The organism is Schumannella luteola (genome assembly GCF_013408685.1).
Taxonomy (GTDB): Bacteria; Actinomycetota; Actinomycetes; order Actinomycetales; family Microbacteriaceae; genus Schumannella; species Schumannella luteola.
The window spans coordinates 2,895,323-2,952,993 of the sequence record NZ_JACBZY010000001.1 but is presented as its reverse complement, the minus strand read 5'-3'; the positions used below and the strand labels follow the sequence as shown (position 1 = coordinate 2,952,993).

The window sequence follows — 57,671 nt, the reverse complement described above, 5'->3', positions numbered from 1 at the left end:
ACCGCCGAGCAGCTCGTGCGCTCCGGCATGCTCACCGGCATCTCGAGCGAGAAGGCCGTCAAGAACCTGATCAAGGCGCTCGGCAAGGGCGTGCTCAAGATCATGTCGAAGATGGGCATCTCGGTCGTCTCCAGCTACGCCGGCGCCCAGGCCTTCGAGGCCGTGGGACTCAGCCAGCAGCTCATCGACGACTACTTCACCGGCACCACGACGCTGCTCGGCGGCGTCGGCCTCGACGTGATCGCGACCGAGAACGGCGCGCGCCACTCGGCCGCCTACCCCGAGGACGGCGCGATCCTCGCGCACGAGCGCCTCGAGACCGGCGGCGAGTACCAGTGGCGCCGCGAGGGGCCGCCGCACCTGTTCAACCCCGAGACCGTGTTCCGCCTGCAGCACTCGACGCGCACCAAGCGCTACGACATCTACCGGCAGTACACGAAGCAGGTGGATGAGCAGGCCGAGAAGCTGCAGACCCTGCGCGGCCTGTTCCGCCTGCGCGAGGGCGTGCGCCCGGCGGTGCCGCTCGACGAGGTCGAGTCGGCGTCGTCGATCATCTCCCGCTTCAACACGGGCGCGATGAGCTACGGCTCGATCTCGAAGGAGGCGCACGAGACGCTCGCGATCGCGATGAACCGTCTCGGCGGCCGCTCCAACACGGGCGAGGGCGGTGAGGACGTCGAGCGCCTGCTCGACCCCGAGCGCCGCAGCCGCATCAAGCAGGTCGCCTCGGGCCGCTTCGGCGTCACGAGCATGTACCTCAGCCACGCCACCGACATCCAGCTCAAGATGGCGCAGGGTGCGAAGCCCGGCGAGGGCGGCCAGCTGCCCCCGCAGAAGGTGTACCCCTGGGTCGCCCGCACCCGCGGCGGCACCCCCGGCGTCGGCCTCATCTCGCCGCCGCCGCACCACGACATCTACTCGATCGAAGACCTCAAGCAGCTGATCTTCGACGTCAAGCGCGCCAACCCCTCGGCGCGCGTGCACGTCAAGCTCGTCTCGCAGTCGGGCATCGGCGCGGTCGCCGCGGGCGTGACGAAGGCCCTGGCCGACGTCGTGCTGGTCTCCGGCCACGACGGAGGCACCGGCGCGAGCCCGCTGAACTCGCTCAAGCACGCGGGAACGCCCTGGGAGATCGGCCTCGCCGAGACCCAGCAGACCCTCATGCTGAACGGGATGCGCGATCGCGTCATCGTGCAGGTCGACGGTCAGATGAAGACCGGCCGCGACGTCATCGTCGCCGCGCTGCTCGGCGCCGAGGAGTACGGCTTCGCGACGGCTCCGCTCGTCGTGTCGGGCTGCATCCTCATGCGCGTCTGTCACCTCGACACCTGCCCGGTGGGCGTCGCGACGCAGAACCCCGAGCTGCGCGCCCGCTTCACGGGCAAGCCGGAGTTCGTCGAGACCTTCTTCGAGTTCCTGGCGCAGGAGGTGCGCGAGTACCTCGCCGCCCTCGGCTTCCGCACGATCGACGAGGCGATCGGCCACGCCGAGCTGCTCGACGTCGACCGGGCCATCGACCACTGGAAGGCCGACGGTCTCGACCTCAGCCCGATCCTCGTGGGCCCCGACTTCGACGACGACGAGCCCCGCGCGAACCGTCGCGAGCAGGACCACGAGCTCGAGAAGCACTTCGACCAGGAGCTGATCCGCCGCGCGCAGAGCGCGCTGCAGCACGGCCAGCCGGTCGAGATCGAGCTGCCGGTGGCCAACACCGAGCGCGCCGTCGGCACCATGCTCGGCCACGAGGTCACGATGCGCCACGGCGAGCACGGGCTGCCCGCCGACACGATCACGGTGAAGCTGCACGGCTCCGCCGGTCAGTCGCTGGGCGCCTTCCTGCCCTCCGGCATCACACTGCGCCTCGAGGGCGACAGCAACGACTACGTCGGCAAGGGCCTGTGCGGCGGCCAGATCTCCGTGCGCCCGCCGCAGGGCGCCGGTTTCGACGCCGAGCACAACGTGATCGCCGGCAACGTGATCGGCTACGGCGCGACGCAGGGATCGATGTTCCTGCGCGGCTGGGTCGGCGAGCGCTTCCTGGTGCGCAACTCGGGCGCCACGGCGGTCGTCGAGGGCGTGGGCGACCACGCGCTCGAGTACATGACCGGCGGACTCGCGGTCATCCTCGGCGGCACCGGACGCAACCTCGGCGCGGGCATGTCGGGCGGCACCGCCTACATCCACCAGCTGCAGCGCGAGCGCGTCAACCTCGACTCGCTCGTCTCGGGCGAGCTCGAGCTGCTGCCGCTCGACAGCGCCGACGCGGAGATCCTCACCGATCTCCTGCAGCGGCACGTGGCCGAGACCGGCTCGACGCTCGCGCAGCGCATGCTCGACGACCTCGAGCAGACGCTGGCCGACTTCGTGAAGGTGCTGCCGCGCGACTACGCGGCCGTGCTCAAGACCCGCCAGGAGGCCGTCGACAACGGGATCGACCCCGACGGCGACGCCACCTGGAAGCGGATCCTGGAGGTGACGGGCGGATGACGCGCATCTTCGCTCCGATCCCCGTCCGCACCGAACTTCTGGAGGCCTCCGATGGCTGACCCCAAGGGCTTTCTGACCACCCGCGAGCGGGAGACCCCCGCCCGCCGACCCGTCGCGCTGCGGCTCATGGACTGGAAGGAGGTCTACGAGCAGGGCGACCTGACGCAGACCCGCCGCCAGGCCGGACGCTGCATGGACTGCGGCGTGCCGTTCTGCCACCACGGCTGCCCGCTCGGCAACCTCATCCCCGAGTGGAACGACCTCATGTGGCGCGGCGAGGGCCGCCAGGCGATCGAGCGCCTGCACGCCACGAACAACTTCCCCGAGTTCACCGGCCGTCTGTGCCCGGCTCCGTGCGAGTCGAGCTGCGTGCTCGGCATCAACCAGCCGGCCGTCACGATCAAGCAGGTCGAGGTCTCGATCATCGACCAGGCCTTCTCGAACGGATGGGTGCAGCCGCACCCGCCGGAGCGCCTCACCGGCAAGACGGTCGCCGTCGTCGGCTCGGGCCCCGCGGGTCTCGCCGCCGCCCAGCAGCTCACCCGCGCCGGCCACACGGTCGCGGTGTACGAGCGCGACGACCGCATCGGCGGACTGCTGCGCTACGGCATCCCCGACTTCAAGATGGAGAAGAAGCAGATCGAGGCGCGCCTCAATCAGATGCAGGCCGAGGGCACCCGCTTCCGCGCCGGAGTCGAGATCGGCAAGGACATCTCCTGGGCCGATCTCAAGTCGCGCTACGACGCCGTCGTGGTCGCGACCGGCGCCACCGTGCCGCGCGATCTGCCGATCCCGGGCCGCGACCTGCTCGGCGTCGAGTACGCCATGGACTACCTGGTGCAGCAGAACAAGGTCGTCGCCGGCGACGTCGTCTCCGAGCAGCTGACCGCCGAGGGCAAGCACGTCGTCGTCATCGGCGGCGGCGACACCGGCGCCGACTGCATCGGCACCGCACACCGCCAGGGCGCGCTCAGCGTGACCAACCTGGCGATCGGCTACCAGCCGCCGACCGAGCGTCCGGACCACCAGCCCTGGCCGACCACGCCGACGCTGTTCGAGATCGCCAGCGCCCACGAGGAGGGCGGCGAGCGCAAGTACCTCGCCTCCACCGTCGAGTTCCTCGGCAACGAGGCCGGCGAGGTGCGTGCACTCCGCGTCGCCGAGACCGAGTACATCGACGGCCGCCGCGTGCCCAAGTCGGGCACCGAGCACGAGATCCCCGCCGACCTCGTGCTGGTCGCCATGGGCTTCACCGGCGCCGAGTCGGAGGCCCTCGACGGCCAGCTCCGCCTTCCCTTCGACGAGCGCGGCAACGTCGCGCGCGACGAGGACTACCAGACCAGCGAAGCGGGCGTCTTCGTGGCCGGCGACGCCGGTCGCGGCCAGTCGCTCATCGTCTGGGCGATCGCCGAGGGGCGCGCCGCCGCATCCGCGGTCGACCGCTACCTGGAGGGAGAGACGCAGCTCCCGTTCCCGGTGCGGCCTTCCGACCGTGCTATCACGGTCTGAGGCTTCCCGCCCCGGGCCTCCTGCGCCATCTACCACCACCACCACCGTTAGGAAATGATGAGACGAGCGAAGATCGTCGCGACCCTCGGGCCCGCGACCTCGAGCTACGAGAACATCCGCGCCATCATCGAGGCGGGCGTCGACGTCGCCCGCATGAACCTCAGCCACGGAAGCTACGCCGTGCACGAGGAGGTCTACGCGAACGTGCGCAAGGCCGCCGAGGATGTGCAGAAGCCGGTCGCCGTGCTGGTCGACCTGCAGGGCCCCAAGATCCGTCTCGGCAAGTTCGCCGACGGGCCGCACCAGCTGGCCGAGGGTGACATCTTCACGATCACCACGGAGGACGTCGAGGGCACCAAGGAGCTCGTCGGCACCACCTTCAAGGGCCTCCCGCAGGACGTGAAGGCGGGCGACTTCCTGCTGATCGACGACGGCAAGGTGCGCGTGCGCGTGCTCGACACCGACGGCGTGCGCGTGCGCACCGAGGTCGTCGTGGCCGGCGCCGTGTCGAACAACAAGGGCATCAACCTGCCCGGCGTCGCGGTCAACGTGCCCGCCCTGAGCGAGAAGGACGAGGCGGACCTGCGCTGGGGCCTCAAGCTCGGCGCCGACCTCATCGCGCTGTCGTTCGTGCGCAACGCCGCCGACGTCACCCGCGTGCACGAGATCATGGCCGAGGAGGGGCGCCGCGTGCCCGTCATCGCCAAGGTCGAGAAGCCGCAGGCGGTGGATGCGCTCGAGGAGATCGTCGACGCCTTCGACGCGATCATGGTCGCCCGCGGCGACCTCGGCGTCGAGCTGCCGCTCGAGGCCGTGCCGATCGTGCAGAAGCGCGCCGTCGAGCTGTCGCGCCGCATGGCCAAGCCGGTCATCGTCGCCACGCAGATGCTCGAGTCGATGATCTCGAGCCCGGTGCCGACCCGCGCCGAGACCTCCGACGTCGCCAACGCGGTGCTCGACGGCGCCGATGCGGTCATGCTCTCGGGCGAGACCAGCGTGGGCGAGTACCCGGCGATCACGGTCGCGACCATGGCGCGCATCGTCGCGTCGACCGAGGACCACGGTCTCGACCGCATCCCGCCGCTCGGCACCAAGCCGCGCACGCAGGGCGGTGCGATCACCCTCGCCGCCGCCGAGGTGGCCGAGTTCGTCGAGGCGAAGTACGTCTGCGTCTTCACCGAGGGCGGCGACTCCGCGCGCCGCATGTCGCGTCTGCGCTTCGGCATCCCGATGAAGGCGTTCACGCCCGACGAGGCGATCCGCCGCCGCATGTCGCTCACCTGGGGCATCGAGTCGTTCCTGGTCGACCGCGTCGGGCACACGGATGCGATGTACCACCAGGTCGACGAGATCCTGCTCGCGAACGGCCTGGCCGAGCGCGGCGACAAGGTCGTCGTGATCTCCGGTTCCCCTCCCGGGATCTCGGGCGGCACGAACGACCTGCGCGTGCACGTCATCGGCACCGCCGTCGACGGCGAGGCGCCGGTCTGGCAGCAGGACGCGGGCGTGGCGCCGGCCGTCTGAGCCGACGCACGCCGCGGTCCGCACCGCGTCACGGAGGGCGGGATCCTGAGGGGTCCCGCCCTCCGGCGTTCCCACGGCAGGTCACTCGAGCGCCCCGAGTCTGAGCGTCGGGTCGGAAGCCCCTGTCGTGCGGGGTGCGGCGGTCGTACTCTGGCGGCGACAGCACGAGACGACGGGAGGATCCCGATGACCGAGCGCATCAACGACGAGGAGCTTCAGGGGGAGTACCCCGACTCCGACATCCCCAACGACCCGGCCGTGGTGCCGGACGCGTCGTTCGGCGAGTACACGGACGCCGACATCCCCGGCGAGGACGGGCGCCACCGCGGCGGCGTGCGCCCCGGCGAGTTCACGGATGCCGACATCCCCGGCGAGGAGAAGCACGCCGGCACCGAGGAGGAGCACCCGGGACATTTCACCGACGCGGACCACGGCGAGCACTGACCTCGACCTCGGTCGGGCGCGATCGCCCGGCCGACGCAGGCTCAGGTGATCGAGCGGCTCAGTCCTCGCGGCTGGGCCGCTGCGCTGCGGTGCCGCTCGACTCGCTGGCGCCGCGCGCATCCTCGGGCCCATCGACCGGATCGGGCGCCGTCGCCTCCGGCGCGTGCAGGCTGCCCAGCAGGGCGAGCTTCTGCGCGCTCGGCGAGCCCGGCTCGGGGTGGTAGATCACGAGCAGCTGGCCGTCGGCGTCGCCGATCGTGAGCTTCTCGCGCCGGAACGCGAACTCGCCGACCTCCGGGTGATCCACGACCGAGGCGCTGCCGACGACCTCGCGCACGTCGTGGCGCGCCCAGAGACGCCGGAAGGTCTCGCTGGTCAGCGACAGCTCGCCGACGAGCTCGCGCACGGCCGGATCGTCGATCCACGGCCCGATCGAGGCGCGGAAGGTCGCGACCATCCCCGCGACGGCGCGCTCCCGCTCGCGGTGCATCTCGTACTCGCGCGGGTCGAGCAGCATCGACCGCAGCCGGTTCTCGCCCTCGACGATCGCGGGTGACACCGCCGTCGCGAGTCGGTTCGCAGCGAGCACCGTGAAGGCGCGGTCCTCGACGAAAGCCGGCAGGTTCAACGTGCCGAGCAGCTGCAGGATGCCGGGCGGCACGGTCGCGCGGCGCTGGCGCGATCGCGGGGCGGAGCGCTCGGCGACGAGTCCGTGCAGGTAGGCGGTCGCGGCCGCGTCGAGGCACAGCACGCGGGCGAGCGCCTCCAGCACCTGACCGGAGGGGTTGCGATCACGGCCCTGCTCGAGGCGCAGGTAGTAGTCGGCGCTGATGCCGGCGAGCGTCGCGACCTCCTCGCGACGCAGCCCGGGGGTGCGGCGCACACCGCCGCCGGGCAGCCCCACGTCAGTCGGGTCGACCAGTCCGCGGCGCGCCCGCAGGTAGTCGCCCAGCTCGTTGTCGTCGCTCACCCGGTCAGGCTACGCGCGCCGGGGCCCCGCATCCTGGCCCCCTCGGCCCCAGGCAGACGTGACGCGCACCGACGGGCCGCTAGCGTCGACGGATGCCCGCCTGGTCGTTCCGCCCCGCCTCCGGCGCCGATGTCGAGTGGATGCTCGACCTCAAGACCCGCGTGATGCAGCCGCAGCTCGCTCGTCTCGACCGGTGGTCGCCCGAGCGGTCGCGCGAGCGCTTTCTCGCGGCGTTCCGGCCGGAGGTCACCCGCGTCATCGTGGTCGACGGCGCGGATGCGGGGCTCATCGCGGTGCGTCCGGCCGACGACGGCATCTGGATCGAGCACTTCTACCTCGATCCGGCACTGCAGGGCCGGGGCATCGGGGGAGCGGTGCTCGCTCACGTGCTCGTCTCCGACGCGCATCTCGAGCTGCCGTTCCGGCTCGACGTGCTGCAGGGCAGTCCGGCGCGCCGCCTCTACGACCGCCACGGCTTCGTGTTCGAGCGCGAGGACGAGGTCGACGTCTGGATGCTGCGACCCGCTGGCGCGGTCGTCGGCGACTGAGCCGCCGGCGCCGTGCGCGGGCGGGCGGCGGCGGTCGGGTATCGTTCCAATGCCGCGTCTCGACGCGAGCGCCGGATTGGCGGAATTGGCAGACGCGGGGCACTCAAAATGCTCTGTCCGTGAGGGCTTAAGGGTTCGAGTCCCTTATCCGGCACCTCGAGAATCGCTGAAAACGCGGCCGAGAACGCGAAGATGCGGTGCACCCCGGCAGGGAGCGCCCGGATCTTCACCTGGATGGTCCGCCCGGGTGCAGTTCTACCTGCCGCCGGCCCGGGGACGCGAAAACGCCCCGCCGGCGTGATGCTCGCGGGGCGATTCGATGCAGAGAGCGCTACTGCTTCTTGCGGATGATCTCGACGACGACGACGACGCCGTCGACCGAGTGGGGGACGTGGATCGGCTTCAGGCGGCCGGTCTTGAGATCTACTGTGCTGCCAGGCTTGGGCGTCGTCGCAATCTTCTCGATCTTGCCGTGACGCTCCGTGATCCGCTTAGTCATCTTCTCGGCGACCGAGCGGGCGGCGGCGATGGTGACGTCGGTGTCCTTCTTCTCAGGCATCGTCCTCACCTTCCCGGGCGTCCGGTTCGTTGGGGCTGTTGCGCCTGATGATAGCTGTGGAGATCGCGTACCCGATGCGTTCGTCGTCTTCTGACAGCCACGGCATGTCGGAGCGGGCGTCCATGCTGACCATTCCCATCTCGCGTTCCGAGGGGTCGTCGCTGAGGGCCTTTTCGATGGTGAACGACCAGCGGGTCCACCATTGTTTCCGCTTCGCAAGCTCGTTGGTTCGTCGGCGGGAGGCGGCGCCGTCGATGATCGTCGCGATCGTCGAGGTGACAGCTACAACGCCGGCGACGACCGCCGCGATGAAGGTCGCCAGCGCGCCGGGCGGCCAGGTGCTCAGGTCCACTGCGCTCCTCGGGCTCGGGGCCCTCTGGTCTTGAGGGGTGTTCGGGTTGCCTGCAGTCCTACCGGACGCCGCCGACGCTCCGTGCCGGGAACGCAGAAACGTCCCGCCGACGGGAGGCCAGCGGGGTGTTTCGGTTCGGGGGGGCGATTGGAATCGCTCCGATGGCCTTGCGGGCGAGGCGAGATCGCCTCTTCTCGTTGACCTCGGCTTTCTGTACCGTGCCGGTTCGGTCGAATCGTCAACGACGTGCGGCTTCTGGCCGCAGGGTATTAGTCAGAGTTTTTCTCGTCCTCCAAAGTGCGGACTGCGGGGGTAGAGGAGTCTGTCTAGCGTTGTTGACGTTCACTCATCCAACAGGAGACAGCGCATGGCTACACGACTGATGCACAACGGAGTGCGCGCGGCGGGGGTGGTCCTGGCATCGGCGATCCTCGTCGCCGGGGCGAGCACCGCGGCGTTCGCGGCACCTGACGAGACCGAGCTGCTCGCCGCACAGGCGGACGCCGCTGCCAGCAGTGTCGGCGCGGCTCCTGCCACGGCGGCTCCCGACGGCGAAGTCACGGTCACGACGCCCGCGTCCGCCGCCGGCGACCTCGTGCTCAGCGCCACCGATGGGCCGACGATCTCCGTCGGCCTTCCCACTGACGCGCCGGTCGCCAGCTCCGCCAGCGATGGGGCGACCGTCTACGCCGGCACGGGCGCGGCGGTTGACGTCGCGATCCACCCCGTGGCAGACGGGGCGCGAGTCGCGACGATCATCAGCGAGCAGTCGCAGCCGACCGAGTACGCATACTCGCTGCCCGACGACGTGGCCCCCAGGCTCCTGGCCGACGGCAGTGTCGAGCTTGTCCGCACGGCGGACGCGGTCGACCCGGAGACGGGCCATCGGGCGGCCATCTCCGTAGTCATTGGCACTGCGGACGCCGCCTGGGCCATCGACTCGAACGGGAAGGACGTTCCGACCCGATACGTCGTCCGCGACAACAACCTGGTCCAGATCGTCGACCATCGGGCCTCCGGCATCGCCTACCCCGTCGTCGCCGACCCGACCTACCACGTCATCACCTATGGCTTCCAGATCCTCGTGAAGTGGAACCGTGCCGAGACCGCAGCCATCGCCAGCAACGGATTCACTCCGGCAGCAATCACCGCCGTGTGCATCGCGGCTGGTAGTGCAGTCGGTGGCCCGGCTGGTGCTGCTGCCTTCGGTGCCGCGTGCCTCGCCGTCAGCGGTACCGGTTCTTACACCGCCGCGGTCGCGCAGAACTCGAAGCCCAAGCGTTGCCTCCAGCTCACCCTGACCTACACTCATGTGAGCTATCCGTTCCCGTTCTGGGACACCTACGGAGGGTCCTCATGCCGATGAACTCAACGGTTCCCGACACCGTCGCGGGTCGTATCCGCTACTACTTCACCCCGTGGTGGAGGACCGTCTGGTTCATCGGGAGCATCGTGTGGTGCATCGCCGCGACCGTCATCTTCAACGTGAACCACTACGAACCGAGCTGGCTCGGTCCGGCGTCGGTGGTGCCGATCCTCGCGTTCGTGCTGGTGATGTTCATCCCGCACAAGATGCCCCAGTCGCGCCAGCGCCGAGACTGAATCGAAGAAGCGCCGTACCCCAGGCCGGGGTGCGGCGCTTCTTCCATGATCGCCGTGACCTGTCAGGCAGCGGAGGTGGCCGGTCGGTGCAGGGTGCGGCGCTTGCGGCCGGGGGTAGCGAGGCCACGTTGTGTGTCCATGAACGCATTACGCCCAGCGAACTCGGCGCGTCGGACAAGCTACAGACCGACTGACTCCCCGAAATCACGGGGATCCGGGGTTCCCGTATCGGGTTCGAGTCCGTTATCCGGCACCGCACCCGCATCGCGGGTGCTCCCGTCGACGGGGTCGTGCACATCCGTTCACCCGCGCGCGGCGGATGTACGGACATACCGTAGGCTCATGGTCGTGACCGACGAGACCGAGATCAGCCGTCCGCGCCGCGTCGTCGTGGCCGAGGACGAGTCCCTCATCCGCCTCGACATCGTGGAGATCCTCCGCGACAACGGCTTCGAGGTCGTCGGCGAGGCCGGCGACGGTGAGACCGCGGTCGCCCTGGCCACCGAGCTCAAGCCCGACCTGGTCGTGATGGATGTCAAGATGCCGCAGCTCGACGGCATCTCGGCTGCCGAGAAGCTCAGCAAGAACCACATCGCCCCGGTCGTGCTGCTCACGGCGTTCAGCCAGAAGGAGCTCGTCGAGCGCGCGAGCGAGGCCGGCGCCCTGGCCTATGTGGTGAAGCCCTTCACGCCCAACGACCTGCTGCCCGCGATCGAGATCGCGCTGAGCCGCTACCAGCAGATCGTCACGCTCGAGTCGGAGGTCGCCGACCTCGTCGAGCGCTTCGAGACGCGCAAGCTCGTCGACCGCGCCAAGGGCCTGCTCAACGAGAAGATGGGCCTCAGCGAGCCCGAGGCGTTCCGCTGGATCCAGAAGGCGTCGATGGATCGCCGTCTCACCATGCACGACGTCGCCCAGGCGATCATCGACCAGCTGGGCGCCAAGAAGTAGCACCGCAGACATCCCGCGAGCCCCCGCTCTCCGTCGTGGAGACCGGGGGCTCGCGGCGTCTCACTGGTCGCGCAGCAGGTTCGTGATGCGGATCGTCGACAGGCGGCGACCCTGCTCGTCGGTGTTGACGATCTCGTGCGTGCACAGCGTGCGGCCGAGCTGCAGTGCGGTGCAGGTGCCGGTGACCCAGCCCTCGGTGACCGAGCGGCTGTGCGTCGCGTTGATCTCGATTCCGACGGCGTAGCGGCCGGGACCGGCGTGGATGGCGGCCGAGATCGATCCGAGCGACTCGCCGAGCACGACGTGGGCTCCGCCGTGCAGCAGGCCGATGACCTGCTGATTGCCCTCGACCGGCATGCGGGCGACCGAGCGCTCGGCCGAGAGCTCGAGGAACTCGATGCCCATCTTGACCGAGAGCGACCCGCCCTTCGTGTTGACGATGCGGTCGACCAGCTCGGGGTCGAGGTCGGGCGGCAGCAGGGTCACGCGGGGGCTCCTTCGCGTCGGATGCGGACCCGGCGAGCCTATGCCGCCGCGGCTGCGTGCGACCCGTCGGCCGTCGCTCTCTGTGGCTCCGGCACTGTCGGAGGTCGTCGCTAGGCTGATCGCGTGCCGGACAACGACAAGCCCACCCTTCTGCTCATCGACGGCCACTCGCTCGCCTTCCGCGCGTTCTACGCGCTGCCGGTCGACAGCTTCGTGACCCGCGACGGACAGCACACCAACGGCATCCACGGGTTCATCTCGATGCTGCTGAACCTGCTGCAGAACGAGAAGCCCACGCACCTCGCCGTCGCCTTCGACATCTCCCGCTTCTCCTTCCGCACGCGCGAGCTGCCCGAGTACAAGGGCACGCGCGCCGAGACCCCGGCCGAGTTCGTCGGCCAGATCCCTCTGCTCGAAGAGGCGCTGCACGCGATGGGCATCACGACCCTGAGCAAAGAGGACTTCGAGGCCGACGACATCCTCGCCACCCTCGCCACCCAGGGTGCGGCCGACGGCTTCCGCGTGCTCGTCGTCTCGGGCGACCGCGACACGATCCAGCTCGTCGACGACGACGTGACCCTGCTCTACCCGAACGTGCGCGGCGTCAGCGAGCTCAAGCGCTACGACCGCGACGCCGTGGTCGAGCGCTACGGCATCGAGCCGGCGCAGTACCCCGAGATCGCCGCACTGGTCGGCGAGACGAGCGACAACCTGGTCGGCATCGACAAGGTCGGCGAGAAGACCGCCGTCAAGTGGATCCAGCAGTACGGCACGGTCGATGAGCTGCTGAAGCACGCCGACGAGATCAAGGGCGTGGTCGGCAACAACCTGCGCGAGCAGCAGGAGCGCGCCGTGCGAAACCGTCGCCTCAACCGCCTCGTGCGCGATGTCGAGCTGCCCGCGAAGCCCGCCGACCTCGAGCGCAAGCCGATCGACGCCGCGGCGGTGCGCGAGGTCTTCGCCCGCCTGCAGTTCCGCACGCTTCTCGACCGCGTCATCAAGCTCGAGGGCACGGCCGAGGATGCGGCGGACGGCGTCGAGCAGACGCTCGCCGGAGCCGGCGCTCCGGCCGTGCGGCAGATGGTCGACGAAGAGCTCGCGAAGTGGCTGCAGACCGCCACGAAGGCGGGGGAGCCGCTCGGTCTGCGTGTCACGGTGAACGGCGGCGAGCTCGACGGCTTCGGCATCGCCACGGCCACCGAGAGCGCCTGGGTGCCGTGGGGCGCGCACCGTCCCGACTACGCCGCCCTCGAGGAGTGGCTGGCGAGCCCGGCGCCGAAGGTGCTGCACGAGTCGAAGCGGGCGATCAAGGCGCTCGCCAAGCTCGACATCCCCCTCGACGGCGTCGTCTTCGACACGGCGATCGCCGGGTGGCTGCTGCGACCGGGCAACAAGCCCGAGACGCTGTCGAAGCAGGTCTACGACCACCTGGGCGAGACGCTGCCCGAGCCCGACCCGAACCAGCTCGTGCCCGAGGCGCAGGTGAGCCCGGCCACCGAGGCCTGGTACCTGCTGCGCCTGCGCGATGAGTTCTCGACGCAGCTCGACGCCGGCTCGCTCGGCGTGCTGACCGACATCGAGGTGCCGCTCATCCCGGTTCTCGCCCGCATGGAGCTGCAGGGCGTCACGGTCGACGCCGAGGTGCTCGGCGACCTCAACTCACGGCTCACCGCCAACGCGAGCGAGTACGCCGCCTCGGCCTACGCCGAGATCGGCCGCGAGGTGAATCTCGGCTCGCCCAAGCAGCTGCAGGAGGTGCTCTTCGAGCAGCTGCAGATGCCGAAGACGCGCGCGAACAAGACCGGCTACTCCACGGATGCGGCCTCGCTCGCCGATCTGCAGGAGAAGAGCCCGCATCCCTTCCTGGCGCTGCTGCTGCAGCATCGCGACGCGACGAAGCTCAAGCAGATGGTCGAGACGCTCGAGAAGGCCATCGCGCCCGACCACCGCGTGCACACGACCTACGAGCAGGCCGGATCGAGCACCGGCCGGCTCTCGTCGAACGACCCGAACCTGCAGAACATCCCGATCAAGACCGAGACCGGCCGCGAGGTGCGCTCGGCGTTCCGCAGCGGTCCCGAGTTCGCGCAGCTGCTCACCGCCGACTACTCGCAGATCGAGATGCGCATCATGGCGCACCTCTCCGGCGACGAGGGCCTGATCGAGGCCTTCCACTCGGGGGAGGACCTGCACCGCTTCGTCGGCGCCCGCATCTTCCATGTCGACCCGGCGGATGTGACGCCGGTCATGCGCACCAAGGTCAAGGCCATGTCGTACGGCCTCGCCTACGGCCTCAGCGCCTTCGGCCTGTCGAAGCAGCTGCGCATCGAGACGAAGGAGGCGAAGGAGCTCATGGCCGACTACTTCGCCCGCTTCGGCGCCGTGCGCGACTACCTGCGCGGCGTCGTCGAGCAGGCGCGCGTCGACGGCTACACGACGACGATCTTCGGCCGCCGCCGACCGTTCCCCGACCTGGTGTCGACGAACCGGGTGCTGCGCGACAACGCCGAGCGTCAGGCGCTCAACTCGCCCATCCAGGGCTCGGCGGCCGACATCATCAAGCGCGCGTCGATCGACATCGACGCCGACATCCGCGACAAGGGCCTCGAATCGCGGATGCTGCTGCAGGTGCACGACGAACTCGTCTTCGAGGTCGTCGAGGGCGAGCAGGACGCGATGGCCGAGATCGTGCGCTCGCGCATGGAGGGCGCCGCCGAGCTCTCGGTGCCGCTCGTCGTGCAGGTCGGCACGGGCCCGAACTGGGATGCCGCCGCCCACTGATCCACCGATCGCGCGGATCGCACCGCCGATATCCGGAACCCCCGTCAGCCCCGTGCTGGCGGGGGTTCCCTCGTGGTGAGCGCCGATCATGTCCGTTTTGCTCCGGGTGCGCCACGCCGCGCCGTCCGCCGGTGTTGACATCCGGACGCAATCGGGCTTTTATGGGCACAGATCAACACAGGACTTTGCCAGCTAAGTCCGCCCGGATCACGAAGAGGTCGATCGATGTACGCACCGGAGCGTCACCAGCAGATCCTCGCCACCGCGCGCTCGCGCGGTCGCGTGGATGTCGCCGGTCTCGCCAAGGAGCTCTCGGTCACCCCGGAGACCGTGCGCCGCGATCTGACGGCCCTCGAGCGCCGCGGCGTACTGCGCCGCGTGCACGGCGGCGCGATCCCCGTCGAGCGCCTCGGCATCGAGCCGGGCGTCGCCGACCGCGAGGTGCGCGCCACGGGGGAGAAGGAGTCGATCGCCCGCGCCGCGCTCGACGAGCTGCCCGACGGCGGCTCGATCATCCTCGACGCCGGCACCACGACGGTGCGCCTGGCCGAGCTGCTGCCCACCGACCGCGAGTTCACGGTCGTCACCCACAGTCTTCCCGTGGCCGCCGCGCTCGTCGCGCGCCCGAACATCAGCCTGCACCTGCTGGGTGGAGTCGTGCGCCCGCGAACCCTCGCCGCCGTCGGCGAGTGGACGCGGGCGCAGATCGGCGAGGTCTTCGCCGACGTGGCGTTCATGGGAACGAACGGCATCAGCGTCGAGCGCGGGCTCACCACGCCCGACATGGCCGAGGCCTCGGTCAAGCGCGAGCTGATCACGGCCGCGCGCCGCACGGTGCTGCTGGCCGATCACTCCAAGTTCGGCCGCGAGGACTTCGCCCGCGTCGCCCCGATCTCGGCGATCGACACGATCATCACTGACGCGGCGATCGACGCCGAGCTCGCCGAAGACCTCGAGAACGCCGGCCCGCGGGTGGTGATCGCGCCGTGATCGTCACGCTCACCATCAACCCGAGCCTCGACCGCACGGTGACGCTCGACCGTCTCGAGCCGGGCCGCGTGCTGCGCACCTCGGCCCCGGTGCTCGAGCCCGGCGGCAAGGGCGTCAACGTCACCCGCGCCCTCGCCGCGAACGGCCACGCCTCGATCGCGGTCGTGCCGGTCGCCGGCGCCGAGGGCAGCGAGCTCGGCCGGCTGCTGGATGCGGCGGGCGTCGACGGCCGCTACGTCGCCGTGAGCGGCCGCACGCGCTCGAACCTCAGCATCGTCGGCGGCGATGGCATCGTCACCAAGCTCAACGAGCCGGGATCGCCGCTCGACGCCGATGATCTGCTCGCGATCGCGACGGCCCTGCGCGGCACCGTCCGCCCGGGCGACTGGCTCGTCGTCTCCGGCAGCGGCACGCCCGGGCTCATCGCCGACGACGTGCGCGCGCTCATCGAGGCCGCGACCGCCGCGGGAGCCTCGGTCGCCGTCGACACGAGCGGCGACCCGCTGGCCGCCGCCGTCGCCGCCGCGCCGCGCATCCTCAAGCCCAATCGTGACGAGCTCGCCGAACTGGTGGGCCGTCCGCTGCGCACGATCGCCGACGTGCTCGAGGCCGCGCGCGAGGTGCGCGACTCGGGCGTCGCGATCGTGCTCGTCACGCTCGGCGCCGCGGGCGCCGTGCTCGTCGCCGACGACACCGAGCTCGTCGGCGAGTCGCCCGTCGCCCGTCCGGTCAGCCCGGTCGGCGCGGGGGACTGCCTGCTCGCCGGGTTCCTCTCGAAGTACGGCAGCGATGAGAGCGATCTCGTCGGGGCCTTCACCGAGGGGCTCACCTGGGGCGCCGCCGCGACGGGGCTCCCCGGCAGCGCGGTGCCCTCGCCGAGCGACCTGCACCCTGAGAACGTCCAGCTGGTATGGCAGCCAGACCTGGATCGGCCCCTCGTGGCCGGCTGACGCCCCTGGCGCCGCTGAAACCTGCACCACCACTACCACCGCAACTCACTCTGTACGAAGGAGTACCCCCGATGTCCGACTACACCCCCGCCGCCACCGGCACCGGGGCCCGCGCCCGCGTTCAGCGGTTCGGCGCGTTCCTCGCCGGCATGGTGATGCCGAACCTGGGCGCGTTCATCGCGTTCGGTATCGTCACCACGCTGTTCATCCCCACCGGCTGGATCAACCTCATCGCCCACTGGGGCGGCCTGCCGGCTGACCAGACCCTCCCGATCACCGACCAGATCGGCTCGATCGTCGGGCCGCTGATCACGATCCTCATCCCGATCCTGATCGCCTACACCGGCGGCAAGAACGTGCACGGCCACCGCGGCGGCGTCGTCGGCGCCGTGGCGCTGATCGGCGCGATGCTCGCCCCGGTCGCGCTGAAGCTCGTCGCGATCCCGCTCAACGGCGAGGAGGTCTCGGCCCCGAAGAGCATCGCCGAGATCGGACCGACCATCCTGGCGGCGTTCGTGCTCGGACCGCTGGCCGCTCTCGTGATGAAGTGGTGGGACAACTTCATCTCCGGCAAGGTGCGCGGCGGCTTCGAGATGCTCGTCGACAACTTCTCGGCCGGCATCGTCGGCGCGGTCTTCGCGGTCATCGGCCTCTACGTCGTCGGCCCGCTGACCTTCTGGATCACGCAGGGCCTCGGCTGGCTGGCGAACGCGCTCGTCAACGCCGGGCTCCTCCCGCTGGTGTCGATCGTCGTCGAGCCCGCCAAGGTGCTGTTCCTCAACAACGCGATCAACCACGGTGTCTTCACCCCGCTCGGCATCGAGCAGGCCGGCGCCGGCGCGGGCCACTCGATCTTCTTCATGATCGAGTCGAACCCCGGGCCCGGCCTCGGCATCCTGACCGCGATGCTCCTCTTCGGACCCCGCGCGATCCGCCCGACCGTCCCGGCCGCGATGGTCGTGCACTTCCTCGGCGGCATCCACGAGATCTACTTCCCCTACGTGCTCATGAAGCCGATCCTCATCGTCGCCGCCATCGTCGGCGGTGCGACCGGTGTGCTCTGGGAGACGATCTTCGGTCTCGGCCTCGTCGGACCCGCGTCGCCGGGCAGCATCATCGCCTGGGTCGCGGTCTCGCCGCCCACGCAGATCCCGCTGATCGTGGCCGGCGTGATCATCTCGGCCGCCGTGACCTTCGTGGTCGGCGCGCTGCTGCTCGGCTTCGGTCGCAAGGAGAGCGCGACGGATGCCGCGATCGATCTGGAAGCGGCTCAGGAGAAGACCGCGCAGAATAAGGCAGAGTCGAAGAACCAGCCCGCGGCCGGTTCCGCGGCCTGACCGACACCGTCACTCACTGAAGGAGACCCCTCATGACAACCATCGACGGATCGAACGTGAAGAAGCTCATCGTCGCCTGCGACGCGGGCATGGGATCGAGCGTCATGCTCGCCTCCACGCTCAAGAAGCAGCTCGCGAAGAGCGGGGTGACGGTCGAGCACTCGCCCGTCGCGCACATCCCGTCGGACGCCGATGTCGTCGTGACCCAGGCGAGCCTGGCCGAGCGCGCCCGCGGCGTCGTCCCCGACGTCCCGGTCGTGCCCTTCCAGCTCTTCCTGGGCGACCCCGCCGTCACCAAGATCGTCAAGGCGATCCAGAACGGCGAGACGGTCGAGGTCTGAGGCGATGAGCGACGAGTCGAACGAGTCGAAGCCGCTGACCGAGCTGCTCGCCGAGCAGTCGATCCGGCTGGAGTCGAGCGCGACGGGCCGGGATGACGCCATCCGTCAGGCCGGCCAGGCGCTGCTCGATGCCGGCGCGATCGACGCGTCGTACATCGACGCGATGCTCGAGCGCGAGAACTCGGTGTCCACCTACGTCGGCGAGGGTGTGGCGATCCCGCATGGCACCCTCGCCGGCAAGGAGGCGGTGAAGTCGGATGCGCTCAGCGTCATCCGCTTCCCCGACACCGTCGACTGGGACGGCAACGAGGTCAGCGTCGCCGTCGGGATCGCCGCGAAGGGCAACGGGCACATCGCCCTGCTCTCGCAGCTCGCGACGATCCTGCTCGACCCGGAGAAGGCGGCCGCCCTGCGCGGCGCCACGACTCCCGAGAAGGTCTACGAGCTGCTCGCCTCCGAGGACGAGGACGAGTAGACCCACGTGAGAGTCGCGAGGTTCCACGCCCCCGGTGACATCCGTCTCGAGACGGATCCCGACCCGGTGGCGTCTGACGACGAGGTCGTGATCCGCGTTCGCGCGTGCTCGACCTGTGGAACCGACGTCAAGATCTCCCGCTCGGGCCACCCGAACATGACCCCTCCGCAGGTCATGGGCCACGAGATCGCGGGAGAGATCACCCAGGTCGGCCGTGCGGTCGACGGCTGGGCTGTCGGGGATCGCGTGCAGGTCATCGCCGCGATCCCCGACGGCACGTGCCGCGAGTGCCGGGCCGGCCACCCTGCGGTGTGCCGCAATCAGCTGTCGATGGGGTACCAGTTCGCGGGCGGCTTCGCCGAGCACATGATCGTGCCCCGCGAGGTGCTCGCGGTCGACGGTCTCAACCGCATCCCCGAAGGTCTCTCCTTCGCCGAGGCCTCGCTGGCCGAGCCGCTCGCCTGCGTGCTCAACGGCCAGGAGATCGCGGGCGTCGGCGCCGGCGACACGGTCGTCGTGATCGGCGCCGGGCCGATCGGCTGCCTGCACGTGCGCCTCGCCCGGGCCCGCGGCGCCGAGCGCGTCATCCTCATCGACCTCAACGCCGAGCGGCTCGCCGCCTCGGCCGAGGTGGTGAAGCCCGATCTGGCTCTCGCGGCCGGCGACGGCGACATCGTCGCCCGGGTTCTGGAGGCCACGGGCGGCGACGGGGCGGATGCGGTCATCACCGCCGCCGCGTCCGGGCGCGCCCAGGAGCTCGGCCTGCAGATGCTGGCCCGGCGCGGACGGCTGAGCCTCTTCGGCGGACTGCCGAAGGATGCCGCCGTGATCGCCCTCGACGCGAACCTCGTGCACTACCGCGAGCTGAGCGTGCTCGGGGTGAACGGCTCCAGCCCCGCCCACAACGCGGAGGCCCTGCGCCTCATCGCGACCGGCGCCGTGCCGGTCGCCGACCTCATCACCCACCGCCTCCCGCTCGAGCAGGTGCTCGAGGGGATCGAGCTCGTCGCCCGCGGCGAGGCGATCAAGGTGACCATCGAGCCGTAGCGCTCGCGCATCCATCCGGATGCCCACGAACTTCCACGACCGACCACGACCCCCGACAACCAGGAGGATCCCATGCCCGAACGCACCGTCACCGTCGCCTCGAGCGTCGGCCTGCACGCCCGTCCCGCCTCGCTGTTCAGCCAGGCCGCGGCGAAGGCCGGCGTCCCCGTCACCCTGACCTCGGCCGCCGGCAAGTCGGTCAACGCCGCCAGCATCCTCGGCGTTCTCTCGCTCGGCATCGGCTCGGGCGAGGAGGTCACGCTGGCCTCCGACGCCGAAGGCTCGGAGGCCGCGCTCGACGAGCTCGTCGCGCTGCTCTCGCGCGACCTCGACAAGGAGTAGTCGCTCCGTCGGAGGCGTGTGCCAGGCTGGGGAGCATGGCGAATGATCCCCAGCCCGGCCGCGCGTCCACCGAACTCGATTCCGTCGCCGAGCGATGGATCGACACCCAGCTCGAGCTCTTCCCCGAGTTCCACGTGTACCTCGGCCGTCCGGGCCGCGAGGGCGAGTACTCCGACTACTCGCCGGAGGGCGCCGAGCGCGCCGTCGCCGCGACCCGCGCCGCGCTGGCCGAGGTCGAGGCCGCACCCGTCGTCGACGAGGTCGACCGGGTCACCAAGCTCGACCTGAGCCGCGAGCTCTCTCTCGCGATCGAGAAGCACGAGGCCGGCTTCCTGCTGCGCGATCTCAACGTCATCGCCTCGCCCGCGCAGGAGCTGCGCGACATCCTCGACCTCGAGCCGACAGCGACGCCGGAGAACTGGGAGGCGATCGCCCGTCGTCTGCGCAACCTCCCGACCGCGCTCGAGGGCTACCAGGCCACGCTGCGCGAGGGCATCCGCACGGGCGTCGTGCCGGCCATCCGCCAGGTGCGCGAGGTCGCGACCCAGGCACGTCGTCAGTCCGCGCCCGAGGGCTTCTTCGGCGAGTTCGCCGGGTCGGCCACGGCCGACGGCGCCGAGCTCCCGGCCGCCCTGCGCGCCGAGCTGAACGAGGCCGCGGCCGGCGCGACCGCCGCCTACGGCCGCCTCGCCGAGTTCCTCGAGCAGGAGCTCGCGCCCGCCGCACCGGAGAAGGACGCCGTGGGCCGTGAGCTCTACGCGCTCGCCTCCCGCGATTTCCTCGGCGCGACCGTCGACCTCGACGAGACCTACGAGTGGGGCATCGAGGAGCTCGCGCGCATGGTCGCCGAGCAGGAGTCGATCGCCGCCGAGATCGTCGCCGGCGGGGGAGTGGCCGAGGCCATCGCCTTCCTCGACGCCGACCCGGCCAGCAAGCTGCACGGCACAGAGGCCCTGCAGCGCTGGATGCAGGAGACCAGCGATCGCGCCATCGAGGAGCTCGGCCGCACCCACTTCGACATCGCGCCCGAGATGCGCGCGCTCGAGTGCCGCATCGCGCCCACGCAGGAGGGCGGCATCTACTACACCGGCCCGTCGGACGACTTCTCCCGCCCGGGCCGGATGTGGTGGAGCGTGCCGGAAGGCGTCACCGAGTTCGACACCTGGCGCGAGCTGACGACCGTCTACCACGAGGGCGTGCCCGGTCATCACCTGCAGATCGCTCAGGCCACCTTCAACAAGGCCGAGCTGAACACCTGGCGCCGCTTCGCCGGCACCTCGGGTCACGCCGAGGGCTGGGCGCTCTACGCCGAGCGCCTCATGGCCGACCTCGGCTACCTCGACGCGCCCGCCGACCGCTTCGGCATGCTCGATGGCCAGCGCATGCGCGCCGCCCGCGTCGTGCTCGACATCGGCGTGCACCTCGAGAAGCGGATGCCGGGCAGCGACAAGGTCTGGACGGGCGACGACGCCTTCCCCTTCCTGCGCGCCAACGTCAACATGCCCGACGAGTTCGTGCGCTTCGAGACGAACCGCTACCTCGGCTGGCCGGGACAGGCGCCGTCGTACAAGGTCGGCCAGCGCATCTGGGAGCAGCTGCGCGACGAGTACCGCCGCCGCGAGGGCGCCGACTTCGGCATGAAGCGCTTCCACACCCGCGCGCTGAACATCGGCGGCGTCGGCCTCGACACCCTGAAGTCGGCGCTGCTGGACTGAGGGCGGGCCCCCGCATGGGGGAGCGGACTGGGAGGAATCCAGCACCTACTCTCGAAGGAGTCGAAAGGTGCTCGACTTGCTCCACAGGATCCGCCTCCTCGTCCCCGCCGCCACGATCGTGGCCATCCTCGCGGGCTGCGCGAGCGCGCCCACGGCGGGATCGCCCGCGCGGGATGCGGTGGTGCCGGCGGCTTCGGCGGCTCCCTCCTCGCCTGCTCCCTCCTCGACAGCGTCTGACGGCGGTGCCTGCTCGGAAGAGATGCTGGCCGTGATGGCGCAGGCCGGAGTCGAGCAGTACGACGGCGTCCTCCCCGCCGAACTGCCAGCGCTCGAGGCGACGTGCATTCTGCGGGTGGCGGGCACGACCGTCGTCGGCGACGGTGGTTCCGTCCCCCTCGACATCCCGGTGCTGCAGGCTTACTACTACGGACGTCCGTCGGCGCAGGTGACCGCGGCGCGCGACGCGCTCATCGCGGGCATGCTGGCACGCGGATTCCAGAGCGAACCCGCGCATGTGAATGAGGGTGGATTCGTCGAGCGCGCCTTCGCGCTTCGCGGCGCCTCCGACGCGGATTCGATCAGCGTCGTCCTCAACTGGATCGACGTGTTGTCGCCCGACGATGCAGCAGGACTGCACCTGCCGTCCGGATCCGCGTACCTCCAGGTGGTGCGCATCGGCGCCCTCTGAGTCGGAGCAGCCGCGGGGGAATCGACCGCGTTGTTGAACGGTTACCTTCCTGTGGCTAAGCTAGAACGTCGCTTCTCTGCGACATCCCATCCGCGCGCCGTCGTCGGAGGGTCCGATTCCACTCAGGTCGAATCGTGCTCGAACTCATCCGAGTTCATCGACGTCGGCCTGACCTGACCCCCGGGCATCCGCCCCACGGAGCAACCACTACATGACTACCGCTACGACCGCCTCGGCCCCCAAGCAGATCGCGATCAACGACATCGGATCCGCTGACGACTTCCTGGCCGCGGTCGAGAAGACGCTGAAGTTCTTCAACGACGGAGACCTCATCGAGGGCACCGTCGTCAAGATCGACCGCGACGAGGTCCTCCTCGACGTCGGCTACAAGACCGAGGGTGTCATCCCCTCGCGCGAGCTCTCGATCAAGCACGACGTCGACCCCAACGAGGTCGTCGAGGTCGGCGACACCGTCGAGGCCCTCGTTCTCCAGAAGGAGGACAAGGAAGGCCGCCTGATCCTGTCGAAGAAGCGCGCGCAGTACGAGCGCGCCTGGGGCGACGTGGAGAAGATCAAGGAGTCCGACGGCGTCGTCACTGGCACCGTCATCGAGGTCGTCAAGGGCGGCCTCATCGTCGACATCGGCCTCCGCGGCTTCCTCCCCGCCTCGCTCATCGAGCTGCGTCGCGTCCGCGACCTCACGCCGTACCTCGGCCAGGAGATCGAGGCGAAGATCCTCGAGCTCGACAAGAACCGCAACAACGTGGTCCTGAGCCGTCGTGCCCTGCTCGAGCAGACCCAGTCGGAGTCGCGCTCGACCTTCCTCAACAACCTCTCGAAGGGCCAGGTCCGCAAGGGCGTCGTCTCGTCGATCGTCAACTTCGGCGCGTTCGTCGACCTGGGCGGCGTGGACGGCCTCGTGCACGTCTCCGAGCTCAGCTGGAAGCACATCGAGCACGCCAGCGAGGTCGTCGAGGTCGGCCAGGAGGTCACCGTCGAGATCCTCGAGGTCGACCTGGAGCGCGAGCGCGTGTCGCTGTCGCTCAAGGCGACCCAGGAGGACCCGTGGCAGGTCTTCGCCCGCACCCACGCGATCGGCCAGATCGCTCCGGGCAAGGTCACCAAGCTCGTCCCCTTCGGCGCCTTCGTGCGCGTGGCCGACGGCATCGAGGGCCTCGTGCACATCTCGGAGCTCTCGACCAAGCACGTCGAGCTCGCCGAGCAGGTCGTGTCGGTCGGCGACGAGGTCTTCGTCAAGGTCATCGACATCGATCTCGACCGTCGTCGCATCAGCCTCTCGCTGAAGCAGGCCAACGAGGGCATCGACCCGAACTCGAACGAGTTCGACTCGGGCCTGGCCGCGCTGTACGGCATGGTCACCGAGTACGACGAGCAGGGCAACTACAAGTACCCCGAGGGCTTCGACCCGGAGACGGGCGAGTGGCTCGAGGGCTTCGAGGCCCAGCGCGAGGCCTGGGAGGGCGAGTACGCCGCTGCCCAGACCCGCTGGGAGGCGCACAAGGCGCAGATCCTCGCGGCCGAGGCGGCCGGCGACAACGAGGACTTCCTCCCCAGCACGTCGTCGAGCTACTCGAGCGACAGCGGCAGCGGAACCCTCGCCGACGACGAGTCGCTCGCGGCTCTGCGCGAGAAGCTGTCGGGTAACGCCTGATCGCAGCCTGATCGGTCGTGAGACCGAGATCGCTTCGGAAGCCGGTCAGCGCCTTCGGGTGCTGGCCGGCTTCCGGCGTCAAGCCGCATAACGGGGGCTGAGGCCGACGGGGCGGCAGCACCTAGGCTGGATCGGTGAGCTGGATCGGACTGACTGGGGGGATCGCGGCGGGCAAGAGCGCCGTCGCGCAGCGACTGGCGGAGCACGGCGCCGTCATCATCGACGCGGATGTCGTCGCCCGCGAGGTCGTCGAGCCCGGCACACCGGGTCTCGCCCGCATCGTCGAGGAGTTCGGGCCCGAGGTGGTGGATGCCGACGGCCGCCTCATCCGCCCGGCGCTCGGCGCGATCGTCTTCAGCGATCCGGCGAAGCGCGTCGTGCTCGAGGGCATCACGCATCCGGCCATCCGCGAGCGCACCCGCGCCCTGCGCGATGCGGCGCTGGCCGCCGACCCGGATGCGGTCGTCGTCAACGACGTGCCGCTGCTGGTCGAGTCGCGGGGTCGCGAGCACGGCTTCGACGAGGTGATCGTCGTGCACGCTCCCGCCGAGGAGCGCATCCGTCGCATGGTCGAGCTGCGCGGCATGGACCGCGCCGAGGCCGAGCGCCGCATCGCCGCGCAGGCGAGCGACGAGGAGCGGCTCGCCGTCGCGACGACGGTGATCGACGCCTCGGGCACGCTCGCGCAGACGCTCGCCCAGGTCGACGAGTGGTGGGCGGCGCATCGGGGCTGAGTCCCGCAGTCGCGACCGTGGCGCAGCCGACGCGGCGGCGGCTCCTGCGCTCTGCGCGCAGGCTGGACGCGCCAGCGCGTGTCGGTGGCCGTCCCTAGGCTGGAGTCATGGAACCGACCCGCTCCGTCCGCCCCTTCGAGGTCATCTCGGAGTACCAGCCGAGCGGCGACCAGCCGACCGCGATCAAGCAGCTGGCGGGGCGCATCAACGCCGGAGAGACCGACATCGTGCTGCTCGGCGCGACCGGAACCGGCAAGTCGGCGACGACCGCCTGGCTGATCGAGCAGGTGCAGCGCCCGACGCTCGTGCTCGCGCACAACAAGACCCTCGCGGCGCAGCTCGCGAACGAGTTCCGCGACCTGCTGCCGAACAACGCGGTCGAGTACTTCGTCAGCTACTACGACTACTACCAGCCCGAGGCCTACGTGCCGCAGACGGACACCTTCATCGAGAAGGACTCCTCGGTCAACGCCGAGGTCGAGCGCCTGCGGCACTCCACGACGAATTCGCTGCTCTCCCGGCGCGACGTCGTCGTCGTGTCGACGGTCTCCTGCATCTACGGTCTGGGCGCCGCGGAGGAGTACCTGGATGCGATGGTCGCGGTGCAGGTGGGCGATCGCGTCTCGCGCGACCGGCTCATCCGCCAGTTCGTCGGCATGCAGTACGAGCGCAACGACATCGACTTCTCTCGTGGCAAGTTCCGCGTGCGCGGCGACACGATCGAGATCATCCCGATGTACGAGGAGCACGCGCTGCGCATCGAGATGTTCGGCGACGAGATCGAGGCGCTCTACGAGCTGCACGCGCTCACCGGCGAGGTGATCCGCAAGATGGATGCGATCTCGATCTTCCCGGCCACGCACTACGCCGCGAGCCCCGAGACGATGCACAAGGCGATCGGCACGATCAAGACCGAGCTGGGGGAGAGGTTGCCCGAGCTCGAGCGCCAGGGCAAGCTGCTCGAGGCCCAGCGACTGCGCATGCGCACGACCTTCGACCTCGAGATGATGGAGCAGATCGGCTTCTGCAACGGCATCGAGAACTACTCCCGCCACATGGACGGCCGCGTGGCCGGTCAGCCGCCGAACACGCTGCTCGACTACTTCCCCGACGACTTCCTCGTCGTGATCGACGAGTCGCACGTGACCGTGCCGCAGATCGGCGCGATGTACGAGGGCGATGCGAGCCGCAAGCGCACCCTGGTCGAGCACGGATTCCGCCTGCCGAGCGCGCTCGACAACCGGCCGCTGCGCTGGGAGGAGTTCCTCGACCGCGTCGGCCAGAAGGTGTACCTCTCGGCCACCCCCGGCCGCTACGAGATGGGCGTCGCCGACGGCATCGTCGAGCAGATCATCCGCCCGACCGGCCTGGTCGACCCGCAGATCGTCGTCAAGCCCTCGAAGGGGCAGATCGACGACCTGCTCGAGGAGATCCGCACCCGTGTCGAGCGCGACGAGCGCGTGCTGGTCACCACGCTGACGAAGAAGATGGCCGAGGAGCTCACCGACTTCCTCAGCGAGGCCGGCGTGCAGGTGCGCTACCTGCACAGCGACGTCGACACCCTGCGCCGCGTCGAGCTGCTGACCGAGTTGCGCGCCGGCGTCTACGACGTGCTCGTCGGCATCAACCTGCTGCGCGAAGGCCTCGACCTGCCCGAGGTGTCGCTCGTCGCGATCCTCGACGCCGACAAGGAGGGCTTCCTGCGCAGCTCGACCTCGCTCATCCAGACGATCGGCCGCGCGGCTCGCAACGTCTCGGGCGAGGTGCACATGTACGCCGACAACATCACCGACTCGATGGCCTCGGCGATCGAGGAGACCGAGCGTCGGCGCGAGAAGCAGATCGCCTACAACACCGAGAACGGCATCGAGCCGACCGCTCTGCGCAAGCGCATCGCCGACATCACCGACGTGCTCGCTCGCGAGGGCGCCGACACGGCGAAGCTGCTCTCGGGCCGCGACACCGGCAAGCGCGCTGCGACACCCAACCTGCGCCGCGAGGGGCTCGCAGCGAAGGGCGCGAACGAGCTCGAGGCGATCATCGCCGACCTCAACAGCCAGATGCTGGCCGCCGCCGACGAGCTCAAGTTCGAGCTCGCGGGACGACTGCGCGACGAGCTCTCCGACCTCAAGAAGGAGCTGCGTCAGATGGAGGCCGCCGGCCACGTGCGCTGAGCGCCGATGGGGAGCGGTGTCCATCGCGCCCGTGCCCTCGCAGGGTCACCATGGATCCATCGCCGCCCGGCGTCGGAGTGCCCTCGACTTCCCGGGCGGGGTTTCCCGACTCCACGACGACCGCACGGAGCAGAGCGCATGTCCACCCCGAACGATCCGAACTCCTCCTCGCCGCCGCCGAGCACGGACGCGAGCGGCGGGTTCGGATACGGCGCGCCGCAGGCCGCACCGCGACGACAGCCGGTCGCGCCGCAGAGCGCCGGCGCCGGAACCCCGTACGGCGCCCCCTACGGCGGAGCACGATCCCTCTCATCGATGTCGGTCTCCGGCGCCGACGGACGTCATCCCGGCTACCCGAACTCGACGCCGGGCACGACCGGGCTCGCTCGCGGCATCGTGATCGGCGGAATGGTGATCGCCGCGCTCGTCGTCGGCGTCGTCGCCGTGAACACGATCCGCGAGGTCGCCTTCTCGCCGCAGGCCGTCGCGCGCGAATACCTGAATGCGATCGCCTCGGGCGATCTCGAGAGGGCCGACGAGATGATCGAGCCCGACGGCAAGGGCGATCCCGGAGCCACGCTCGTGACGAGCGACGTGCTGAAGTCGGCCGAGAACCGCATCAGCGACGTCAGGGTCTCGCGAGTGTCGAGCGGCGGCTACGCGACCGTCAGCTACACGCTCGATGGCCGTACCACCAGCGCCACCCTGCGCCTCGAGCGCGAGGGCACGCAGGCCGTGTTCTTCGACAAGTGGGTCATCGCCGATTCGCTCGCCGGCACGATCGCGATCAGCGCCCGGAGCTCGAACACGGTCTCGGTGAACGGCGTCGATGTCGACCTGCCCGCGAGGACCTACGGCAGCATCCGTCTGATCGCCTACCCGGGTGTCTACAACCTGACGATTCCCGACACCAGCAAGTGGGTCGTGGCCGACAAGGCCAAGCTCACAATCGGCCGCAGCGGCCGGTCGTATCAGTCGGCCGACCTCGCGGTCACGCCGACCGCCGCGCTCGAGAAGGAGGTCGAGTCGCAGGTCAGGGCCCACCTCGACGACTGCGCCGCCAGCACGGACGCCCGCCCGAGAGGCTGCCCGTTCCGCGTGTCCGCTTATGGCGACGTGCAGGGGCTCGGCTGGAAGATCGACAGCTACCCCGACCTGTCTCTCCAATCGGACCGCGGCATCCGCTTCTCGGGTGAGAGCGGATCGGCCACGGCGACGTATCAGCAGCGCTCTGGCGCGAGCTCGGCGTACACCACGCGGGTCGACACTGACACGTTCTCGCTCTACGGCGACGTGCGGATCTCGGGCGACACGGTGCGGGTCACCTTCTCGTGACCGGCGGGACCGCGGATGGGGAGTCGTCTCCATCGCGCGCCGGCGCCGCCGCGGGGGAGGATGGATCCGACACGACGTCGAATCGCCCTCGGGTTCCCCGTAGGGTGATGCGGAGTCCTTCACCGGACCGACGACACCTGACGACGATCACGACACCTCACGAGCACGGAGCGCACCCCATGTCGACGCCTTACGATCCGAACACCCCCCAGCAGCCCCAGGGCGGCTTCGGCTACGGGTCGCAGCAGCAGCCGCAGGGTGGTCAGCCCACCGCCTCCCAGCCGGGCGCGACGCCCTACGGCGCCCCGCAGCAGCCCCAGCAGCAGGCCTACGCCGGCGCCCCCGGCAAGCCGGCCAAGCCCGCCGCCCCGCGCCACCCCGGCTACCCGAACGCGAACCCCGGCATGTCGGGACTCGCCCGCGGCATCGTCATCGGCGGCATCGTGCTCGGCGCCGTGATCGTCGGCGCCGTCGGACTCAACGTCGTCAGCTCGACCTTCTTCTCGCCGCAGACGGTCGCCCGCGACTACATGAACGCGATCGCCTCGGGCGACCTCGCGAAGGCCACGAAGATGGTCGAGCCCGAGAGCACCAGCCGCGACGACACGACCCTGCTCGACAGCAAGGACGTGCTCGCGAAGGCCGAGAACCGCATCAGCGACGTGCAGGTCGGCAACGTCGGCGCCGGCGGCTACACCCGCGTCACCTTCACCGTCGACGGACGCAAGCAGTCGGTCAGCCTACAGCTCGCCCGCGCCGGCAAGCAGGCGGTGTTCTTCGACAAGTGGGTCGTCGACAAGTCGATCGCGCGCCCGATCGGCGTCAGCGCGAGCGGCGCCGACTCGGTGTCGGTCAACGGCGTCGAGGTCGACGTGGCGCGCAAGTCGGGCGGCTACCTCAGCATCCTCGCCTACCCCGGCGTCTACGACGTCGGCACCCCGGATTCGAACAAGTGGCTCGAGGCCGAGAACGCGAAGATCGTGGTCGGCGCCTACGGCTCCGACGGCAGCGCCGACATCGACATCCAGCCCACCGCGGCGCTGCAGAAGGAGGTCGAGAAGCAGATCGCGGCGAACCTCGACAAGTGCGCCGCGAGCACCGAGGCCCGTCCGTCGGGATGCCCCTTCTACACCTACGCCTACGGCGACTACCAGGGCCTGACCTGGAAGGTCGACAGCTACCCGACCATCAAGATCCAGAACGGCAGCACGCTGCGCTTCACCGGCGACGGCGGCAAGGCGACGGCGACCTACCAGCAGCGCTACAGCTCGAGCAGCGACTACACGCCGAAGACCGACACCGACACCTTCTACCTCTTCGGCACGATCAAGGTGTCGGGCGACAAGGTGACCGTCAGCTACCAGTGATCGCGGCTCGCGCTGCCCGGACCGCCGGAGCCGGCCCGGCCGGCACGCAGCACCGCACCACACCGTCCGCACAGCGGCCGTCGACTCCGAGTCGGCGGCCGCTGCCGCGTTCCCGGGCGGTCGCCCGGTTCCCGACAGCCGCTCGCAATAGAGTGACGCCATGAGCGATCGGTGGAGCCACATCTCGTCTTCGCCCACCCGCAGCGGCGCCGACGCCGGCGCCGAGCTGAACGCCGACGACCTCTTCGCCACGGCGGCTCCGGTCGATCCGCCGCTCGACGAGCGGCTGCGGCAGGCCTACTTCTGGCTCGTCAACCGCGCCGTGATCTCGCCCTTCTACGATGTCGAGTTCTCGCGGGACGCACCGCTCAGCTTCGAGCTCGGCGACGCCGGCGCCCGCCTCGAGCTGGCCACCGACCAGTCCTACTCGTCGAACGTGCTGCTGCCGCTGCTGACCTTCGCGGTCGGCGGCCGCTGTCTGCTGATCGGCGGCCCGGGACGCGGCAAGACGACGCTCGCCGTGCTGATGGGCGTGCTCGCCGGCGACGAGCCGACACGGGTGCGCACCTCGGTCGTGCAGGGGCAGCCGCAGCTGACCGTGAGCGACCTGGTCGGCGCCCCGCTGCCGCGCGATCTCGTCGAGGCCGACAGCCTGGATGCGGTGCGCGTCGCCTGGCGCGGCTGGCTCGCCCGGCCGGTCAAGATCGTCGACGAATACAACCGCATCCCGACGAAGACGCAGTCGGCGCTGCTCACCATGGTGGCCGAGGGCTACGTCGAGAGCTACGACCAGCAGCTGCGCACCGCGGGGGAGTCGGGCGTCGACGCCTGGTACTTCACCGCGAACGACGACGCCGGCGGCGGCACCTTCCCGGTCATCCAGGCGCTGCGCGATCGCATGGACGTGACGGTCGCGGCGCTCGGCTTCAACAGCCGCTTCTTCGGTGAGCTGGTGGCGCGGGTCGAGGCCGGCGAGCGCCCCGAGGAGCATGTGCCGGTCGAGCTGCGCTTCGACGCCGACCGGCGCACGCGGATGGCGGCCGAGGTCCGCGCGGTGCCGCTGCCCGCCGAGGTGCGGCGTCGGCTGGAGTTCTTCACGAGCCACTTCGAGTTCGTGCAGCACGGCGGGCGCGCCTTCGAGTACCGCACGAAGGACACGGTCGCGACGGGCGGCGCGAGCGTCTCCGAGGCGATCGAGAGCAACGGCGGCGCCGACCTCGAGGTCGATCTCGGCGCGCAGACCGTCAACAGCATCTCGGTGCGAGCCTTGCAGACCCTCATCCTCTACGCGAAGGCGATGGCCTGGTTCCGGGGCGTCGGCGCGGTGACGCTCGACGACGTCGCCGCGGTTCTGCCCTTCGTGCTGCGCGGCAAGCTGCTGCCGAACCCGACGCATCCGCGCTTCGAGGGAGAGCTCGATCGCGAGCTGGCGACGGATGCGGTGGCCTGGCTGCGCGACCTGTGGCGGCAGTCGGGCGAGCAGTTCCGTTCGCTCGGTCTCGACCGCGACGACCCCGTCGGCGCTTTGCTGGCGCAGGCGTCCGGCGGCCTCGAGGGGCTCGACGCGCTCGAGACCTCCCGCCGGATCACGGCGGTCGAGGCGGCGATCGGCGCGATCGCCGCGACCCGCAAGCTCTACGGGCGCCACTACGACGAGCTGCTCGCCTTGAAGTACCTGCACCAGCGCTACACGAACTACCTGCGCTGGCTGGAGTCGACCGGCCGATGATGCGGCGCGCGGGGATGGCGGTGAACGCGGTGCTGCCGCCGCCGGTGGCGGCAGGCCTGCCGGATGTCCTGACGGCGACCGTCGAGCGGGTGAGCGGCTGGGGCGGTGACCCGGCGCGCTATGCCGCGTCGGCCGCGGCGGGCCTCGCCGCGCTGCGGGCGATCGGCGGCGAGCCGAGTGGTGGGGGCGCGGCCGCCGCCGATTCGGCCGCCGCGCAGGCCGAGCCGGTCGCGCTGCGGGCGATCGGCACGGTCGCGGCCTGGCGCAGCGGCATCCCCGCGTTCCGTCGCGCTTCGCGGGATGCGGCCGCCGCGCTCCCGCGCGAGGTCGCGGGGGCGACGCTCGGCCTCGAGGCTCAGCAGGTGACCGAGCTGCTGGCGGCCGGCGATGATCCGCTCGTCTGGCCCGGCGCCGGATCCGAGCTCGCTCTCGTGGGCGGATTCCGCGGTCTGGGCGGCGTCTGGACGCTGCCGCCGAGCGACCTCGTCGTCGCCGAGGGGACCCTGCTGGCGGTCGCGACCGGCGAGCAGTGGTGGCACGTCGAGCTGGATGCGGTGGGCTGCCGCATCACCCCGGCCGCCGAGCCGCTGACGCAGGCCTCACCCGACCGCGCCCGTCTCGTGGCCGAGATCTCGACCGACAGCTACCTGGTCAGCGTCGGGAGGCGCGGATGAGCGGCTCGGTGCGGCGCGCGCGGCCCGGCGCGAAGGGCGGCGGGCCGGGACCGCTCCCGCCCGAGCTGGCGCCCGCCTGGTCTGGGGCGCAGCGGCTGTGGGGCGTGAACCTGCATCCCGCGCAGGCGCATCCCGCCGCAGGGCGCCCGAGCTTCGCGTGGTTCGGCTTCCCGCCGCAGGTGACGGTCGACCCGGTCTTCGCCCGTGCGGTCGGGGTCGACGCCGAGTGGGAGACGATCTTCGCTCACGAGATCGGGCACCACGTGCTCGCGCCGAGCACCCGCATCGCGGGGCTCAAGATCACTCAGCAGATGGCGCGCGCGCTCGTCGCGAGCTCCTACGACGCGCCGGTACGGCTGCGCGAGCGGTCCGCCGATCTGGCGAACCACTGGGAGGACCTGCTGATCAACGTGCGGGTGCACGAGCTGCAGCGCGTGGCGGGCGCCGAACGCGCCGCCGCTGATGATGACGGCACCGGGATGGTGCGGATGTACTCCCGGCTCGCGGACGGACCCGTCGACCGGTTCTGGTGGGTGATCTTCCGCGCCTACGAACTGCTGTGGGATCTGCCCGACCGCGCACTCGCCCGGGGGAATCCGCCGGCGGCACCCGTCGTCCCGGAGCCGCTGGGAACGGCGCTCGGGCAGCGACGTCGCTCGACCGTGGTCGCCGAACGCTTCCGCGAGCAGCAGGCGAAGCTGGATGCGGCGAGCGACGCAGCCGAGCGCGCCCGCGCGGACCTGCTCGCACTGACCCGCACGCATCCGGAAGCGGACGCACGGCTGCTCGCGAGCACCGTCCGCACTTTCGGCGACGACCCGATCCGCGGAGCCCTGCGGGCGGGGATGCTGCTCGCGCCGTACCTGCTCGAGCAGGATGCTGCTGACGACGCGAGCGGGAGACGGGGTCGGTCCTCCCGCGGCGACGAGCGGGGGACGGATCCCGGCGCCGCGCGCGGCTGCGGCGGAGAGGTGGACGCCGCGCCGCCGACGGAGGCCGAGCTCGGCGAGGTGCTGCGCGACGACCGCCTGCGTGAGGAGCCGCGGCATCCGGCGCTCGACGAGAGCGGGCGGGCCATCTCGAACGCCGAGGACCCGGCCTCGACCGGCTCGGAAAGCCAGGGCTACGGTCTCGCCGAGACGCTCGAGCTCTACGACCCGGCGATCGCCGACGCGGTGCTGCGCGCCTGGTATCTCGACGGCGCACGACGCTGGGTGAGGCCGATCCGCGAGCCGGCGCATCCGATCTCGACGGGGGAGCAGATCCCCGGGCCGACCGAGCTGTGGGATGTCGACGACGAGCTGACCGCAGTCGACTGGCGGGCGACGCTCGCGGCTTCGCCGCGCATCGTGCCCGGGGTCACGACCCGGCGTCGCACCTGGCTGGAGGACGATCCGCCGACGCGTCAGGAGAGCATCGACCTCGATCTCTGGGTCGACTCCTCGGGATCGATGCCGAGCCCTGCCGCCGATTCGCCGGCGCTGCTCGCGGGCGCGATCCTCATCGAGTCGGTGCTCGCCGGCGGCGGCCGCGTGCAGGTCACCTCCTTCTCCGGTCCCGGTCAGGTCGCCGGACTCGCCCGGCCGACGCGCAATCGCTCGGAGGCGATCGGTGCGCTGCTGCACTACTTCGGCGGCGGCACGACCTTCCCCCTCGACGTGCTCGCGGAGCGGTACCGCACGGTGCGCCCCGCTCGCGATCGCCGTCGTCACCTCGTCGTGCTGTCGGACGGCGGACTCGAGTCGCTCTTCGGCCAGGGCCAGCCCGGCCTCGAGCACGTGGCCGGCGAGGTGCGGCAGCGGATCGACACCGCGACGCTCATCGTGATCGGCTGGCTCGGCCGGGTTCCCGAACTCGCCGCCGCGAACGGCTACACGGTCGAGCACGTGCAGCGTCACGAGGATGCGCCGGCGGCCTGTCGCCGTCTGGCCGAGCTGATCGCGCGCCCGGGGGAGCCGAGCAGGAGAGGACGGGCCCGTGCCTGACACCAGCGCATCCCGCGACGACGGCACTCCCGGCGCAGCATCGACCGGTGCGACGTCGGCCGCCGCCGGCGCTCCCGCCGCGGGACCGCTCGGCGGTCCTCGGCCGCTCGACCGCTGGTTCGCCCTGCGCCTCGACGAGACGCGGGTCTGGGATGCGCTGGCTCCCGGTCCGTCGCTCGAGGTCGTGCAGACGCGGATCTCCTCGGCTCCGCAGGCCTTCCTGGCCGAGTCGATCTCGCTGCGCGCGCTGACCGGCGACGTGCTCGCCGGCGCTCCCGACCACGTGCTCGCGAGCGCTCTCGCGATCGCCGACGAGGCGCAGCACGACCCCGCGGCGCGGCAGGGCGCGGCCCTCGCGCTCTGGCTCTGGGCCTCGGACGAGCTGCTCACGCCGTTCGCGCCGCCGCTCGATGCGCGCTGGGCGCACTCGTCGATCGGCGCGCTCGCGTTCCGGCTCGCGCCGCTCGTCGAGCCGCGTCGCTGGCTCGCGGATGACGAGAGCCGCGAGGAGGCCGCGCGGCTTTTCCTGCTCTGGGCGGGGCGGCTCCCGGCGGGCGAGGACGCCACGACCGCCCGGGCGCGCTGGGAGCGCCGCGACACGATCGCCCGCGATGCCGCGCTGCGCGAGCTCGTCGCCGACGAGGAGCACCGGCGCCGCATCCAGGCCGCGCTGGCCGAGAAGCGCGCGGCCGAGGCGGCGGCGCGGTACTCGCATGAGTGACGCGGGCCGGGGCCCGAGCGCGGACTCGGAGTCCGGACCCGCCGATGTGCTGCTGCCGCACTACGTGCCGGGGTCGACGGTCGCCCTGAGCGACGCCGAGCGCTGGCCGGGCCTGACCGCCACGGCCCGCACCCGCCTGGAGGCCGTGCTCGCGCATCCGGCCGCCCCGCTCTGGCGGCACCGCGTCGGGCACCGGCTCGACGCCGCCGCGGTCGAGCGGGCGCGCGCCGAGCTGCCGGTCGATAACTGGCTGCCGGCGCATCTCGAGGTCGTGCGCGAGCTGCCCGCCTATCGCGGCCTGCGCGGGCGCCTGCACGCTCTCGACGACTTCCCGCTCATCTCGCGCGCCGAGCTCGCGGCCGACATCGGCGGCTTCGTGCCGCGCGACGCCGACCTCTCGCGTCTCGTGCAGGGTTCGAGCTCGGGATCGACGGGGGCCGCGCTGCGGCTGCCCGACGACGTCGAGGATGTGGCGCGCACCTTCTGGCTCGTGCGCCGTCTGCTCGCGGGACTCGGCGTCGACTGGCAGCCGGATCCACGTCGACTCGCCCTCGCGCTCGTGGTGCATCAGCGGCAGGCCTTCACCTACGTCTCTCCCGTGCCGGGGTTCACCGCCGAGCGCGGCGGCGGGTCGGGCGGCAGCGGCGGTGACGCCGACGGTCAGACCCTGATGGCCCGGCTCAACCTCGACCCGCGCGACTGGCCGACCGCCGACCGGGTCGTGTTCCTGCGTGGCCACGACCCGCAGCTGATCAGCGGCAACCCGAGCAGCCTGGCGACGCTGCTCGAGCCCGAGACGGCCGCCGTGCTGCATCCCCTGGCGATCGTCAGCGGAGCCCTGCATCTCACCCCCGCGCTGCGGGCGGCGCTCGAGAGCCGCTTCGCCGTGCCGGTGCTCGACCTCTACGGACTGCACGAGACGCGCCCGATCGCCTGGCGCGCCGACGACGGCCCCTTCCGGGTGCTCGACACCCGCGTGCTGGTCGAGACGGTGGATGCGGCGGGCCGCCCCGCCGGCGACGCGCGCGGCGAGCTCGTGGTCACCGCCGGCAGCAACCCGCTGCTGCCGCTCGCCCGCTACCGCACGGGCGACCACGGCCGCCTCGTCGAACGCGACGGCCGCCCGGCGATCGCCGACCTCGAGGGCCGCGAGCACGTCGAGTTCGTCACGGCCGGCGGGCACGCGATCAACACCGTCGACCTGACCCAGTACCTGCAGGACGCGGGCGCCCTGGCGTGGTCGCTCGTGCAGCGCGCCGACGGCACGGTGCGCGCGCGCATCGCCGGCGGCGACGCCGACCGAGCGACCCGTCGCATCCGCGCCCTGCTCGGGCAGCCGGTCGAGCTCGAGGCCGTCGCCCGGCCGATCGACCTGGGCGAGGGCAAGCCCCGCCGCTTCCTCCGCGAGAGCTGATGACGGCCCTCCCACGACGGGCGTGTCCGGCGGATGTCGGTGGTCGTTCGTAGACTCTCGGGGTGTCGATCTCTGCCGTGCCCGGAAACTCCAAACTCAGCGTCCGCGGTGCCCGCGTCCACAACCTGAAGGACGTCGACCTCGAGATCCCGCGCGACTCGCTCGTCGTCTTCACCGGCCTCTCCGGATCGGGCAAGTCGAGCCTCGCCTTCGACACGATCTTCGCCGAGGGCCAGCGCCGCTACGTCGAGTCGCTGTCGGCCTACGCCCGCCAGTTCCTCGGCCAGGTCGACCGCCCCGACGTCGACTTCATCGAGGGACTCAGCCCCGCCGTCTCGATCGACCAGAAGTCGACCAACCGCAACCCGCGCTCGACCGTCGGCACGATCACCGAGATCTACGACTACATGCGACTGCTCTGGGCGCGCGTCGGCGAGCCGCACTGCCCGGTCTGCGGCGAGCGCATCCAGAAGCAGAGCGTGCAGCAGATCGCCGACCAGCTCATGGAGCTCGAGACCGGCACCCGCTACCAGGTGCTCGCGCAGGTCGTCAGCCAGAAGAAGGGCGAGTTCGTCGACCTCTTCGCCGAGCTCAGCTCGAGCGGCTACTCGCGCGCGATCGTCGACGGCGAGATGATCCAGCTCACCGAGCCGCCGAAGCTCAAGAAGTCGTACAAGCACGACATCGCCGTCGTGATCGACCGTCTCGTCGCGGCCGACGACATCCTCGGCCGACTCACCGACTCGCTCGAGACGGCGCTGCGGCTGACCGACGGCCTCGTCACGATCGACTTCGTCGACCGCGAGGAGAAGGCGAAGGATCGCCGCCGCACCTTCAGCGAGAAGCTCAGCTGCCCCAACGGCCACCCGCTGCAGCTCACCGAGATCGAGCCGCGCACCTTCTCGTTCAACGCGCCCTTCGGCGCCTGCCCGGAGTGCTCGGGTCTCGGCACGAAGATGGCGGTCGACCCCGACCTGCTGCTCGGCGACCCCGAGCTCACGCTCAACGAGGGCGTCATCCTGCCCTGGAACCAGGGCGGCAAGGGTCTCTACAGCTACTTCCAGCGCCTGCTCGGCGGTCTCGCCCGCGACCTCGGCTTCGACCTCGACACGCCCTGGAATCAGCTCAGCGACGAGGTGCAGCAGGCGATCCTGCGCGGCAACGACTTCGAGGTCGTCGTGCAGTGGCGCAACCGCTTCGGCCGCACCATGAAGTACTCGACCGGCTTCGAGGGCGTCATGCCCTACATCGAGCGCAAGTTCCACGAGGCCGAGAGCGACTGGGCGCAGCAGCGCCACGGCGAGTACCTGCGTGAGGTGCCCTGCCAGGTCTGCCACGGCCAGCGCCTCAAGCCCGAGGTGCTCGCGGTCACGGTCGTCGGCCGCAGCATCTCGGCTGTGACCGAGCTCAGCCTGCTCGACGCCTACGAGCTCATGCAGACGCTCGAGCTGACCGAGCGCCAGGCGCGCATCGCCGCGCAGGTGCTGCGCGAGATCCGCCTGCGCCTTGAGTTCCTGCTCGAGGTCGGCCTCGGCTACCTGACGCTGTCGCGCGCCGCCGCGACCCTCTCCGGCGGCGAGGCCCAGCGCATCCGCCTCGCCACCCAGATCGGCTCGGGCCTGACCGGCGTGCTCTACGTGCTCGACGAGCCGTCGATCGGCCTGCACCAGCGCGACAACCGCCGCCTCATCGACACCCTGGTGAAGCTGAAGAACCTCGGCAACACGCTCATCGTCGTCGAGCACGACGAAGACACGATCCGCACCGCCGACTGGATCGTCGACATCGGCCCCGGCGCCGGCGAGCACGGCGGCGAGGTCATCCACTCCGGCGGCTACGAGGCCCTGCTCGACAACCGCAAGTCGATCACCGGCGACTACATCTCCGGCCGCAAGGCGATCTCGGTGCCCGGCAAGCGACGCAAGATCGACCGCAAGCGCATGATCGCCGTCGAGGGCGCGTCGGCGAACAACCTGCGCGACGTGACCGTGAAGTTCCCGCTCGGCGCCTTCGTGTCGGTGACCGGCGTGAGCGGATCGGGCAAGTCGTCGCTCGTCAACGACATCCTCTACAAGGTGCTCGCCAACACCCTCAACGGCGCCAAGCAGGTGCCCGGCCGGCACAAGCGCGTCACCGGGCTCGACCAGCTCGACAAGGTCGTGCACGTCGACCAGGCGCCGATCGGCCGCACCCCGCGCTCGAACCCGGCGACCTACACGGGCGTCTTCGACCGCATCCGCACCCTGTTCAGCGAGACGGTCGAGGCGAAGTCGCGCGGCTACCTTCCGGGCCGCTTCAGCTTCAATGTCAAGGGCGGCCGCTGCGAGAACTGCTCGGGCGACGGCACGATCAAGATCGAGATGAACTTCCTGCCCGACGTCTACGTCGCGTGCGAGGTCTGCCACGGGGCGCGCTACAACCGCGACACCCTGCAGGTGCACTACAAGGGCAAGAACATCGCCGAGGTGCTCGACATGCCGATCGAGGAAGCCGCCGGCTTCTTCGAGCCGATCACGGCCATCCACCGCTACCTCAAGACCCTCGTGGATGTGGGCCTCGGCTACGTGCGCCTCGGCCAGTCGGCGACGACCCTGTCGGGCGGCGAGGCGCAGCGCGTGAAGCTCGCCACCGAGCTGCAGAAGCGCTCGAACGGCCGCAGCATCTACGTGCTCGACGAGCCCACGACGGGTCTGCACTTCGAGGACGTGCGCAAGCTGCTGCTCGTGCTCAACGGCCTGGTCGACAAGGGCAACACGGTCATCGTGATCGAGCACAACCTCGACGTGATCAAGAGCGCCGACTGGCTCATCGACCTCGGCCCCGAGGGCGGCTCGGGCGGCGGTCTCGTGATCGCCGAGGGCACGCCCGAGCAGGTCGCCGACAACCCCGACAGCCACACCGGGCAGTTCCTCGCCGAGCTGCTCGAGTCGGAGGCCGCGGGACGGGGACGCCGGAAGGCCGGCTGATGGCGCGGCCGGAGCGCGCCGACGCCATCCCGTGGCGGCCGAAGCCGAGCGAGATCCCGACCCAGCCGGGCGTCTACCGCTTCCGCTCGCCCTCGGGGCGGGTCATCTACGTCGGCAAGGCGAAGAACCTGCGTCAGCGGCTCGCGAACTACTTCCAGCCGCTGCGCAGCCTGCACGAGCGCACCCGCGCGATGGTGCTCACGGCGGCGAGCGTCGAGTGGACCGTCGTCGGCAGCGACTTCGAGTCGCTGCAGCTCGAGTACACCTGGATCAAGGAGTTCGACCCGCCGTTCAACGTCAAGTTCCGCGACGACAAGAGCTACCCCTACCTCGCGGTGACGATGGCGGATGAGGCGCCGCGCGTCATGGTGACGCGCAACCACCGCATCCCCGGCGCCCGGTACTTCGGCCCGTACCCGAAGATCTGGGCCGTGCGCGAGACGATCGAGCTGATGGTGAAGGCGTTCCCCATCCGCACCTGCTCCGACTCGAGCTACAAGCGGGCGATGCAGACCGGGCGCCCCTGCTTCCCCGGCCAGATCGGACGCTGCGGCGGGCCCTGCTCGCACAAGGTCTCGATCGAGCAGCACCGGCGCACGGTCGAGCAGTTCGTCGCCTTCATGGCGAGCCACGACCGCTCGATCATCGGCGCGCTGCAGCGCGACATGAAGGATGCCGCGGCGATGCAGGACTACGAGGAGGCCGCGAAGCTGCGCGACCGCATCGTGGCCCTCGAGAACGTCCTCGAGAAAAGCGCCGTCGTGCTCGCCGACGGCGTCGACGCGGACGTCTTCGGCATCGAGCACGATGAGCTCGCCGCCGCGGTGCAGCAGTTCGTCGTGCGCGGAGGCCGGGTACGCGGTGTGCGCAGCTGGGTCGTCGACAAGGAGCTGGATGTGCCGCTCGGCGAGCTCGTCGACGGCGTGCTCGAGACCGCCTACGAGAACGAGGAGCCGCCGCGCGAGATCATCGTGCCCGAGGTGCCCGACGACGTCGAGGCGCTGCAGCTGTGGCTGGGGGAGCGGCGGCAGAACCGCCAGGTCGTCATCCGCACGGCGCAGCGCGGCGACAAGCGCCAGGTGCTCGAGACGGCCACGCTCAACGCGAAGCAGGCGCTCGCGCTCTACAAGACCCGGCGAACGGCCGACTACGTCGCCCGCACGCAGGCCCTCGAGGACATCCGGGATGCGCTCGGGCTCGACGAGGCGCCGCTGCGCATCGAGTGCTACGACGTCTCGCACCTCGGCGGCACCGGCATCGTCGCGTCGATGGTCGTCTTCGAAGACGGCCTTCCGCGCAAGAACCAGTACCGCAAGTTCGGCGTGCCCGAGTACGCCGACGACACCGCGGCGCTCTACCAGGTGCTCTCGCGCCGGCTCGCGCACCTCGAGGACGATCCCGAGCCGGGTTCGCCGGGGGAGAGGGGCGCGACGATCGATCTCGACGACGAGCTGGATGCTGACGCCGGTGCGGCGGACGACGCGCTGGGCGCCGAGGACGACGGCTTCGACGACGAGCTCGACGACGAGCTCGACGGCGACGACGATGCTGACACCGACGACGGCGCTGACTCCGACGGCACGGACTCCGACGCCGCTCCGACCGCCGAGCAGATCGCCGATCAGGTCGTCGCCGAGACCTCGACGAGCTCCCAGCGCAAGCGCTTCGCCTACCGTCCCGGACTGCTCATCGTCGACGGCGGCCAGCCGCAGGTCGAGGCCGCCGCGCGGGCGATGGCCGACGCCGGCGTGACCGACATCCCGCTCGCCGGGCTCGCGAAGCGTCTCGAGGAGATCTGGCTGCCCGGCAGCGACTATCCCGTGATCCTGCCCCGCAACAGCGAGGCGCTGTTCCTGCTGCAGCGGGTGCGCGACGAAGCCCACCGCTTCGCGATCACCTTCCAGCGGCAGAAGCGCAAGGGCGGTATCGCGACCGAGCTGAGCGGCATCCCCGGACTCGGGCCGACCCGTGTGCAGGCGCTGCTCAAGCACTTCGGCTCGGTCACCCGGCTGCGCGGCGCGGACGCGGCGCAGATCACCGAGGTGAAGGGCATCGGCCCGGCCCTCGCCGACACCATCGCGGCTAGGCTGGGCAGGCCGAAGGCGGACGCGGCTTCCCTCGCCGCCGTCGCCGGCCCGGCACCCGCGATCACCCCCGAGCGCAGCGACGAGGAGACATGACCGATCCCGGCCAGGACGACCCCCGCGAAGAGCGGGAGATCCTCATCGTGACGGGGATGTCCGGCGCCGGGCGCTCGACCGTCGCGAACGCGCTCGAAGATCTCGGCTGGTACGTGGTCGACAACCTGCCGCCGCAGATGCTGCGTCCGCTCGCCGACCTCTCCGAGCACGCGGCCGACACGATCCCCAAGATCGCGGCGATCGTGGATGTGCGCGGCGGCCGCCTGTTCGCCGACGTGCAGGAGGCGATCACCGAGCTCAAGACCGCCGTTCCGGTGCGGGTGCTCTACCTCGACGCGAGCGACGCCGCGCTGGTGCGCCGCTTCGAGCAGGTGCGTCGACCGCATCCGCTGCAGGGCGACGGCACGCTGCTCGACGGCATCCACGCCGAGCGGGCGCGCATGGCCGAGCTGCGCTCGTCGAGCGACGTGCTGATCGACACCTCCGACCTCAACATCCACCAGCTGGCGCGCGAGACGGCCGAGCGCTTCTCGGCCGACGGCGCCGTGCGGATGCGCGTGATCGTGCTCACCTTCGGCTTCAAGTACGGCCTGCCGGCCGACGCCGACAACGTCGCCGACGTGCGGTTCCTGCCGAACCCGTTCTGGATTCCTGAGCTGCGCGAGCACACCGGCCTCGACCCGGAGGTGTCGGAGTACGTGCTCGGGCAGGAGGGCGCGCTGCTCTTCGCCGAGCGCTACGTCGCCGCGCTCGAGCCGCAGCTGGCGGGGTATCTCCGCGAGAACAAACGACACGCTACGATCGCTGTCGGCTGCACCGGCGGGAAGCACCGCTCGGTCGCGATGGCCGAGGAGATCGCGCGCAGGCTCCGCGCCGCCCCCGACGTGGCGGTGACCGTGAAGCACCGCGATCTCGGCCGCGAGTAGCCCACCCCACCACATGAACACCGGCGCGTGCGCGCGCCCACTGAACGATCTCGATGAGAGGACACGGCGTGGCACTGACGTCCGATGTGAAGGACGAGCTGACGGCCGTGCAGGTCGCCAAGAACACCGTGCGGGCGGCCGAGCTCGCCGCGCTGCTGCGCTTCTCGGGTGGTCTGCACATCATCTCGGGCCGCATCGCGGTCGAGTCGGAGGTCGACACCCCGGCGATCGCCCGCCGCGTGCGCAAGGACCTCGCCGAGCTCTACGGCGTGCGCAGCGAGGTCGGCTCGATCTCGTCGGGCGGCTCGCGCAAGGGCGAGAGCTTCGTCGTGCGCGTCATCGAAGGCGGCGAGACGCTCGCCCGCCAGACCGGGCTGATGGATGCCCGCCGTCGCCCCATCCGCGGTCTCCCGAACCGTCTGACGACGGGCTCGCGCGAGGAGCTCGCCGCCGTCTGGCGCGGCGCCTTCCTCGCCTCCGGCACCCTGACCGATCCCGGTCGCTCCGCCGCACTCGAGGTCACCTGCCCCGGCAACGAGGCCGCCATGGCGCTCGTCGGCGCGGCCGGCCGCCTGCGCATCCCGGCGAAGGCGCGCGAGGTGCGCGGCATCCACCGCGTCGTCGTGCGCGACGGCGAGGCGATCTCGGCGATGCTGCGCCTCATGGGCGCCGGCAACACCGTCGACGAGTGGGAGGAGATGCGCCAGCGCCGCGAGGTGCGCGCCACCGCCAACCGCCTCGTGAACTTCGACGACGCCAACCTGCGCCGCTCGGCGCAGGCCGCCGTCGCCGCCTGCGCCCGCGTCGAGCGCGCGCTCGAGATCCTCGGCGAGGGCGTGCCCGAGCACCTGCGCTACGCCGGCGAGCTGCGCCTCGCGCACCGCGACGCGAGCCTCGACGAGCTCGGCCACCACGCCGACCCGCCCATGACGAAGGACGCGGTCGCCGGCCGCATCCGCCGCTTGCTCGCGATGGCCGACAAGGAGGCCACCGACCGCGGCATCCCCGGCACCGAGGCGAACGTCCCGCCCGGCGCCGAATGACTCGGCTTCTGCCCTGACGCGCCCGATGCGCCGTGACGACGTAACAGTCCGTCACGGCGCATCGGTGTTCCCGCCGCCTGCACCGGGAGTTGTCTGGGCGTCGATCTCGGAATCCCTGAGCGGCTCGGCGGCTTTCACTACTGTGAAAGAAGAAGCCGGGTGCTGTTCGAACTGGCGCCCGGATCGATCCCCGAGGAGATGACATCCGAATGGCCAAGTACACGCTCCCTGAGCTCCCGTACGACTTCGCCGCTCTCGAGCCGCACATCAGCGGCAAGATCATGGAGCTGCACCACGACAAGCACCACGCGACCTACGTCGGCGGCGCGAACACGGCTCTGGAGAAGCTGGCCGAGGCCCGCGACAACGGCGACCTCGTGAACGTGAACAAGCTCGAGAAGGACCTCGCGTTCAACCTCGGCGGTCACGTCAACCACTCGATCTTCTGGACGAACCTCTCGCCCGAGGGCGGCGGACAGCCGGAGGATGCGGACCTCAAGGCCGCGATCGAAGACGGCTTCGGCTCCTTCGACAAGTTCCAGGCCCACTTCACCGCCAACGCGCTCGGCATCCAGGGCTCCGGCTGGTCGGTGCTGAGCTGGGATCCGATCGGCGAGCAGCTGCTCATCCAGCAGCTCTTCGACCAGCAGGGCAACACCGCCCAGGGCACCATCCCGATCTTCCAGGTCGACATGTGGGAGCACGCCTTCTACCTCGACTACCTGAACGTCAAGGCCGACTACGTGAAGGCGATCTGGAACATTGCGAACTGGCAGAACGTGGCCGCGCGCTTCGCCGCCGCTCGCTCGAAGACTGAAGGCCTGCTGGTACTGTCGTAAGCGGTTCGGGGACCGGGCTCACGGCCCGGTTCCCGCCCGATCTACCACCTCTACCACCACCTCGCTCACCACCGAGCACAAGGAGAAGCATGTCCGTCAAGATCGGTATCAACGGCTTCGGCCGAATCGGTCGCAACTACTTCCGTGCCGCCCTCGCCAAGGGCAGCGACCTCGAGATCGTCGCCGTCAACGACCTCACGGACAACAAGACCCTCGCGCACCTCCTCAAGTACGACTCGATCACCGGTCGCCTGGACGCCGAGGTCACCTACGACGAGAACAACATCTACGTCGACGGCAAGGCCATCAAGGTCTTCGAGGAGCGCGACCCCGCGAACCTCCCCTGGGGCGAGCTCGGCGTCGACATCGTCATCGAGTCGACCGGTCGCTTCACGAAGGCCGACGACGCCAAGAAGCACATCGCCGGCGGCGCCAAGAAGGTCATCATCTCGGCTCCCGCCTCGGGCGAGGACGCGACGTTCGTCATGGGCGTCAACGAGGGCGACTACGACCCGGCCAACCACCACATCCTCTCGAACGCGTCGTGCACCACGAACTGCCTCGCGCCCCTCGCCAAGGTCTTCAACGACACCTTCGGCATCGAGAACGGCCTCATGACCACGGTTCACGCCTACACGGCCGACCAGAACCTGCAGGACGGCCCGCACAGCGACCTGCGTCGCGCCCGCGCCGCCGCCGTCAACATCGTGCCGACCTCGACCGGCGCCGCCAAGGCCATCGGCCTCGTGCTGCCCGAGCTCGTCGGCAAGCTCGACGGCTTCGCCCTCCGCGTCCCGGTGCCCACCGGCTCGGTCACCGACCTCACGGTCACCGCCTCGCGTCCGGTCACGGTCGAGGAGGTCAAGGCCGCGTACAAGGCCGCCGCCGAGGGCCCCCTCAAGGGCATCCTCAAGTACACCGAGGACGAGATCGTCTCGAGCGACATCGTCAGCGACCCGCACTCGTCGATCTTCGACGCCGGTCTGCTGCGTGTCATCGGCAACCAGGTCAAGCTGTCGTCGTGGTACGACAACGAGTGGGGCTACTCGAACCGCCTCGTCGACCTCGCCGAGTACGTCGCCGCGCGCCTCTGATCCACTGAAGGCCCGGAACCCCCGCGGTTCCGGGCCTTTCCTCTGAGAAAGGGAGAGCATGGCTCTTCGCACCATCGAGAGCCTGGGGGCTCTCTCCGGCAAGACGGTGCTGCTGCGCAGCGACCTGAACGTGCCGCTCAAGGACGGCGCGATCACCGACGACGGCCGCATCCGCGCGTCCGTCCCCACCATCCAGGCGCTGCTCGCCGCGGGCGCGCGCGTCGTCGCGTTCTCGCACCTCGGCCGCCCCGAGGGCGCCCCGGACGCGAAGTACAGCCTCGCGCCGGTCGCGGCCCGCCTCGGCGAGCTGCTCGGCGAGTCCGTGCGCTTCGCGACCGACACGGTCGGCGACGGCGCCCGCGAGGCCGTCGCGAGCGACGCCCGCGTCGTGCTGCTCGAGAACCTGCGCTTCAACCCGGGCGAGACCGCCAAGAGCGACGAGGAGCGCGCCGCCTTCGCCGCGCAGCTCGCCGCCTTCGGCGACGTGCTCGTCTCCGACGGCTTCGGCGTCGTCCACCGCAAGCAGGCGAGCGTCTACGAGCTCGCGCAGCAGCTGCCGAGCGCGGCGGGTCTGCTCATCGCGGCCGAGCTCGACGTGCTCGACCGCCTCACCGAGAACCCCGAGAAGCCCTACGCCGTCGTGCTGGGCGGGTCGAAGGTCAGCGACAAGCTCGGCGTGATCGCCCACCTGCTGCCGCGGGTGGATGCGCTGCTCATCGGCGGCGGCATGCTCTTCACCTTCCTCGCGGCCCAGGGCCACAAGGTCGGCAAGAGCCTGCTCGAGGTCGACCAGATCGAGACCGTCAAGGGCTACATCCGCGAGGCGGAGGAGCGCGGCGTCGAGCTGCTCATCCCCACCGACGTCGTGGTGGCCTCGAAGTTCGGCGCCGACGCGGACCACGTCGTGACCGCGGCCGACGCGATCGAGCAGACGCCGTTCGGCGCCGAGGGCCTCGGCCTCGACATCGGCCCGGACACCGCGGCGGCCTTCGCCGCGGTCGTCGGCCGCTCGCGCACCGTGTTCTGGAACGGCCCCATGGGCGTCTTCGAGCTCGCGCCCTTCGCGGCCGGCACGAAGGCCGTCGCGCAGGCGCTCACCGAGGTCTCCGGCCTCGGCGTGGTCGGCGGCGGCGACTCGGCCGCGGCCGTGCGCGCACTCGGTTTCAACGATGACCAGTTCGGTCACATCTCGACAGGCGGCGGAGCGAGCCTGGAATTCCTCGAGGGCAAGAAGCTCCCCGGACTGGAGGTCCTCGGATGGCAGTGAAGCGCACCCCGCTCATCGCGGGTAACTGGAAGTTGAACCTCGACCACCTGCAGGCGATCGCCTTCGTGCAGAAGCTGCACTGGAAGCTCGAGGAGGGCAACCACGACTACGCCGACGCGGAGGTCGCGGTCTTCCCGCCGTTCACCGACCTGCGTTCGGTGCAGACCCTCGCGGCCGCCGACAAGTACTCGCTCGCCTACGGCGCGCAGGATCTGTCGGCCCACGACTCGGGCGCCTACACGGGCGAGATCTCGGGCGCGTTCCTGGCCGCTCTCGACGCGAAGTACGTGCTGATCGGGCACTCCGAGCGCCGCGAGTACCACCACGAGACCGACGAGCTCATCGCCGAGAAGGTCGCCGCGGCGCACCGTCACGGCATCGTGCCGATCATCTGCGTCGGCGAGACCGCCGACGACCTCGAGAAGCACGGCGCGAGCGCCGTGCCCGTCGCGCAGCTGCGCACCGCCCTCGGCGGCGCGAAGAAGGGCTCCGAGGTCGTCGTGGCCTACGAGCCCGTGTGGGCGATCGGCTCGGGCCAGGCGGCCACCGCCGAGCAGGCCCAGCAGGTCGCCGAGGCGCTGCGCGCCGTCGTCGCCGAGGAGCTCGGCGCCGAGGCCGGCGAGTCGACCCGCATCCTCTACGGCGGCTCGGTGAAGTCGGGCAACATCGCCGGTTTCCTGCGCGAGAAGGATGTCGACGGCGCCCTGGTGGGCGGCGCGAGCCTCGTCGTCGACGAGTTCGCGGCCATCGTGCGCTTCAAGAGCCACGTGGGCGTCTGAGTCAGAAACCCCGACGGCGGGCCGGAGCGCTTCGGCGCCCGGCCCGTCGCCTATACTGAACGCTGGCATTCCGGCGCTCATCGCGCTTCTCGGAAGCACAGGAAAGGTCTCGCGTGGAAATCCTCCAGGTCATCGTGCAGGTGGTGCTCGGCATCACGAGCCTTCTGCTGACCCTGCTCATCCTCCTGCACCGCGGTCGCGGCGGCGGTCTCTCCGACATGTTCGGCGGCGGCGTCACCTCGAACCTCGGCGCCTCGGGCGTGGCAGAGCGCAACCTGAACCGCATCACCGTCGTGCTCGGTCTCGTGTGGGTCGCCTCGGTGATCGTGCTCGGTCTGATCACCCGGTTCGACGCCGGCAGCTGAGCCGGCTCACCCGATCGAACGTCCGTCGCCTGAGCGGCGGAGAAGGAGCACAGCAGTGGCTACCGGAGGCAGCGCCATCCGCGGATCCCGTGTCGGATCCGGACCCATGGGCGAGCAGGACCGCGGCTATCACGCCGAGCGCGTCGCCGTGTCCTACTGGGACGCGATGGGCAACGAGACCGTCCGCTACTTCGCGGCGAACGTGCCCGCGGAGGAGATCCCCGAGACCATCGACAGCCCGTCCACGGGTCTGCCGGCCGGTCGCGACAAGGCGAACCCGCCGCAGTCGGCGAAGAACGAGCCCTACAAGACGCACCTCGCCTACGTGAAGGAGCGTCGCACCGACGAGGAGGCCGCTCAGCTCCTCGAGGAGGCGCTGCAGCAGCTGCGCGCCCGTCGCGGCACGACCGCCGCGAGCTGAGGCTCCGCGAACCGAACGACGAAGGCCCGGATCCCCTGAGGGATCCGGGCCTTTCGCGTGCCGCGCGCTGTGTCGTCGCGCGCAGCCGGGCCGATCAGTGCATGACGACGATCAGTGCTCGTCGATGGAGTGCGCCGCCGTCCAGAACTGCTCGCTCGTGATGAGCTCGGCCGGCACCTCAGCGGCCGCGTCCTGGTCGACAAAGAACACGGTGCGCTTGCGGCCCTGCGCGCCCGCGGCGGGCACGTCGGAGATGCTGGCGTCGGCGAGGGCCAGGCCCAGTGCACCGGCCTTGTCGGCGCCCGCGAGCACCATCCAGATGCGGTCGGCCGAGTTGATGACCGGCAGCGTGAAGCTGAGGCGCTCGGGCGGCGGCTTCGGCGAGTTCGTCTCGGCGATGACCGTGCGGTCGGTCACGTGCACGCCGGTGCGGTCGGGGAACAGCGAGGCGATGTGCCCGTCGGGTCCGACGCCGAGGAACAGCACGTCGAAGCGCGGGTACTCCGCCCCCTCCGGGGCCGCGGCGGCCAGCTCGGCCGCGTAGGCCGCGGCGGCCGCCTCGATGTCGGCGTGCTCGCCGGGGGCCGGCAGCGACTTGACCTGGCCGGGGGCCAGCTCGAGCGCATCCAGCAGGGCCGCCTTCGCCTGGGTGTCGTTGCGCTCCGGGTCGCCGTGCGGCAGGTACCGCTCGTCGCTGAACCAGAAGGTGATCTTCGACCAGTCCACGCTCTGGTGAGCGGGGGAGTCGCCGATCGCGCGGAGCACGGCCCCGCCCATGGTGCCGCCCGTCAGGGCGACGTGGGCGGAGCCCTGCTCCTCGAGCACGTCGATGATCTTCGTGATGAACCGCGCCGCGACGCTGCCGGCCAGCGCCGCCTTGTCAGGGTGGACCAGCACCCGCCGCTCGTTGGTCACGCTCGATCTCCTCCGTCGGTGGTGGTGCGGCGCCCGAGGCGGGCGACGCCCTTCTGCACGACCTCGCCGAACAGCTCGTCGGGGTCGAGTCGGCGCAGCTCCTCGGCGAGGCAGTCGCGCAGACTGCGCCGGGGGAGCGAGATGTCGTGCGTCGGCTGGCCGGGCTGCTCGAGCGTCGCCACCGTGGGGGTGTTGCGCTCGAGGCGCACCTCGCCGGAGGCGCGGTGCAGCACGACCTTGTGGATGCCGCTCGACCCGTGACCGGGTCCGGCCAGATCGAGGGTGACCGGCGCATCCAGCTGCAGTCCGAGCCAGGCCGCGAGCAGCTCGGTCGACGGCGACTGCGCGGCGCCCTCGACCTGGATCGCGGTGACCTGCTCGTACGGCGGCTGGTCGAGCACGGCGGCGAGCTGGGCCCGCCACAGCGTCAGACGCGTCCAGGCGAAGTCGGTGTCGCCCGGGCGGTAGTTCGAGCTGAGCAGCTCGATCGCGCTGTTGGGGTCCTTCGCGGTGGCCGAGTCGGTGATGCGGCGCTGGGCGATGCGGCCCAGCGGCGACTCGCTCGGGTTCTCCGGAGCGACGTGCGGCCACCAGACGACGACCGGGGCGTCGGGCAGCAGCAGGCTCGTGACGAGCCCCTCCTCGTCCGACGCGGCTTCGCCGTAGGCGCGCAGCACGATGACCTCGCTCGCGCCGGCGTCGCCGCCGACACGGATCTGGGCGTCGAGTCGGGCGTCCTGGATCTCGGCGCCCGCCGGGGCGGCCGTCGCGACGCCCGTGCGGGCATCCGGTCCGACCGACACGACGATGACGCGCATCGGGTGCTCGCGCGAGGCGTCGTTGGCGGCCTCGATGGCCTCCTCCTCCTCGCCGAGCACGGTCGAGATCACGAGCGTCAGCACGCGACCGAGGGCGACGGCGCCGCCCTCCTCGCGGATCGACACGAGCGCCTTCGAGATCGCGCTCGTGGTGGTGTTGGGAAGATCGACGATCACGGGCGCCTCCAGACACGTCCGTCGCGGGCGAGGAGCTCGTCCGCCTCCGGCGGACCCCACGTCCCGGGCTTGTACTGCTCGAGCGGGCCGCCCTGCTTCGCCCAGAACTCCTCGATCGGGTCGAGGATCTTCCAGCTCAGCTCCACCTCCTGGTGGCGCGGGAACAGCGGCGGGTCGCCCAGCAGCACGTCGAGGATGAGCCGCTCGTAGGCCTCGGGGCTCGCCTCGGTGAAGGCGTGGCCGTAGCCGAAGTCCATCGTCACGTCGCGCACCTGCATCCCGGCGCCCGGCACCTTCGAGCCGAAGCGGATGGTGACGCCCTCATCGGGCTGCACGCGGATGACGAGCGCGTTCTGCCCCAGCGCCGAGGTCTGCTCCTCGGCGAAGAGGTACTGCGGCGCGCGCTTGAACACGACGGCGATCTCGGTGACGCGGCGCCCCAGGCGCTTGCCGGCGCGCAGGTAGAAGGGCACTCCGGCCCAGCGTCGGGTGTCGACGTTGAGCTTGATCGCGGCGTAGGTCTCGGTGACCGACTCCGGGTTCATGCCGTCTTCGTCGAGGAAGCCGACGACCTTCTCGCCGCCCTGCCAGCCGCCCGAGTACTGACCGCGCGCGGTCGCCTTCGAGAGGTCCTCATCGAGGTGCACCGCCGAGAGCACCTTCTCCTTCTCGGCACGCAGATCGGCGGCGTCGAACGACACCGGCTCCTCCATGGCCGTGAGGGCGAAGAGCTGCAGCAGGTGGTTCTGGATGACGTCACGCGCCGCGCCGATGCCGTCGTAGTAGCCGGCACGACCGCCGACGCCGATGTCCTCGGCCATCGTGATCTGCACGTGGTCGACGTAGTTGGCGTTCCAGATGGGCTCGTAGAGCTGGTTGGCGAAGCGCAGAGCGAGGATGTTCTGCACCGTCTCCTTGCCCAGGTAGTGGTCGATGCGGAACACCGAGTCGGGCGGGAAGACCGACTCGACCACGGCGTTCAGTTCGCGGGCCGTCTGCAGGTCGGAGCCGAAGGGCTTCTCGATGACGACGCGACGCCACTGACCGGGCTCGCCGTCCTGGCCGCCCTTCGGGTCGGCGAGTCCCGAGCGGCGCAGCTGCTCGGTCACTTGGGGGAACGACTTCGGCGGGATCGAGAGGTAGAACGCGTGGTTGCCCATCGTCCCGCGCTCGCGGTCGAGCTCGTCGAGCGTGTCCTTGAGGCGGTCGAAGGCCGCGTCGTCGTCGAACTCGCCCTGCACGAAGCGGATGCCCTGCGCGAGCTGGTTCCAGACGTCCTCATCGAACTTGGTGCGGGCGTGATCCCGCACGGCATCGTGGACGACCTTCGCGAAGTCCTGATCCTCCCAGTCGCGACGTGCGAAGCCGACGAGCGCGAAGCCCGGCGGCAGCAGTCCGCGGTTGGCGAGGTCGTAGACCGCCGGCATGAGCTTCTTGCGCGACAGGTCTCCGGTCACACCGAAGATCACGAGGCCGCTGGGACCGGCGATGCGGTTCAGCCGACGATCGTAGGAGACCCGGAGCGGATTCGACTCCGGGGTGATCTCTGCTGGGGACATGACTCAGGCGACCGCCGAACGGATCTGCTGGATGCCGGCGACGACGTCGCTCAGCGTCAGGGTGAGCACCGGGCGGCCGTGCTCGGCGAGCACGCTCGCGTCGCCGGCTGCCTGGGCGCGGATGAGCTGACCGAAGGTGAACGGACGGTCGGGGATCTGCAGGTCGGGGCCGTCGCTGTCGGCGTCGGCGACGATCTGCAGGAAGACGCCGACCGGCGCTCCGCCCTTGTGGTACTGGCCGGTGGAGTGCAGGAAGCGCGGGCCCCAGCCGAAGGTGACGGGACGACCCGAGCGCGCGGCGAGCGCGTCGCGCACCGACTCGAGCTCGCTGTGGGCGAGTCGGTCGAGGTAGGCCTGCACGGCGAGGTAGCCGTTCTCCGGAACTGTCGCGAGCAGGGCGTCCACCGCGGCGGCGACGGTCTGCTCGGCGGGGGAGAGGTCGCCCTTGACGCGCACCTGCACGGCGGCGTCGACGAAGATCGGCTCCTCCGGGGCGGGGGTCGCGTCCAGCAGGCTGCGCGCGGCGGCCTTGGCCGATTCGACGTCGGGCTGGTCGAAGGGGTTGATGCCCAGCAGACGACCGGCGACGGCGACCGCGTACTCCCAGGTGAGGATCTGCGCGCCGAGCGAGCCCGACACCTCGATCTCGCCCTCGCGCACCTCGCGGGTGGCCTCGGCGTCGGCGACCAGGCGCACGATCTGCACGTCGGCGGCGCCGCTCGTGAGCTCGGGTGCATCCAGGCCGACAACGACCGGGAGCAGGCCCGTGCCGTCCTTGCCGGTCGACTCGGCGATGAGCTGCTCGACCCAGTCGCCGAAGCCGACGATGTGGGTGCCGTCGGCGACGATCACGACCTTGTCGCGCAGCGGCTTGGTGCCGCCGATCGCGGCGCCGAGCACGAGGCCCGGGTTGCTCTCGCGGTCGATCGCGAGCTCGAGCGAGGCGGCCTGCACCTCGTCGAGCAGCTCGCGGATGTCGGCGCCGGCGAGACCGCTCGGCACGAGGCCGAAGGCGGTGATCGCCGAGTAGCGTCCGCCCACGTTGGGGTCGGCGTTGAACACGCGGTAGCCGTCGGCGCGCGCGGCCTGGTCGAGCGGCGAGCCCGGGTCGGTCACGATGACGATGCGCTCGGTCGGCTCGATGCCGGCCTCGCGGAACGCCGCCTCGTAGACGCGCTTCTGGCTGTCGGTCTCGAGGGTCGAACCCGACTTCGACGAGATGACCACGGCGGTCTTCTCCAAGCAGTCGGCGAGCGCCGAGCGCACCTGGCGCGGGTCGGTCGAGTCGAGCACGGTCAGCGGCACGCCGTAGGTGCGGGTGATGACCTCGGGGGCGAGCGACGAGCCGCCCATGCCGCCGAGCACGATGTGGTCGACGCCCTTGGCGTGCAGGTCCTCGCGCAGGGCGAGGATGTCGTCGACGAGTCCGGCGCTGACGGCGGCGGCCTCGACCCAGCCGAGTCGCTTCGACGACTCGTCCTCGGCCGCGGCGCCCCAGAGCGTCGGGTCCTGCGTCGTGATGCCGCCGGCGACGCCGTCGCTGACGAGCTGCGGCACGATCCGCTCGACCGCCTCGGAGGCTGCGCCCGTGGCGTGGACGGTGGCACTCACTTGGCGGCCTCCAGCGCGGCGGTGACGGTGTCGAGCAGCTCGTTCCAGGACACGATGAACTTCTCGACGCCCTCCTTCTCGAGCACGGCGCTGACGTCGTCGTAGTCGACGCCCACGGCGGCGATCGCGGCGAAGACCTCGTCGGCCGCGGCGTAGGAGCCGGTGACCGCGTCGCCGGTGATGACGCCGTGGTCGAAGGTCGCCTCGAGGGTCTTCTCGGGCATCGTGTTGACGACGCCGTCGACGGCCAGCTCGGTCACGTAGAGCGTGTCGGGCAGGTTCGGGTCCTTGACGCCGGTCGAGGCCCAGAGCGGACGCTGCGCGTTCGCGCCCGAGCCGATGAGAGCCTGGGCGCTGTCGCTCGCGAACTCCTCCTCGTAGAGGCGGTAGGCCAGCTGGGCGTTCGCGACGCCGAGCTTGCTCTTGAGCGCGAGGGCCTCGTCGGTGCCGATCGCCTCGAGGCGCTTGTCGGTCTCGGTGTCGACGCGCGACACGAAGAACGAGGCGACCGAGCGGATGGTCGACAGGTCGATGCCCGCGGCCTGCGCCTTCTCGAGACCGGCCAGGTAGGCCTGGATGACCTGACGGTGGCGCTCGAGGCTGAAGATCAGGGTCACGTTGACGCTGATGCCGAGGCCGATGACCTCGGTGATGGCCTCGAGGCCCTCGATCGTCGCGGGGATCTTGATCATCGCGTTGGGGCGGTCGACCGTGGCCCAGAGCTGCTTGGCCTGGGCGATCGTGCCGGCGGCGTCGTGCGCGAGGCCGGGCTCGACCTCGATCGAGACGCGGCCGTCCTCGCCCTCGGTGGAGTCGTAGACGCCGCGGAAGACGTCGGAGGCGGCGCGCACGTCGTCGGTCGTGATCGCGAACACGGCGTCGGTGACGCTGGTGCCCGCGGCCGCGAGGGTGGCGACCTGCTCGTCGTAGGCCTCGCCCTTGGCGAGGGCGCCGGCGAAGATCGTCGGGTTGGTCGTGACGCCGACGACGTCGCGCTCGGCGATCAGCTTCTCGAGGCCGCCCGAGGCGATGCGCTCACGCGAGAGGTCGTCGAGCCAGATGCTGACGCCGACCGCGGAAAGCTGGGCGGTGGGGGTGGTGTCGGACATGATCCGGATTCTCTTCTCTGTCTGTTCTGATGTGTCGGTTCGGCCGGATCAGGCGCGCGCGGCGGCGATCGACTCGGTGGCGGCCGCGACGGCGGCCTCGGTCGTGATGCCGAACTCGCGGAACAGCGTCTTGTAGTCGGCGGAGGCGCCGAAGTGCTCGATCGAGACGCTGCGGCCGGCGTCGCCGAGGAACGGCGCCCAGGTCAGCTTCAGGCCGGCCTCGATCGAGACGCGGGCCTTGACGGCGGCCGGAAGGACCGACTCGCGGTAGGCGGCGTCCTGAGCGAGGAACCACTCCTGGCTCGGAACCGACACGACGCGGGCGTTGACGCCCTGACCGCGCAGCACCTCGCGGGCCTCGACGGCGATCTGCACCTCCGAGCCGGTGGCCAGGAAGATCACGTCGGGGGTGCCGTTCGGCGCCTCGGCGAGCACGTAGGCGCCCTTGGCGGTGTTCGAGGCGGCCGCGAAGGTGTCGCCCGAGGCGTCGCCCTCTCCACGCTCGAAGACCGGCAGGTTCTGGCGGCTGAGCACGAGGCCGACCGGGCCGTCGCGGTGCTCGATGATCGCCTTCCACGCCCAGGCCGTCTCGTTGGCGTCGGCGGGGCGCACGATCGTGAGGTTCGGGATGGCGCGCAGCGCGGTCAGGGTCTCGACCGGCTGGTGGGTCGGGCCGTCCTCGCCGAGGGCGACCGAATCGTGCGTCCAGACGAACACCGAGGGGATGCCCATCAGCGCGGCCAGACGGACCGCCGGGCGCATGTAGTCGCTGAAGATGAGGAAGGTCGCGCCGAAGGGGCGCGTCTTGCCGTGCAGCACGATGCCGTTGATGATCGCGCCCATGGCGTGCTCGCGGATGCCGAAGTGCAGCACGCGGCCGTAGGGGTTCGCCTTCCACATGGCGGTGGAGCGCTCCGGCGGAGCGAAGGAGCCCGCCTCCTCGATCGTGGTGTTGTTCGACTCGGCGAGGTCGGCCGATCCGCCCCAGAACTCGGGCAGCAGCGGCGCGATCGCGTTGATCGACTTGCCGGAGGCGACGCGGGTCGAGACGTCCTTGCCGGCGTCGAAGACCGGCAGCGCCTCGGTGATGCCCTCGGGCAGCTCGCCGGCCTCGAGACGGTCGAAGAGCTCCTTGCGCTCGGGGTTGGCGGCGGCCCAGGCGTCGAAGCCCTTCTGCCACTCGGCGCGCTCGGCCTGGCCGCGCTCGATCGCGCCGCGGGTGTGGGCGATCACGTCGTCGGCGACGTCGAAGTGCTTCTCGGGGTCGAAGCCGACGGCCTTCTTCAGGCCGGCGACCTCGTCGCCGCCGAGCGCGGAGCCGTGGATCTTGCCGGTGTTCTGCTTGGTCGGCGAGGGCCAGCCGATGATGGTCTTGAGCACGATGAGCGAGGGCTGGGTCGTGTTGGCCTTGGCGGTCTCGATCGCGTCGAACAGCTCGGCGACGTTCTCGACGTAGCCGGCCTTGGTGTTCCAGTCGACCGTCTGCACCTGCCAGCCGTAGGCGGCGTAGCGAGCGGCGGTGTCCTCGCTCAGGGCGATGTCGGTGTCGTCCTCGATCGAGATCTGGTTCGAGTCGTAGATCGCGATCAGGTTGCCGAGCTGCTGCGTGCCGGCGAGCGAGCCGGCCTCGCTGGTCACGCCCTCTTGGATATCGCCGTCGCTGGCGATCACGTAGACGTGGTGGTCGAAGGGGCTGGTGCCCGCGGCGGCCTCCGGGTCGAACAGACCGCGCTCGTAGCGCTGCGCGTAGGCGAATCCGACGGCGGAGGCGAGTCCCTGGCCGAGCGGGCCGGTCGTGATCTCGACGCCCTTGGTGTGGCCGTACTCGGGGTGGCCGGGGGTGAGCGAGCCCCAGGTGCGCAACGCCTCGAGGTCCTTCAGCTCGAGGCCGTAGCCGCCGAGGTAGAGCTGCACGTACTGGGTCAGCGAGCTGTGGCCCGCCGAGAGGATGAAGCGGTCGCGTCCGATCCACTGATCGTCGCTGGGGTCGCGGCGCATGACCTTCTGGAAGAGCAGGTACGCGGCGGGGGCGAGGCTGATGGCCGTGCCGGGGTGGCCGTTGCCGACCTTCTCCACGGCATCCGCGGCGAGGACTCGAGCCGTGTCAACGGCCTTCGCGTCGATGGGTTCCCAGTTCAGAGCTGTCACGGTGGAGTGTGACCCTTCTATAGGTGCGCGACGCTGCATCGCGGCGCCACGGGTGGAAATCGTCTCGCCGAGCTCTGCGCGCCGCGTCGATCCACCGTGAGGCGGGCGACAACGCACGGGTCGGCATCGGCACCGGCGAGCAGTCCCGATCCTAGACCGGCGAGCCTGTTCACTGCCGAATCGGAGCCGTCGTCCAGGAGACTTGTACACGGTTGTATATACAGCATCTCCGTCGTGCGGCGACAGCGTCCTCAGTGCTCGCGGTCACGTAGACTTCTGGCAGTCGCGCCGTCTCACCCCGGCGCATCGCCACAGTCGTCGCCTCGCTTTCGTCGGCGACGCGGCACCCGCACGTCACACGTCTGAGGAACCATGCAGCCTGTCGCCGAGTCCGCGAGCCCGCAGCTCGAGAGGATCGGCGTCCGCCGCAAGATCAAGGCCTACGTCGCACTGACCAAGCCCCGCGTGATCGAGCTGCTGCTCGTCACGACCGCGCCGGTCATGATCCTGGCCGCGCAGGGCATCCCGAACCTCTGGCTGCTGCTCGGCACGCTCGTCGGCGGATCGCTCTCGGCCGCCTCGGCGAACGCCTTCAACTGCTACATCGACCGCGACATCGACAAGGTGATGGAGCGCACGAAGAAGCGCCCGCTCGTGACCGGCGAGCTCTCGCCGCGCGAGGCGCTCGTGTTCGCCTGGGCGACCGGCATCGGCTCGACGCTCTGGCTCGGCCTGCTCATGAACTGGCTCGCCGCCGCGCTCTCGGTCGTCGCGATCCTCTTCTACGTGCTCGTCTACACGCTCTGGCTCAAGCGCCGCACCCCGCAGAACATCGTCTGGGGCGGCGCCGCCGGCTGCATGCCCGTGCTGATCGGCTGGGCGGCCGTCACCGGATCGCTGAGCTGGGCCCCGGTCATCCTCTTCGGCATCGTCTTCCTGTGGACGCCGCCGCACTACTGGCCGCTGTCGATGCGCTACAAGGCCGACTACGCGGCCGTCTCGGTGCCGATGCTCGGCGTCGTGCGCGGCGGCACCGCCGTCGGCCTGCAGGTCGTGCTCTACGCCTGGGCCACCGTCGCCTGCTCGCTGCTGCTCGTGCCGCTCGCGCAGATGGGCATGCTCTACGGCGTCGTCGCGCTCGCCTCGGGAGCCTGGTTCGTCGTCGAGTCGCACAAGCTCTACAGCCGCGCGGTGCGCGGGGCCGAGATCAAGCCGATGCGCGTCTTCCACGCCAGCATCAGCTACCTCACGCTCGTCTTCCTCGCGGTGGGCATCGACCCGCTCGTGCACCTGCCCATCCCGTTCTGATCGGGGCGCGGAGATGAAGATCATGACCCCGCTCGGCTGGGCGGCGTCCCGCTGGCAGCTCGGGCCCCGCGCCCTGCGCTGGGGCACCACCGCGGCGCTCGTCGTCAGCGTGCTCATCGTGCTCGGTGGGGGAGTCGTGCGCGTGACCGGCTCGGGCCTCGGCTGCCCGACCTGGCCGACCTGCGACGGGCACGCCGTCATCCAGCTCGTGCCCGACTCGATCCACCTGCTCATCGAGCAGACGAACCGGATGCTCACCGGCCTGCTCATCGTGGCCGTCGG

50 protein-coding genes and 1 tRNA gene (2 of these 51 running past the window's edge) are annotated in these 57,671 nt (G+C 70.6%); 41 read left to right on the top strand and 10 right to left on the bottom strand.

Annotated features, from left to right (window positions below; all coding sequences use genetic code 11):
• The 4 genes from gltB to BJ979_RS13400 all read left to right on the top strand — a co-directional run.
• Positions 1 to 2,487, top strand: the 3' portion of a protein-coding gene (gene gltB, locus BJ979_RS13415) for a glutamate synthase large subunit (protein ID WP_179568610.1). 2,109 nt of this gene lie to the left of the window's left edge; 2,487 of the gene's 4,596 nt are visible here — the last part of the coding sequence; the start codon falls outside the window, past its left edge; the stop codon is at positions 2,485 to 2,487.
• A gap of 51 nt (positions 2,488 to 2,538) precedes the next feature.
• Positions 2,539 to 3,996, top strand: a complete 1,458-nt coding sequence (locus tag BJ979_RS13410; protein WP_179568608.1) for a glutamate synthase subunit beta — start codon at positions 2,539 to 2,541, stop codon at positions 3,994 to 3,996.
• A gap of 57 nt (positions 3,997 to 4,053) precedes the next feature.
• Positions 4,054 to 5,520 (top strand): pyruvate kinase, encoded by a 1,467-nt coding sequence (gene pyk / locus BJ979_RS13405; RefSeq protein ID WP_179570345.1) that lies wholly within the window; start codon positions 4,054 to 4,056, stop codon positions 5,518 to 5,520.
• A 186-nt stretch (positions 5,521 to 5,706) separates the two neighbouring features.
• On the top strand, positions 5,707 to 5,964 hold the full coding sequence (locus BJ979_RS13400; protein ID WP_179568606.1) for a hypothetical protein: 258 nt from the start codon (positions 5,707 to 5,709) through the stop codon (positions 5,962 to 5,964).
• Positions 5,965 to 6,022: 58 nt separating this feature from the next.
• Here BJ979_RS13400 and BJ979_RS13395 read toward each other — a convergent pair whose 3' ends face one another.
• On the bottom strand, positions 6,023 to 6,934 hold the full coding sequence (locus tag BJ979_RS13395) for a helix-turn-helix transcriptional regulator (RefSeq protein WP_179568604.1): 912 nt from the start codon (positions 6,932 to 6,934) through the stop codon (positions 6,023 to 6,025).
• A 92-nt stretch (positions 6,935 to 7,026) separates the two neighbouring features.
• Here BJ979_RS13395 and BJ979_RS13390 point away from each other — a divergent pair, with 92 nt between their 5' ends.
• Positions 7,027 to 7,482 (top strand): GNAT family N-acetyltransferase, encoded by a 456-nt coding sequence (locus tag BJ979_RS13390; protein WP_179568602.1) that lies wholly within the window; start codon positions 7,027 to 7,029, stop codon positions 7,480 to 7,482.
• A gap of 70 nt (positions 7,483 to 7,552) precedes the next feature.
• Positions 7,553 to 7,636: transfer RNA gene (locus tag BJ979_RS13385), tRNA-Leu, on the top strand.
• Positions 7,637 to 7,813: 177 nt separating this feature from the next.
• Here the strand turns inward: BJ979_RS13385 and BJ979_RS13380 are convergent.
• Together BJ979_RS13380 and BJ979_RS13375 are read right to left on the bottom strand one after the other, a co-directional pair.
• Complete coding sequence (locus BJ979_RS13380; protein WP_179568600.1) at positions 7,814 to 8,041, bottom strand: hypothetical protein; 228 nt, start codon at positions 8,039 to 8,041, stop codon at positions 7,814 to 7,816.
• A complete protein-coding gene (locus tag BJ979_RS13375; RefSeq protein WP_179568598.1) occupies positions 8,034 to 8,393 on the bottom strand; it encodes a hypothetical protein in 360 nt (119 codons plus the stop codon). Before BJ979_RS13375 ends, BJ979_RS13380 begins: the two co-directional genes overlap by 8 nt.
• A 367-nt stretch (positions 8,394 to 8,760) precedes the next feature.
• Here BJ979_RS13375 and BJ979_RS13370 point away from each other — a divergent pair, with 367 nt between their 5' ends.
• The 3 genes from BJ979_RS13370 (at position 8,761) to BJ979_RS13360 (ending at position 10,946) form a co-directional block, all read left to right on the top strand.
• Positions 8,761 to 9,759, top strand: coding sequence for a hypothetical protein (locus tag BJ979_RS13370; protein ID WP_179568596.1), 999 nt, complete (start codon positions 8,761 to 8,763; stop codon positions 9,757 to 9,759).
• Positions 9,750 to 9,995, top strand: a complete 246-nt coding sequence (locus BJ979_RS13365; protein ID WP_179568592.1) for a hypothetical protein — start codon at positions 9,750 to 9,752, stop codon at positions 9,993 to 9,995. Before BJ979_RS13370 ends, BJ979_RS13365 begins: the two co-directional genes overlap by 10 nt.
• A gap of 348 nt (positions 9,996 to 10,343) precedes the next feature.
• A complete protein-coding gene (locus tag BJ979_RS13360) occupies positions 10,344 to 10,946 on the top strand; it encodes an ANTAR domain-containing response regulator (RefSeq protein WP_255447266.1) in 603 nt (200 codons plus the stop codon).
• Positions 10,947 to 11,006: 60 nt separating this feature from the next.
• On the opposite strand, the gene BJ979_RS13355 is transcribed toward BJ979_RS13360, so the two are convergent.
• Positions 11,007 to 11,423 (bottom strand): PaaI family thioesterase, encoded by a 417-nt coding sequence (locus BJ979_RS13355; protein ID WP_246287164.1) that lies wholly within the window; start codon positions 11,421 to 11,423, stop codon positions 11,007 to 11,009.
• A gap of 132 nt (positions 11,424 to 11,555) precedes the next feature.
• On the opposite strand from BJ979_RS13355, the gene polA reads away from it, so the two are divergent.
• From polA to BJ979_RS13205, 30 genes are all read left to right on the top strand, one after another.
• A complete protein-coding gene (gene polA / locus BJ979_RS13350) occupies positions 11,556 to 14,213 on the top strand; it encodes a DNA polymerase I (protein WP_179568588.1) in 2,658 nt (885 codons plus the stop codon).
• A 225-nt stretch (positions 14,214 to 14,438) separates the two neighbouring features.
• Positions 14,439 to 15,203 (top strand): DeoR/GlpR family DNA-binding transcription regulator, encoded by a 765-nt coding sequence (locus BJ979_RS13345; protein ID WP_141163653.1) that lies wholly within the window; start codon positions 14,439 to 14,441, stop codon positions 15,201 to 15,203.
• Positions 15,200 to 16,153 carry a 1-phosphofructokinase family hexose kinase gene (locus BJ979_RS13340; protein WP_179568586.1) on the top strand — a complete coding sequence of 318 codons (954 nt, stop codon included), beginning with the start codon at positions 15,200 to 15,202 and terminating at the stop codon, positions 16,151 to 16,153. The genes BJ979_RS13345 and BJ979_RS13340 overlap by 4 nt, the downstream gene beginning before the upstream one ends.
• Before the next feature lie 71 nt (positions 16,154 to 16,224).
• Positions 16,225 to 17,490 carry a PTS transporter subunit EIIC gene (locus tag BJ979_RS13335; RefSeq protein WP_179568584.1) on the top strand — a complete coding sequence of 422 codons (1,266 nt, stop codon included), beginning with the start codon at positions 16,225 to 16,227 and terminating at the stop codon, positions 17,488 to 17,490.
• A gap of 32 nt (positions 17,491 to 17,522) precedes the next feature.
• The gene (locus BJ979_RS13330) at positions 17,523 to 17,831 is read left to right on the top strand and encodes a PTS sugar transporter subunit IIBC family protein (protein ID WP_179568582.1); all 309 of its coding nucleotides are present in this window, start codon (positions 17,523 to 17,525) and stop codon (positions 17,829 to 17,831) included.
• Between the two features lie 4 nt (positions 17,832 to 17,835).
• Positions 17,836 to 18,306 carry a PTS mannitol transporter subunit IIA gene (locus BJ979_RS13325; protein ID WP_179568580.1) on the top strand — a complete coding sequence of 157 codons (471 nt, stop codon included), beginning with the start codon at positions 17,836 to 17,838 and terminating at the stop codon, positions 18,304 to 18,306.
• 6 nt (positions 18,307 to 18,312) lie between these two features.
• Positions 18,313 to 19,353: a zinc-dependent dehydrogenase gene (locus tag BJ979_RS13320; RefSeq protein ID WP_179568578.1), complete on the top strand. Its 1,041-nt coding sequence runs from the start codon at positions 18,313 to 18,315 to the stop codon at positions 19,351 to 19,353.
• A 72-nt stretch (positions 19,354 to 19,425) separates the two neighbouring features.
• Positions 19,426 to 19,695, top strand: a complete 270-nt coding sequence (locus tag BJ979_RS13315; RefSeq protein ID WP_141163647.1) for an HPr family phosphocarrier protein — start codon at positions 19,426 to 19,428, stop codon at positions 19,693 to 19,695.
• A 35-nt stretch (positions 19,696 to 19,730) separates the two neighbouring features.
• The gene (locus BJ979_RS13310) at positions 19,731 to 21,410 is read left to right on the top strand and encodes a DUF885 domain-containing protein (protein ID WP_179568576.1); all 1,680 of its coding nucleotides are present in this window, start codon (positions 19,731 to 19,733) and stop codon (positions 21,408 to 21,410) included.
• A 67-nt stretch (positions 21,411 to 21,477) separates the two neighbouring features.
• Positions 21,478 to 22,098 (top strand): hypothetical protein, encoded by a 621-nt coding sequence (locus BJ979_RS13305; RefSeq protein ID WP_179568574.1) that lies wholly within the window; start codon positions 21,478 to 21,480, stop codon positions 22,096 to 22,098.
• 211 nt (positions 22,099 to 22,309) lie between these two features.
• The gene (gene rpsA / locus BJ979_RS13300; RefSeq protein WP_179568572.1) at positions 22,310 to 23,770 is read left to right on the top strand and encodes a 30S ribosomal protein S1; all 1,461 of its coding nucleotides are present in this window, start codon (positions 22,310 to 22,312) and stop codon (positions 23,768 to 23,770) included.
• A gap of 134 nt (positions 23,771 to 23,904) precedes the next feature.
• Positions 23,905 to 24,504 (top strand): dephospho-CoA kinase, encoded by a 600-nt coding sequence (gene coaE / locus BJ979_RS13295; protein ID WP_179568570.1) that lies wholly within the window; start codon positions 23,905 to 23,907, stop codon positions 24,502 to 24,504.
• A 107-nt stretch (positions 24,505 to 24,611) separates the two neighbouring features.
• Positions 24,612 to 26,678 carry an excinuclease ABC subunit UvrB gene (gene uvrB / locus BJ979_RS13290; protein WP_179568568.1) on the top strand — a complete coding sequence of 689 codons (2,067 nt, stop codon included), beginning with the start codon at positions 24,612 to 24,614 and terminating at the stop codon, positions 26,676 to 26,678.
• 138 nt (positions 26,679 to 26,816) lie between these two features.
• On the top strand, positions 26,817 to 28,013 hold the full coding sequence (locus BJ979_RS13285; RefSeq protein WP_179568566.1) for a zinc ribbon domain-containing protein: 1,197 nt from the start codon (positions 26,817 to 26,819) through the stop codon (positions 28,011 to 28,013).
• Positions 28,014 to 28,192: 179 nt separating this feature from the next.
• Positions 28,193 to 29,380: a hypothetical protein gene (locus BJ979_RS13280; RefSeq protein WP_179568564.1), complete on the top strand. Its 1,188-nt coding sequence runs from the start codon at positions 28,193 to 28,195 to the stop codon at positions 29,378 to 29,380.
• A 160-nt stretch (positions 29,381 to 29,540) separates the two neighbouring features.
• A complete protein-coding gene (locus BJ979_RS13275) occupies positions 29,541 to 31,109 on the top strand; it encodes an AAA family ATPase (RefSeq protein ID WP_179568562.1) in 1,569 nt (522 codons plus the stop codon).
• Between the two features lie 14 nt (positions 31,110 to 31,123).
• A complete protein-coding gene (locus BJ979_RS13270) occupies positions 31,124 to 31,783 on the top strand; it encodes a hypothetical protein (protein WP_179568560.1) in 660 nt (219 codons plus the stop codon).
• The gene (locus tag BJ979_RS13265; RefSeq protein WP_179568558.1) at positions 31,780 to 33,768 is read left to right on the top strand and encodes a vWA domain-containing protein; all 1,989 of its coding nucleotides are present in this window, start codon (positions 31,780 to 31,782) and stop codon (positions 33,766 to 33,768) included. The genes BJ979_RS13270 and BJ979_RS13265 overlap by 4 nt, the downstream gene beginning before the upstream one ends.
• Positions 33,761 to 34,489 carry a phosphohydrolase gene (locus BJ979_RS13260; RefSeq protein ID WP_343046701.1) on the top strand — a complete coding sequence of 243 codons (729 nt, stop codon included), beginning with the start codon at positions 33,761 to 33,763 and terminating at the stop codon, positions 34,487 to 34,489. The genes BJ979_RS13265 and BJ979_RS13260 overlap by 8 nt, the downstream gene beginning before the upstream one ends.
• Positions 34,482 to 35,903: a phenylacetate--CoA ligase family protein gene (locus BJ979_RS13255; protein ID WP_246286778.1), complete on the top strand. Its 1,422-nt coding sequence runs from the start codon at positions 34,482 to 34,484 to the stop codon at positions 35,901 to 35,903. Before BJ979_RS13260 ends, BJ979_RS13255 begins: the two co-directional genes overlap by 8 nt.
• Before the next feature lie 62 nt (positions 35,904 to 35,965).
• A complete protein-coding gene (uvrA, locus tag BJ979_RS13250) occupies positions 35,966 to 38,869 on the top strand; it encodes an excinuclease ABC subunit UvrA (RefSeq protein WP_179568556.1) in 2,904 nt (967 codons plus the stop codon).
• Complete coding sequence (gene uvrC / locus BJ979_RS13245) at positions 38,869 to 41,049, top strand: excinuclease ABC subunit UvrC (RefSeq protein WP_179568554.1); 2,181 nt, start codon at positions 38,869 to 38,871, stop codon at positions 41,047 to 41,049. The genes uvrA and uvrC overlap by 1 nt, the downstream gene beginning before the upstream one ends.
• Positions 41,046 to 41,936: an RNase adapter RapZ gene (gene rapZ, locus BJ979_RS13240; protein WP_179568552.1), complete on the top strand. Its 891-nt coding sequence runs from the start codon at positions 41,046 to 41,048 to the stop codon at positions 41,934 to 41,936. The genes uvrC and rapZ overlap by 4 nt, the downstream gene beginning before the upstream one ends.
• A gap of 68 nt (positions 41,937 to 42,004) precedes the next feature.
• The gene (whiA, locus tag BJ979_RS13235; RefSeq protein WP_179568550.1) at positions 42,005 to 42,979 is read left to right on the top strand and encodes a DNA-binding protein WhiA; all 975 of its coding nucleotides are present in this window, start codon (positions 42,005 to 42,007) and stop codon (positions 42,977 to 42,979) included.
• A 209-nt stretch (positions 42,980 to 43,188) separates the two neighbouring features.
• Complete coding sequence (locus BJ979_RS13230) at positions 43,189 to 43,818, top strand: superoxide dismutase (RefSeq protein WP_179568549.1); 630 nt, start codon at positions 43,189 to 43,191, stop codon at positions 43,816 to 43,818.
• A gap of 89 nt (positions 43,819 to 43,907) precedes the next feature.
• A complete protein-coding gene (gene gap, locus BJ979_RS13225) occupies positions 43,908 to 44,912 on the top strand; it encodes a type I glyceraldehyde-3-phosphate dehydrogenase (protein WP_179568548.1) in 1,005 nt (334 codons plus the stop codon).
• A 58-nt stretch (positions 44,913 to 44,970) separates the two neighbouring features.
• On the top strand, positions 44,971 to 46,179 hold the full coding sequence (locus BJ979_RS13220) for a phosphoglycerate kinase (protein ID WP_179568547.1): 1,209 nt from the start codon (positions 44,971 to 44,973) through the stop codon (positions 46,177 to 46,179).
• The gene (tpiA, locus tag BJ979_RS13215; RefSeq protein ID WP_141163630.1) at positions 46,170 to 46,958 is read left to right on the top strand and encodes a triose-phosphate isomerase; all 789 of its coding nucleotides are present in this window, start codon (positions 46,170 to 46,172) and stop codon (positions 46,956 to 46,958) included. The genes BJ979_RS13220 and tpiA overlap by 10 nt, the downstream gene beginning before the upstream one ends.
• Positions 46,959 to 47,071: 113 nt before the next feature.
• Positions 47,072 to 47,323, top strand: a complete 252-nt coding sequence (gene secG / locus BJ979_RS13210) for a preprotein translocase subunit SecG (RefSeq protein WP_141163629.1) — start codon at positions 47,072 to 47,074, stop codon at positions 47,321 to 47,323.
• A gap of 55 nt (positions 47,324 to 47,378) precedes the next feature.
• Positions 47,379 to 47,744: an RNA polymerase-binding protein RbpA gene (locus tag BJ979_RS13205; protein ID WP_179568546.1), complete on the top strand. Its 366-nt coding sequence runs from the start codon at positions 47,379 to 47,381 to the stop codon at positions 47,742 to 47,744.
• Between the two features lie 111 nt (positions 47,745 to 47,855).
• Here BJ979_RS13205 and pgl read toward each other — a convergent pair whose 3' ends face one another.
• From pgl to tkt, 6 genes are read right to left on the bottom strand one after another with little or no spacing between them, the layout of a single operon-like run.
• Positions 47,856 to 48,659: a 6-phosphogluconolactonase gene (pgl, locus tag BJ979_RS13200; RefSeq protein WP_179568545.1), complete on the bottom strand. Its 804-nt coding sequence runs from the start codon at positions 48,657 to 48,659 to the stop codon at positions 47,856 to 47,858.
• Positions 48,656 to 49,654: a glucose-6-phosphate dehydrogenase assembly protein OpcA gene (locus BJ979_RS13195; RefSeq protein WP_179568544.1), complete on the bottom strand. Its 999-nt coding sequence runs from the start codon at positions 49,652 to 49,654 to the stop codon at positions 48,656 to 48,658. The genes pgl and BJ979_RS13195 overlap by 4 nt, the downstream gene beginning before the upstream one ends.
• Positions 49,651 to 51,213 carry a glucose-6-phosphate dehydrogenase gene (gene zwf, locus BJ979_RS13190; RefSeq protein ID WP_179568542.1) on the bottom strand — a complete coding sequence of 521 codons (1,563 nt, stop codon included), beginning with the start codon at positions 51,211 to 51,213 and terminating at the stop codon, positions 49,651 to 49,653. The genes BJ979_RS13195 and zwf overlap by 4 nt, the downstream gene beginning before the upstream one ends.
• 3 nt (positions 51,214 to 51,216) lie before the next feature.
• A complete protein-coding gene (locus BJ979_RS13185) occupies positions 51,217 to 52,824 on the bottom strand; it encodes a glucose-6-phosphate isomerase (RefSeq protein WP_179568540.1) in 1,608 nt (535 codons plus the stop codon).
• A complete protein-coding gene (tal, locus tag BJ979_RS13180) occupies positions 52,821 to 53,933 on the bottom strand; it encodes a transaldolase (protein WP_179568538.1) in 1,113 nt (370 codons plus the stop codon). Before tal ends, BJ979_RS13185 begins: the two co-directional genes overlap by 4 nt.
• A gap of 48 nt (positions 53,934 to 53,981) precedes the next feature.
• Entirely contained in the window at positions 53,982 to 56,081 is a 2,100-nt protein-coding gene (gene tkt / locus BJ979_RS13175) for a transketolase (protein WP_179568536.1), read from the bottom strand.
• 372 nt (positions 56,082 to 56,453) lie between these two features.
• On the opposite strand from tkt, the gene BJ979_RS13170 reads away from it, so the two are divergent.
• Positions 56,454 to 57,389: a heme o synthase gene (locus BJ979_RS13170; protein WP_179568534.1), complete on the top strand. Its 936-nt coding sequence runs from the start codon at positions 56,454 to 56,456 to the stop codon at positions 57,387 to 57,389.
• A 13-nt stretch (positions 57,390 to 57,402) separates the two neighbouring features.
• Positions 57,403 to 57,671, top strand: the 5' end (the start) of a protein-coding gene (locus BJ979_RS13165; protein WP_179568532.1) for a COX15/CtaA family protein. Its footprint extends 700 nt past the window's final position; only the first 269 of its 969 coding nucleotides appear in the window; the start codon lies at positions 57,403 to 57,405; the stop codon falls past the right edge of the window.

What these genes read in the sequence shown, in the direction of transcription:
- rpsA (WP_179568572.1), top strand. Translation starts at nt 22,310, where the DNA reads ATGACTACCGCTACGACCGCCTCGGCCCCCAAGCAGATCGCGATCAAC.
- pyk (WP_179570345.1), top strand. Translation starts at nt 4,054, where the DNA reads ATGAGACGAGCGAAGATCGTCGCGACCCTCGGGCCCGCGACCTCGAGC.
- BJ979_RS13220 (WP_179568547.1), top strand. Translation starts at nt 44,971, where the DNA reads ATGGCTCTTCGCACCATCGAGAGCCTGGGGGCTCTCTCCGGCAAGACG.
- BJ979_RS13315 (WP_141163647.1), top strand. Translation starts at nt 19,426, where the DNA reads ATGCCCGAACGCACCGTCACCGTCGCCTCGAGCGTCGGCCTGCACGCC.
- BJ979_RS13230 (WP_179568549.1), top strand. Translation starts at nt 43,189, where the DNA reads ATGGCCAAGTACACGCTCCCTGAGCTCCCGTACGACTTCGCCGCTCTC.
- BJ979_RS13275 (WP_179568562.1), top strand. Translation starts at nt 29,541, where the DNA reads ATGAGCGATCGGTGGAGCCACATCTCGTCTTCGCCCACCCGCAGCGGC.
- BJ979_RS13280 (WP_179568564.1), top strand. Translation starts at nt 28,193, where the DNA reads ATGTCGACGCCTTACGATCCGAACACCCCCCAGCAGCCCCAGGGCGGC.
- BJ979_RS13380 (WP_179568600.1), bottom strand. Translation starts at nt 8,041, where the DNA reads ATGCCTGAGAAGAAGGACACCGACGTCACCATCGCCGCCGCCCGCTCG.
- gap (WP_179568548.1), top strand. Translation starts at nt 43,908, where the DNA reads ATGTCCGTCAAGATCGGTATCAACGGCTTCGGCCGAATCGGTCGCAAC.
- BJ979_RS13285 (WP_179568566.1), top strand. Translation starts at nt 26,817, where the DNA reads ATGTCCACCCCGAACGATCCGAACTCCTCCTCGCCGCCGCCGAGCACG.
- BJ979_RS13365 (WP_179568592.1), top strand. Translation starts at nt 9,750, where the DNA reads ATGCCGATGAACTCAACGGTTCCCGACACCGTCGCGGGTCGTATCCGC.
- zwf (WP_179568542.1), bottom strand. Translation starts at nt 51,213, where the DNA reads ATGTCCCCAGCAGAGATCACCCCGGAGTCGAATCCGCTCCGGGTCTCC.
- rapZ (WP_179568552.1), top strand. Translation starts at nt 41,046, where the DNA reads ATGACCGATCCCGGCCAGGACGACCCCCGCGAAGAGCGGGAGATCCTC.
- BJ979_RS13330 (WP_179568582.1), top strand. Translation starts at nt 17,523, where the DNA reads ATGACAACCATCGACGGATCGAACGTGAAGAAGCTCATCGTCGCCTGC.
- BJ979_RS13345 (WP_141163653.1), top strand. Translation starts at nt 14,439, where the DNA reads ATGTACGCACCGGAGCGTCACCAGCAGATCCTCGCCACCGCGCGCTCG.
- uvrB (WP_179568568.1), top strand. Translation starts at nt 24,612, where the DNA reads ATGGAACCGACCCGCTCCGTCCGCCCCTTCGAGGTCATCTCGGAGTAC.
- BJ979_RS13390 (WP_179568602.1), top strand. Translation starts at nt 7,027, where the DNA reads ATGCCCGCCTGGTCGTTCCGCCCCGCCTCCGGCGCCGATGTCGAGTGG.
- BJ979_RS13265 (WP_179568558.1), top strand. Translation starts at nt 31,780, where the DNA reads ATGAGCGGCTCGGTGCGGCGCGCGCGGCCCGGCGCGAAGGGCGGCGGG.
- BJ979_RS13170 (WP_179568534.1), top strand. Translation starts at nt 56,454, where the DNA reads ATGCAGCCTGTCGCCGAGTCCGCGAGCCCGCAGCTCGAGAGGATCGGC.
- BJ979_RS13335 (WP_179568584.1), top strand. Translation starts at nt 16,225, where the DNA reads ATGTCCGACTACACCCCCGCCGCCACCGGCACCGGGGCCCGCGCCCGC.
- BJ979_RS13325 (WP_179568580.1), top strand. Translation starts at nt 17,836, where the DNA reads ATGAGCGACGAGTCGAACGAGTCGAAGCCGCTGACCGAGCTGCTCGCC.
- BJ979_RS13410 (WP_179568608.1), top strand. Translation starts at nt 2,539, where the DNA reads ATGGCTGACCCCAAGGGCTTTCTGACCACCCGCGAGCGGGAGACCCCC.
- BJ979_RS13370 (WP_179568596.1), top strand. Translation starts at nt 8,761, where the DNA reads ATGGCTACACGACTGATGCACAACGGAGTGCGCGCGGCGGGGGTGGTC.
- BJ979_RS13310 (WP_179568576.1), top strand. Translation starts at nt 19,731, where the DNA reads ATGGCGAATGATCCCCAGCCCGGCCGCGCGTCCACCGAACTCGATTCC.
- BJ979_RS13255 (WP_246286778.1), top strand. Translation starts at nt 34,482, where the DNA reads ATGAGTGACGCGGGCCGGGGCCCGAGCGCGGACTCGGAGTCCGGACCC.
- BJ979_RS13270 (WP_179568560.1), top strand. Translation starts at nt 31,124, where the DNA reads ATGGCGGTGAACGCGGTGCTGCCGCCGCCGGTGGCGGCAGGCCTGCCG.
- BJ979_RS13400 (WP_179568606.1), top strand. Translation starts at nt 5,707, where the DNA reads ATGACCGAGCGCATCAACGACGAGGAGCTTCAGGGGGAGTACCCCGAC.
- uvrC (WP_179568554.1), top strand. Translation starts at nt 38,869, where the DNA reads ATGGCGCGGCCGGAGCGCGCCGACGCCATCCCGTGGCGGCCGAAGCCG.
- tal (WP_179568538.1), bottom strand. Translation starts at nt 53,933, where the DNA reads ATGTCCGACACCACCCCCACCGCCCAGCTTTCCGCGGTCGGCGTCAGC.
- tpiA (WP_141163630.1), top strand. Translation starts at nt 46,170, where the DNA reads ATGGCAGTGAAGCGCACCCCGCTCATCGCGGGTAACTGGAAGTTGAAC.